Source organism: Roseburia porci, assembly GCF_009695765.1.
GTDB lineage: Bacteria > Bacillota > Clostridia > Lachnospirales > Lachnospiraceae > Roseburia > Roseburia porci.
In genome coordinates this window covers 1-57,671 of the sequence record NZ_VUNI01000015.1, presented here as the reverse complement: position 1 = coordinate 57,671, position 57,671 = coordinate 1, and the positions used below count along the sequence as shown (strand labels likewise).

The window sequence follows — 57,671 nt, the reverse complement described above, 5'->3', positions numbered from 1 at the left end:
CCAGCACACAGAGGAGAGCCCAGGAGATCGAGCCTCCCATGCGGCCTTTGGCATAATTGACATCCACCCCATGATTGCAATACAGCATGGACAGCGAATCGATAAGCGGCTGCAAAGTTGTAAAAGTAATTCCAAACCCCATGGACAGAACAAGCATCAGAATGAAATTATGTCCTGCCATATAAAGCGCTACGGTCAGGATTCCTGCTCCCGCAGACAGCACTGCGATCAGATACTTCAGTGGAATCGTATATCTGGTGCGGTCTGCAAATGCGCCGATCCAGACCTGAAACACCACCCCAACCAGAAGTTTTACACTGTTTAGCACCCCGATCTCAACTTCCGTAAATCCTTTTGACTGCAGGATCTGTGTCATATAGGCATAATGAACGACCGCAGCTCCCCAGAACAGTACCTGAAGCCAAAAATACCGGACATTCAATTCCTTTGCGCTGTGTTTCATAGGCACTCCTTACGCCATAAATGGTGTATCCCAGAGTTTCAGTTTTGTTCCAATGCCCTTTTCCAGAGCCTTTTTATAGCATTCATATCCCCAGCCGACATCAAGGATCGGCATGCCGCCGAGACTGATCATAATGATTTCATCTTCTGAGCTTCTTCCAGGTTCTACCCCTCGCACAATTGCTCCGAGATGCTGTACTTCTTCTTTTTTGATTGCTCCCTCAGAGATCATATTGACGTATGCCATGCCTGGAACTCCCATGGATACCGGCTTTCCAGCCTCATCGTATTCCTGGTAGACATTGATGTATTCCTCGTACATCCCGATGTTATCTACGACTTTTGTGATATGCTTCTTCGTAAACTCATAATCGACATCCACTGTGCCCGATGAGATAATCAGACAGCCTTTTTTGATCCATTCCGGCTTGATCTCCGGCCATTTATGCGGTGCAACCGAAACAGCTTCACTGATGATATCCGCGCCTGTAACCGTCTCTTCGACGCTTCCGCAGATCTTAATCTCTTTTAACTGCGGATAATTGTCTTTTGCAAATTCCATCAGTTCCTGTGCTGTCTTGGATGTCGGTGAACTTCCCTTGATCCGAACTTCTTCGATTCCCGGCATTTTTGCCATGATCGCCATTAAAGAAGTACGGTTTACAACGCCTGCACCAAGAAGTGCGAGCACTTTTGAATCCTTTCTTGCAAGATATACAGCACTCAGTCCCGGCATTGCTCCGGTTCTCATGGCACTTAACAGATTTGCGGACATATAGGCAAGCGGCTGTCCAGTCTCCACATCGTTTAGTGTCACCATAAGAATGGATCTCGGAAGCCCTTTTTTCGCATTTCTTCCGTTGGAACCGTACCATTTTTCTCCTGCCAGATGGAATCTTCCACCCAGATAGGCCGGCATTGCCATGAATCTGCGGTCTCTTGAATCTTCAAGTGGAAATCCCGGAATATCCGATTTCTTTGGAAAAATCAGCTGCATACCATGATCATTATGTTCTTTTCCACCCATCAGATAATCTCCGGAACTTAATAAACTCATGACTTCTCCGACTGTATCCACACAGTGGCCTGCATCCAGCACCCCTGCTTTTATCATGTCTTCTTCATTTAAAAATAAAAACTCAATCTTTGTATCCATACTGCTTTTCCTCCTGTCTGTTATACTTATCCAGGCAATTGCGAAATTCACAGGAATATGCTGTAATATTCTCCGTAAAGGAAAATCTTTTTTCTTTTACGCCCAATTTCATGGCTATGATATGTCGGATAGTTATCCTTTTCTCCGTAAATCGTCATTTCTTTGTGATTACACCGTCAGTTTTTCAGTATTTGACGGTGTAATCAATAATTTTCTTTTCTGTACGGAGACTCTGCTGTTTATTACATTGAAATCTACATATTTTTCGGTGTAATAAACCATTTTCCGTTATTAACGGAGAATTCAAGCTTTAATTCCAGAATTTCCAGCCTAAAATTTCATCCATGATATGCTTAGTGCCAAAATATATGTATTCCACAATTGCCTGTCACATTTATCTCACTGGTTTGAACCGGTCATAACTGAGTGCGGAAATGTCCACAACGGTTTCTTCTCCAAGTGCCATCTGTGCAAGCATTAATCCGACTGCCGGCGCTGTTCCAAATCCGTGTCCGGTAAATCCACATGCAAGGATCATTCCAGGAACCTCATCCACTCTGCTGATGACAGGCACACCATCGTGGCACATATCGATCCATCCACCCCAGGTGCGGACGATCTTCGCATCTGCAAGCAGCGGAATATAGCTCATAATTGCGCGGCAGCCTGCTGAAACGGTAAGCGATGACGTTTTCAGTTCTGTAAGCGGCATGTCGATTTCTTCCTCCAGACCGCTGTCCGAACCAAATACAAAAGAACCATGTTTGCTCTGATGTCCGTAAAAATCACCATCTGCGCAGCCAAGCATGATATCAAACATATGTGGCTGCATCTCTGTTACAAGCGCTTCTTCAAAATAGGTAGACAATGGAACATCGATTCCAACCGTTCTTGCAAGATAGCGGCTCTCATAGCCGGCTGCAATGATCACCGTCTCCGCTTCAAATACCTCACCGGATTCCAAAATTACCCTGCGGAGTTTTCCCTTGTATAATCCAAGCGATGCTACTTTTGCTTCCGTAAAGAAACGCACGCCCATTTCAACGGCTCTCTTATAATAAGCAAGTGTTGTGACCATCGGATTTGCGTGTCCATCTGTCGGACACCAGCTCGCACCAATGACTTCATCAGACAGATACGGGCAGATCTCCTTCACAGTCTTTGCATCCACAACGTTCATATCCAGTCCGAGTTCCCGTGATCTTGCCGCAAGATTTTCAAGTTTCTTTAAATGTGCCTCGGTTTTTCCCATACGAAGGTTCCCTTTCTGGTAATATTCGACGTCGACACCAAGCTCCTCTGACAGAGTCGGCCACATATGATTGACTGCATACATCGCATACGGAAGTTCTCTCATGTCTCTTCCAGACTGCCTTACTCCTCCACCATTTCTGGAAGAGCCGCCATGTCCGATGCTTTTGTCTGCCTCAAGGACAACCACGTCCTTTACTCCTTTTTTTGCGAGGTAATATGCTGTTGCACAGCCATTTACACCGCCTCCGATAATAATTACATCTGCTGTCATCTTACTCACGGTCGTCACCTCCATCCTTTGCCATGATCCTCATTTCCGTCGGCCGCATCGGTGCTCTCGATGTTGCCGGTTCGATTTCTGCCGGAGATACCTGAAGTTCTCTCGCCACAATTCCTTTTACAAGCTTTCCACAGGTCTGCCCCTGGCAAAGTCCCATTCCGCAACGTAAAAATCTCCGGATTTCTTCGATTGTAAACATTCCCGCATGAACCGCCTGGCGGATCTCGCCTTTTGTGACCTCCTCGCAGCGGCAGATCAAAAGATCATCATCCGGTCCCGGGATAAATGGTCCGATTTCTTTTCGTTTTTCCTGTATATCCTTCATCCGTATCTCCTCCTAAGCTCTTTTATAGAATCTTGCCTTCATCGTCATGTCCGATGGAACTCTGATTGTCAGCAGGTTCGTGTGGTCAAACGCCTTTGCACTCCGTACACTTACAACCTCTGCTTCACAAACCTTTTTCCCGTCTCTTCCGAGTGCAATGCCCTTCTCTCCGGTTTCCGGAAGCGGAAGGAACTCATATGGAAGTGTTACAGTTCCATAACCATCACCTGTATCCTCATCCACAAGAAAAATTGCCTGTCCCGAGCAGGAAGCAACACACATTCCGCAACCGATGCATTTTACATCGTTTTTTACGACCGGAAGTGATGTAATATTGGCTCCAATACTGATACATCCCTTTGCACAGGCATCCTGACACGGGTTACACGGAATATTCTGTGTGCATTCCATGACCGGATGGATTCCAACGGTATGCGTCACTCCCGGATAACGCTCAATCTCATCATCTGCCACAAAGCCTTTTTCAAGCAGATTCATGGAAGTATCGATGCCCTCTTCCGTCTTGGTCACAAGCTTGCCACGGTTTTTCGGTGCAAACATGCCCTGCCGCAGGCTTCCAAGTGCATCCTCAAGCGAATTTTCTTTCTCCTTCAGTCCATCGGCATCCAGATAACCAAGGTAATTTGCGATTGCAGCTCCTGCAATTCTTCCTTCGATCATTGCCGAGCTTGCTTCCTCGATTCCAGCCACATCTCCTGCTGCAAAAATTCCCGGTACTGAGGTTGCTCCATATTCATCACATTCCGGGATAAATCCGCCCGGCGTATCCTTCATCTTACAACCTGCCTGTTTTAACAGCTGTGCCATCGGAGAAAGTCCGACTGCCACGCACACCGTATCAACCTCGAAATGTTTCTCAGTTCCCGGAATAAACTGAAAATTCCTGTCTACCTCTGCAATCGTTACACCATCCACCGCCTCATCTCCGGTGACTTCAACGATGGTATTGGACAGATAAAACGGGACCCCGCATCTTGCGATTTTTGCTGCATGCACACCATAACCTCCAATTCTCGGTGCTGCATCGACGACTGCAACAACCTCACAACCGGCCTGCAAAAGCTGATAGCTTACAACAAGCCCGACGTTTCCGGAGCCAAGCATCAAAACCTTATTGCCCGGCTTAATGTGATGCAGGTTCATCATCGTCTGTGCTGCTCCCGCTCCGATCACTCCCGGTGTCGTCCATCCGCGGAATGGAACCATGTTTTCGCTTGCTCCGGTTGCAGTCAGAATGCTGTCTCCCTTATAATGATGGATTTCCTCTCCGATTTTGACAGTGACTTCCTTTTCCGGATAAAGACCCATGACAGTTGCGTTTAATACCACCTGTACTCCATTTTCCGATGCCTCTGCCAGAAGATCGTCTCCGATCTTAAAACCTCTGATTTTTGCCTTATGCTCCTTTGATCCAAAAAACTTGTGGATCTGTTTGAATAACTGTCCTCCCGGTCTTGCATTCTCATCAAATACAATTGGTTTTAATCCATTTTTTGCTGCCTCGATCGCTGCGGAAAGTCCGGCCGGACCAGCACCGATCACGATAAGATCATATCTTTCCATTATGACTCCTCCTTTTCTGCCGATGCTCCATACTGCGTGTTTACAACCATGCCCTCTTTCAGCGGTGTAATGCAGGTCCTGATATTCGGCTTTCCATCAACCACCATGACACAGTCCGTGCATCTTCCGATCGCACAGAACACGCCTCTCGGTTCATGCTTTTTCGCTGTGTAACGATGCGTCATCACACCAGCCACCCGAAGCGCCGCCGCAATCGGCTCTCCTTCGATTCCCTGTAATGTCTGTCCATCATATGTAAAATTCACGATTTTTCCTTCCTCGGTATCACCGAGAATCGGATGCGTTTTGATTCTGTCCATTGTTTTCCTCCTTATCTGTGCAAATCATACAGTTCCATGTCCCATTGTTTTGGGGCATTTTGTTTTGTAGGGTTGGGGTGTCAAAAGGTGGCTTTCAGCTTATAGCTGGCAAATTGCACAAAACAGCGACTGATTTTGTGACCTGGAAGAAAATTAGAAAATCTTAGTTTGCCTGCTTGTACATAGTGTTTTGCTGCCATGGATGGCGGCAAAAGGCTTAACGCCCCATGGACGGGGCGTTTAAGACGTACACGTCACTCTGAGAAAAAACAAATTAGGTAAACTTAGATTTTCTTATTTTCGGACAATGGAACATAATCGGCACTGCTTTGTGCAATTTGCCAATTAGAACATTAAAAGCCGCCTTTTGACACCCTAACCCTATAAAGCAAAAGGCAAGGGCACCTGAAAAGCGCCCTTGCCTTGCTGTTATACCTATGCTAAACTCTAGTGTAATACCAGAGTCAATATGTTTTTTAAATTTTATGGAGGGATACGTATGGGAACTGAAAAGACCTTTAAAATCGGCGAATTATCCAGAGCTTTTCATATTGGAGTCGATTCCATCCGCTATTACGAAAAGGTTGGAATCCTGAATCCGATCCGGAATCCGGAAAATAACTACCGTTTCTATACCATGGAAGATTTCCGCAGGCTTGCACTGATCCGCGAACTCTTGGGACTCGGCTTCTCCACAGAGCAGATCCGCTCTCTCATTACTGACAGAACGGTCCAGAAGACCCAGCAGATGTTAAGCTCTGAGCTTTCTGCGATTGATGAGGAGATCAACCGTCTCCGCTATGTCCGCAAAAATCTGGAAAGCCGCCTGGAAACCATCACAGACATGGAAGCCAGATACCATGATGAACGCATTGAAGAATTACAGCTTCCTGCAAGGAACTGCATTATGATCCACGATGCCCATCTGACCGATGACATGGTCGATTATTATCTGATCGACTATATGAACCAATATAAAAACTATGTCGGTACCATCGGTGTCTGCGACTGCTACACGTTAGATCTTCCCGGAAGCAACCCGGATTCTTCATATTACCGCACAAAAAACGTATTTTTCTATTCCGATTCGCTCAATAAAAAAGAGTGCAATTATACTCTTCCAGAAGGGCTTTATCTCTCCATTCTTTACCGCGGCCCTCTTACAAAGACGAAAAAACTGCTGCCTTCCCTGTACGACTATGCCAAAAAGAATGGCTACACCGTCACAAGGGAACCCATTGAATTCTGCTATATCGATGAGTACGAAACCAGCGATGAAGCGGAATATCTGATTGAGATCCAGCTTCCTGTCGAACCATCCTAATACGGAAGTCCGCCTTTCACCGGACTTCCTTCAAATACCACGGTAACTGTCTCTGTTGTCCCTAACTTATCCACAGGAACTTCAAATACATTCCTGTTTAATACACAAAAGTTCGCCTTTTTCCCCTTTGCAAGAGAACCAATCTCCTTTTCCATGTGCATACATTTTGCTCCTTCGATCGTAAAACCAAGCATCATATCCCTCACCGGAAGCTTCTCTGATGCCGGCTGACGTTCTTCAAAGCATGACTGCGGATCTCTTCTTGTTGCTGCGATCTGCATTGCTGCAAACGGATTTGCCCGGTCTAACTCCTCAATACTTACGATATCCGAACTACAGCTTAATACGGCTCCATATCTGATAAAATCGCGGAAAGAATAGAATGTATCAAACCGCTCTTTTCCAACGATTTTAAGTGCAGCATCTCCAAAAATCCCGCCATTCCAGTGTGGTGTAATATTAATGTAGATACCGAGTTCTGCTGCCCGCCTGCGATCCTCTGGTTTCGTCAGTTCGCAGTGCAGAAGCGTTACTCTGCTCGTAAATTTCTTTCCTTCCTGCTCCAGTTTCTTCTTCGCATTTTCCACCGCATTCACTGCCGTATGGAATGCCCTGTCCCCTACCATATGAATCTGCAGATCAAGCTTTGCTTCGTTGATCTGAAGCATAGCCTCTGTCAGTTCTTTTTCTTCCATATTGATCACACCGTAATTATCCGGATCTTCCACAAACGGCTCCATGAGAGCTGCTGTACCAAGCTCATTCGTGCCATCCAGAAACAGCTTGATACACTCCGTCTGCATCTTCGAATCCTGATATTTCTCATTCCAGCGTCTCGCCTGTTCGATCGCGTCCGGAAGATCCGACAGTTTTTTAAACAGGGAATTCCCACGGTAATACATGTGAAGTTCCCCCTTCTCCTCAATGCGTTTTAACCCCTCAAAAGTTTCATCTCCTTCTGTGAAACCATCCAGTACTGCTGTGATTCCATAATCGTTAAACTGTTTTAAAATCGGACCGATTACAGCCGGATCACTCTGATCCGGCGGACACCAGTGGATCTTCTCATACATTTTCGGAAGATCTGCTTCATACCGGTGTTCGTACACAATTCCAGTCGGCACATTATGCGCATCTCTGGCATAATTCATGCTTGTGGTCGGATCATAGGGTGTATGTTCGTCAACCTCCAGAAGTTCCAGCATCCGGCTGTTAATCAGACAGCTGTGAAAACCTTCATCGCACAACAACACCGGCCGGTCTGATACATACCGGTCGAGCATTGTTTTGTCTGCGTGTTCCATCCACTCCTGCAGACATGGTGTCGCATAAATGTATGGCACCTCTTCCACCGGATGCTGCTTTGCATATTTTCCGATATCCGCAAGCATTGCATCCAGATCTGCATAACTGTCTTTGTCGAGTACCAGAAGCCAGCTGCTCCTTGCTACCGTTGTAATGTGCACATGACAGTCCACAAAAGACGGAATAATCATCTGCCCGTTCATGTCAATTCTCCTGACATGTGCCGAAGCAACATCTTCCATATCCTGATATGCACCTACTGCAAGGATCTTATCCCCACTTACCCACATAGCATCTGCCCATTCTGCATCATTCTCTGCAGTCCAGATTTTTGCATGATATAAAATATATTCTCCCATAAGCGGTCTCCTATTCGCTTCCCATCAGCATCGTATAGTATTTATCCATAATTGCGATCTGGTCATCATCAATTGCAATATGCCATGAATTTTCCTCGATACCTGGGTCCATATTAAAGTACGGATTATCATAATATCCATCCGGCATAACAGACGTCATCAGATCTCTCTTCAAAAGCGATGCCTGTCCGGCTTCCTGTGCAAATTCTGCCTGAATCTCCGGCTGAAGGATAAAATTCATAAATTCCTCTGCCTCATCCTTCTTCTCACTGGAAGCAGGAATTCCGACAAAGCCGTTTGAACGCTCATATCCACTGTCAATTGCAGCAACTCCATATTTATCCCAGTTATTTTTATCCATCATAAGATATGGATAGTCGTAACAGAATGCAACGGAACAATCGCCGGTCTCAAGCTGCGACATTGCAGATGTTCCGATAAACGCTTTTACATTCTTTTTAATTTTGCCAAGCAGTTCATTTGCCTCAGCGATCTCATCCTCACTGGTCGAATCAGCAGAATAACCGAGGCTCTCGAGTGCTGTTCCATAAAGCGAAATGGTGGAATTGATCATACATACCTGTCCTTCGAGTGCCGGATCTGCCAAATCAGCAAAGGATTTGATCTCAATCGGACAGGTTTCTTTGTTATACACGATAAGGCTGTAAATATTGTCTGATACCGGCATTGTATATTCATTTTTCTCATCGCCGACCGCACCCCAGAATTTATCATCGATATTTTTAGAATTTGGAATCTTATCATAATCAATTTTGGCTAAAAGACCGTTTTCCACAAATGTCTTAACATATGCAGATTCCACATCCACATAATCAAACTCATTTTCTCCGGATACCATCTTGGTGATCAGTTCGTCCGTATTTGTGATATAGGAAACGTTGACATGGATTCCGGTTTCCTCCTCAAACTGGTCAAAAACCTCATCTGGATAAGTGGAATCCCAGATCATCACATTTATCTCTTTTGATTGTCCTGTCTGTGTGCCTCCTGTACTTTCCTGTTTACTGCCGCATCCGCACAGGCTCAATACTGCAAGTGTCAGAATACAAATAACAGATACTAATTTTTTTCTCATAAGCTAAAAACTCCTTTCTATTCTCTACTCCTCAAACATGTAACAGCATTCTCCTCCGATCCATGTTTCAAGCACCTTTGTCTTATAAATCTCTTCCTTCGGAATTGTTGTAACATCCCTGCTTAAAACAACAAAATCCGCGTCTTTTCCGGCTTTGATCGAGCCCTTTTTCTCCTCCAGGAAATTCTCATAAGCGCCACCGATCGTCAGTACTTTTAATGCATCCTCAACGCCGATACATTCCTCCGGAAAATATGGTTTTTTCGAAGTTTTCGGGTCAAAACGGTTCACCATCATATGTAAGCTGAACATCGTATCCGGCGGGACAGTAACCGGAAAATCACTTGCCTGGCTCATCACGATGCCCTCATTGAGATAACTCTTCACATAATACATATGCTCTGCACGCTCTTTTCCGAGGAATGGAAATTCTAACGGCTCATACAGCGGTGTCTCATAATGCCAGTATGGATTTACGACCGCCACCACATTAAGTGCTTTCATCCGCTTTGGCTGATCCGGCTGACACACCTGAAGGTGTGTGATCGCGTTGCGGTACTTTCCCGGGACTTTTTTCTGCGCATACTCAAATGCATTCAGTGCCTCATCGATCGCAGCATCTCCGATCGCATGTACATGGATACTGAATCCTTCCTGCAAAGCCCGTTCCATGCGTTTGTTCAGATCTTCCTGTTCAAACATAAGCGGACCGCAGTCAAGCGGCTCTAATTGATATGGTTCCCGCAGAAGTGCTGTATGTCCGTCAACAACGCCATCCATAAAAAACTTGATCGTATTGACCTGGATTTTTTCCCTTGATGCAAAATGCTTGTGATATGCAACCGCCTGTTTATAAAACTCATCGGTGTTGTCCGACGGATTTAATGTCGGCGCTACACGGTATGTGATCTTTAACTGGTCTTCCTGATCCAGTTCATCATAAGCAGCCATGCGCACAGGTTCGTCCTTTGTATGGCTGAGCATCGGCTCAAAAGCCGACACGATTCCGTGGGACAGTCCGATCTGCTGATAGTAAAGGATCGCTTTCTTATAATCTGAAACTTCTGGAACAGCAAGCGCCGGAGTGATCAGATCGATTGCCATCTCCTGTAAAAATCCGCTCGGCTCACCATTCGGATAATGATTGATCTTACCATTCTCCGGATCCGGTGTATCTTTTGTGATTCCTGCGAGCTCAAGTGCCTTTGTATTCACCCACACGGAATGATGACCTTCATCCGAAATGATAACCGGACGGTCACTGACTACCGCATCGATGATGTCCGCGGTCGGTCCGTCCGGACCAAACAATCCCGGATCAAAGCCTCCGCCTTCGATCGTCGGGTTCTCAGGATGCGAATCTGCAAAATCCTTGATGATCTTCTGGCATTTTTCAATGGAATCCGCTTCCACAAACGGTCCTGTCATAAACTCTATGGTAGAGCTGATATGTGCATGTCCCTCTGTAAAACCCGGAACAATGATTCCGGTGTCATAGGTATGCACCTCTGTTTGTTTTCCAATATATTGCTGGATTTCTTCTTTTGTCCCAACAGCAAGGATTTTTCCATCCTTTACCGCAAATCCCTCTGCATAAAAAGCCTCATCTTCTGAGGTGAATACTTTTCCAAATACTGCCAAATCTGCTGTCATGTCAATTCCTCCTGTTACTGCTTTTTTCACAGAAAAATCCCCCAACTGCACAACCTTGTACAATCAGGGGAGCTGCTATTTTCTTTTGTTTACTGTCCACTCATAAGCTCGTTATACAACGTATCCATAGCTGCGGTCTGCTCATCACTTGCCGCAAGATCTTCGTGATCCGGCCACATATCCGCAAACTGCTGCATAATTGGATTATCAAAGTAATCGCTGTCAACGTCGTCCTTGATCAGATCCTGTTTGACAGCTGGAACACCGCCCCACTCATTTGCAATTGCTGCAGCGGCATCCTCTGTATAAGCATAATTGATAAATTCATTTGCAAGCTTCTGTTTCTTGGATGATGCTGCGATCGTCCAGTACTGGGTATAACCAAGTGTCGTATCCGGAATGATCTCGAATTTATCCCAGTTTTCTTTGTCGTCACACATTAACATGTTGTAATCATAAGTATACGCTACGGAGCAATCTCCGGTTTCAAGAGAGGAAATCGAGCTTGCACCAAACGCCTTGACATTCGGTTTAATCTTCTGCAAAAGCTCCTGTGCCTCATTTAATTCATTCTCATCCGAGCTGTTTGGAGAATATCCAAGTGCCTTTAACGCACCTGCATAAAGGGAAATGGTTGCATTCGTGCACCAGAGCTGTCCCTCTAACGCAGGATCTGCAAGATCCTTAAACGAAGTAATCTCAATCGGACAGGTCTCTTTATTTACGACAACACCGGTATACAGTGGTCCGCTGATCGGAAGACTGTATTTTAAGTCTTCATCGCCGATCGGGCCTTTTTCCACATAGGAAGGTTCAATATTGTCATAATTGGTGATCGCATCATAATCCAAAGGTGCTAAAAGGTCGGCATCCACAAAGGATTTGACGTATGCACTCTCCACATCGATGACATCATATTCATTGCTTCCCTGAAGCATTTTGGCAAGGATCGTATTGGTGTCCTCCACATAGGTTACATTGACCTTCACACCATATTCCTTCTCAAATCCGGAAATCTGATCATCCGCGACATCGCCCTCCCATGTCAGTACATTTAAAGTATCTCCGGCAGAAGCACTTTCTGTACCATCTCCGGAACTGCTCCCACATCCTGTGATACAGCCTGCTGCGAGCACTGCAACCATAAAACCGGCAATTATTTTTCTTTTCATATCCTTTTCCTCCTGATTCTGTATCATCCATCTGCAGAAATTTCTGTAATCCTACAGATCTACAAGTTTATGTTTTGCTTTTGCATCCTGATGTGTTTTTACCGCGTCAAAAATCAGATATGCTGCAACTCCGAGAATGCTTACCGCAAAGATAATTGTTGTCAGCGCATTGATCTCCGGGGAAACACCCTTTTTCATCATGGAATAAACCTTCATCGGAAGTGTTGTCGTTCCTGCATCGGCAAGGAATGAAGTTACGATCAGTTCATCCAGTGAGAGGGAAAATGCCATAAATGCTCCGGAAATAATACCTGGCATAATCTGTGGAATTGTCACATGAAACAACGTATATACCCTGTCCGCCCCAAGATCTAAGGATGCCTCTTCGATGGATGGGTCCATGCCGACCAGTCGTGATTTTACGGTTATGTATACATATGGCAGGCAGATCGTTGTATTTCCGATCACGATGATTGGTACGCCAAGTGAAATACCTGCGGTATTGAAGATCATAAACATTGCGACCGCAAGCACGATCTCCGGAATAACAATTGGAAAATATACGGAATTTGTAATCAGCTTTGCAAATCTGCTTTTGGATTTTTTATAGCCGATTGCACCCATTGTTCCAATCAGCGTTGCAAAAACCGTTGTGAGCACGGCGATCAGGATTGTTGTTCCAAAGATCTTCCAGAGTTCGCTGTCTCCCATTAATTTGCTGTACCATTTTGTGGTAAATCCCTGCCATACCACGTTCGCCTTGCTTGTATTGAATGAAAATACAACCATGACTGCAACCGGTGCATAGAAGAACAAAAATAACAATATGACATATATTTTGTGAATTTTATTCACCAATGTTTTCTTTTTCATAGGCTTATGCTCCTAAATCATCCAAATCTCCACCAAGCTTGGTGTAAATAAATACCATAAGGAAAATGATCAGTGCCAGCACCATAGAAAGGGCTGCACCAAACGGCCAGTCTCTTGATACCGTAAACTGACGGTAGATCAGGTTACCGATCATCAGGCTTGTTCCGCCTCCCAGCATATCAGTTACCATGTAATATCCGATACATGGAATAAAAGTCAGGATCACTGCTGCAAAAATACCTGGCGATGTAAGCGGAAGTGTTACCTTAAAAAATGTCTTTACCGGTCCGGCTCCAAGATCCTTTGAGGCTTCGATCAGACCCGGATCAAGCTTCTCGATCGAGGAATACATTGGAAGCACGGCAAACGGAAGAAACATGTAGATCATACCTACAATGATTGCAAAGTTATTATATAAAAGTTCCAGCGGTTCTTTGATCAGATGAATCGACATCAGAAAACTGTTGATGACGCCGCTGCTGTTCAAGAGGATAACAAAGCTGTAAAGTACGACCAGACCACTTACCCAGAGCGGAAGCATCAGAAGCACGGTAAGCAGTGAGGAAGTCTTTGCTTTTACCTTTGCAATAAAGCTTGCAAGTGGATATCCCATCAGTACGGTAAGAATCGTCGTCCATACGGCTACAACCAGCGACTGCTTGATAACCGTTGCATAAACCGGATTAAACATTTCCTTATAGTTTGCGATCGTCGGCTTATACTGTATGATGCCAAGCGGTCCCTTTGTCATGAAACTCATAAATGCAAGCAGTGCAAACGGCGCAAGCACAAATGCGATCATCCACACGGCAAGCGGTGCCTGCATGATCAGATTGGCCAGTTTTGCTCTTTTTGATTTTTCACTCTTCTTCATCCGGATCACCTCCCTCGATGTCCTTAACTGAATCCGTATGGATCAGTTCTTTTTCCTTGATGACAACGCCCTTTGGCAGATCCCAGTACAGATAAACCAGTTCTCCGGGTTCTGACAGATCCGATGCATCAAAACGGTTCACACGGATCTCCGTTCCATCATTTAAATTGATCATCATTTTAATCAGATTACCTACAAAAATGTTTTCTTTTACAATACCTTTGATCGTAAATCCATCCACCGGAGTTTTCGAAAACTTCATATGCTCTGGTCTTACGGATACGGCAAGTCCATCGTTTACCGCAATTTTATCCTTTGGATCAAGCTGTACCATGGCTTTTCCGACCTCAGTACCGATGACTGCGGTATCTCCATTGACCTCTAAGACAACCGCGTCCAGAAGATTGGTCTCTCCGATGAAGTTCGCAACAAATTTTGTCTTTGGATGTTTATATATCTCGACCGGCGTGTCGATCTGTTCAATCCGCCCTTCATTGATGATCGCAATGCGGTCCGACATTGTAAGCGCTTCTTCCTGGTCATGAGTAACATAGATAAATGTAATTCCAAGCTTCTTCTGAAGTCTTTTTAATTCGATCTGCATCTGTTTCCGGAGCTTCAGGTCAAGTGCGCCGAGTGGTTCATCCAGAAGGAGAACTTTCGGACGGTTGATAATGGCTCTGGCGATCGCAACCCTCTGTTTCTGTCCTCCGGACATCTGTGTGATCCTTCTTTTTTCAAAGCCTTCCAGTTGAACCATCCGAAGTGCCTCCATAACTCTTTCATGGATCTCTTTTTTCGGCACTTTTTTCACTTTCAAACCATAGGCAACGTTATCATAGACGTTCATGTTCGGAAATAACGCATAATTCTGGAACACGGTGTTTACATCTCTCTGATACGGTTCTTTTTTCTCAACACTTTCACCCTGAACCTTGATGGCACCAGCTGTCGGCATCTCAAATCCGGAAATCATGCGGAGCGTGGTCGTCTTTCCACAGCCGGATGGACCGAGCAGTGTCAGGAATTCTCCCTCCGCTATATTCATGTTCATGTTTTTTACAACATGATTTTCTCCATACATTTTTTCAACATTCATTATCGAAACAATTGTTTTACTCATAACCATGTGCCTCCAATCTTCTATCCTATTGCGTCAGAATTACGCTCATTCGTGCGGACACGTACCGCCTCAAGCACATCTGTTACAAAAATCTTTCCGTCACCATTCTTACCGGTTCCGATCGTTGCTGTGATATCTGCCAGAATATCCTCAACAACCTCATCCTCAACAACAACAAAAGCCATAATCTTCGGGAGAAGGTTAATGTCATCTCCGGTAAAATTCATCTCAGGCAGATAGCCTTTCTGACGTCCGCAGCCCATAACACTGTAAACCGTCATTCCCATGCAGTTATGGGACGCTAACACCTCTTTTAACCCAACTAATTTCTCCGGTCTTGTTACTACCTCTATCTTTTTCATAATGGTTACCTCCTTGTGTTGTGTATAAAAAAACAGTCAAAGGGATTTTTTGTCGCCTTTGACTGTTTCGGATCAATGTTATTTTTTAATAGCAGCTTTCGTATATCTGCGCTGCATCGGAAATGGTAAGTGACATCTCACCTGCGTCATCCAGACCAAACTCAGTGACCGCTTTCTCTGCCATTTTTGGAATGTCGCCTGGATCACTGGCTCCGATCGACCTGAGTGTCAGTGTCAGTCCCATCTCTTCATACACGGCTTTTGTCTTCTCAATTGCTGTCCTTGCGGTCTCATACGGATCTTTGCCTGTGATACCAAATACCGCATCTGCGTACCTTGTAAAATCTGCAAGCGTCCGCTCACTTAATATATGCTCCATCCACGCGGCATCAATGATTGCCATTCCATGTCCATGTGTTACATGATACTGGTTTGTCAGCTGATATTCCATTGCGTGACACGGCCAGCTGCTGAAATTTCCACATGCGATAAATCCATTGATTGCCCAGCTCGCCGCCCACATCAGATTGGCTCTTGCCTTCTCGTTGTCCGGTTCTTTTACCGCGATCGGTCCGTAGTGGACGCACACCTTTAAAACCGCATCCATCATGTCTTTTTGTATGTCAGGTATATCCATTCCGCTGAAATAGTATTCAAAAATATGTGACATAATATCTGCAACTCCTGCTGCTGTCTGATACGCCGGAACCGTAAATGTATAGGAAGGATCTAAGATCGAGCATTTCGGATAGAGAATGTCTGCGTTGATCTCTGCCTTATCACATTCTGCCGCATTACTGATCACGGAACTGCTGTCCATCTCAGAACCGGTGGCTGCTACAGTAAGAACACTTACGATCGGAAGTGCATCCGTGATCAGCTCATTGTTCTTTACGATATCCCATGCATCGCCATCATAGAATACTCCGACTGCGATCGCCTTGGCACAGTCGATCGTGCTTCCGCCTCCGATTGGCACCAGGACCTCAATCTGCTCTTTTTTGCAGATCTCAATTCCCTTCCTTACTGTCGCGATCTGTGGATTCGGCTCCACGCCTGACAACTCGGTATAAAAAATTCCGTTTTCGCTCAGAAGCTTTACCGCCTCCCCATAGATTCCGGTCCGTTTAATGCTTCCTCCACCGTAGACCAGCAATACCTTTTTCCCGTATTCCTTTACAAATTCCGGGAGCATTCTGATCTGTCCTTTTCCGAAGGCAATTTTCGTTGGTACATTGTAAATAAAATTCTCCATACTTGCCTGCCCTTTCTTCTGATCTGTTTCCAATACATTACGGCTCAACCCGTATGTAAACAATATCCCGATGTATTTAATTTCCGCCCATCAAAAAGGTATAATATTTATCCATAATGTTGATCTGCTCATCATCAACCGCTACAAGCCAGCTGTTCTTTTCCAGTTCCTCATATTTTGTGATTGCAGGATTATCATAAAAACCTTCCGGAAGATATTCCTCAATGTACTGTCTCTGTACCATTGGAATCTGACCCCACTCATCAATATGCATTGCAACTGCTTCCGGGCTGATCATATAGTTGATAAACTTCTGTGCAAGTTCCGTCTTTTTGCAGCCTGAGGTAATGCCCCAATACTGGATGAATTCCTCATACGGAGAATCAATCTCGGCGATATCGAATTTATCCCAGTTTGCTTCATCATCAAAACAAAGCACCGCATAATCCCAGGAAAGAGCGACCGAACACTCACCATTTACAAGCGCCGACACACAACTCTCACCGACAAATGCTTTTACATTTTTCTTAATATCTGTCAGCAGATCATTGGCTTCTGAGATCTGCTGCTCATCTGTGGAGGAGGCACTGTATCCTAATGCTTCAAGTGCTGCTCCATACAATGAAATCGTTGAATTTACCATTGCGATCTGACCTTTCAGTGCCGGATCTGCAAGATCTTTAAAGGACTTGATCTCGATTGGACATGTCTCCTTGTTATAGATGATTCCGGTAAATCCCGCATTCGAATCCGGGGTTACATAATCCAGATTCTCATCTCCGATCGGTCCTTTTTCAAGAAGAGAAGGTTCTTCATATTGTTCATTAGTGATCGCTGAATGATCCATTTTCTGGATTAATCCGTTGTCTACAAAGGATTTTACATATGCGGCTTCGATATCACATACATCATAATCAGAACCACCTTCAACTAGCTTGCTGATCAGTGTATCGGTATTGTCAATATATGTTACATTGACTTTGCAGCCTTCTTCTTCCTCAAACTTGTTTATCGCATCTTCGGAAAACATGCCATCCCAGAGACAGACATTTAATTCCGTGTCACCTGAGCTGCTGGATTCTGTCGTTCCAGATGAACCAGAGCCACATCCGGCAAGTAAAGCAACGGTCATGCATCCAGTAAGTAATAAACCAGCAATCCTTTTCAAACTCTTTTTCATATGAACTACCTCCTTTTCTTTCTAAACATTTTCAGCTATCCTATCAAAAATCCTTTTCATCTTCCAGGTAAAAAAAGCAGTCAGAGGCTTTCCCACATCGCCTTTGACTGCTTTCTAACCAGAAAAAGGTACCTAAGGGAAAACCCCTTAAGTACCTCTTTGCACTTTTGATATTTTGCATCATATACTATGGTATTATACCAGAGTCAATACCTTTTTTATTTTCTTTGATTTTTTTGATGTAAAATAAACTTGACATTTTTTGCAAAACATACTTGACATTTAATGCAAAGTAAACTATTCTATATTTGCAAAGCAAGCTATGCAAAACATTTTAAAGTTACAACACATTTGGAGGACGAAACATCAATGAAGAACCGGATCAGAGAACTCCGCAAAGCTCAGAAGCTTTCGCAGAGTGAGCTCGCCGACATCGTCGGAACCACACGCCAGACGATCACCTCGATCGAGGTTGGCAAATATACAGCGTCCCTCGGACTTGCATATAAGATCGCACATTACTTTAACCTGTCAATTGAAGAAGTATTTGACTTTAGTGAAATCGAAAATGAGGAGTAAAACAATGGAAAAGAAACTTATGAAAATGAAAAAAGAAATTCAGGAACAGAACAGATTTTATTCAATGCTGGCGCTTCTCGGACTGTTTGCCATCATTCTGACAAACTCCGGTCATCTGGCTCCACAGTACAGCGACCCACATGCCGCTGAATTTGCTCATGGAGTGCTCATCGGACTTGTGATCGTAATCGAAGTGTTCTCGCTTCTTAACATCGCTAAGAATCTGACAGCCTTAAAAGATGAGACGAAACTTCGCAGATTATACAATGAAAATCATGACGAAAGAACCGAACAGATTGCTGCAATCGCCGGACAAAAGGGCCTGAAATTCGCTATTGTCATCGTACTGATCGCCGCTTTCATTGTAAGCTATTTCAGCCTGGAAGCCTTTATCGCTATGCTGGCATGCATCATTATTTTCTCAGCTACCGTCAAAATCTGCAGACTGTATTATACCAGAACCTACACTGGGGAAGAGGAATAAACTTAATGTTTATAATTAAGGTGCCAAAATGTGGCTTTCCATTTTTGAATAACAAATTGCACAAAGCAGTACCAATTATGTTCCATTGTACGAAAATAAGAAAATCTAAGTTTACCTGAATTATTTTTTGCAAAGTGACGTGTACGTCTTAAACGCCCCGTCCATGGGGCGTTAAGACTTTTGCAGCCGTCCATGGCAGCAAAACACTGTATACAGGCAGGTAAACTAAGATTTTCTAATTTTCTCCCAAGTCACAAAATCGGTCGCTGCTTTGTGCAATTTGCCAACCACTAATCTGAAAACCATCTTTCGCCACCCAATCGGTTTATACAGAATACATCAATTTCCCCTTCTCCTGAGCATATTCTTTTAAGTTCAGGCACGCCTCGTTCTGCGGTCCGAATTCATCTACCGCGCAGATGCAGGAATGGCAGCTGTCGATCAGCTGTTTGGCCTTTTCGACCTTATCCATGCCAATAGATGAAAATGCCTTCTCACTTACGACCTCAGAGCCAAGCGCTCTGGCAGCTGCAAATTCCACATCATTTTCCTGAAGTATACCTGCTGCAAACGGAATCTGTTTCCGTTGCAGCTTCTGATATACCGCAATTCCGCTTCCACCACCGCCGATCACAAAAACCTCCGGTGCTTTCTTCTCTACATGCAAAAAGACCTGCCCTGTGACCGGGTCAAAACTCATCTCATCTACACCATACAATTTCTGAATATAATCCCCTGTAAAAATCTCCTCTGGAGTTCCGATTCTGTCAATCTTGTCACCTTTGACGCAGGCAACCGTATCCGAAATCTTTGATACGAGATCCAGTTCATGAAGTGACATAATGATTGCTATGTTTTTCTCTCTTGCAAGCCTTCGGATATTTGCAAGAATGTCAAGCTTGAATCCCATGTCAAGATAGGAGGTCGGTTCATCCAGTACGAGGATCTGCGTATCCTGGCAGATTGCTCTGGCAAGCATCAGCCGCTGTCTTTGTCCGTCACTGATTCGCCGGAAATCCTGCTCTGCCACTTCTTTGGCATTCACAAGTTCGATCGCTTCGTCCACCTTTTTCCAATCCTCTTCGGATAAAATTCCAAGTTTTCCGGTATAAGGATAACGCCCGGATGCCACAACTTCCCGGCCTGTCATAAGCTCCGTCCGAAGCCGTTCTGTCATAACCATGGAAAGCTGTTTTGATATCTCACTGTCTTTTAATTTATCTGCCGGAGTTCCTTCCACGTATATCGTTCCGGCAATTTTTGACAACTGCTTTGTGATCGTTTTTAAAATCGTGGATTTCCCGGATCCATTCGGTCCGATCAGCGTTAGGATTTCGCCCGGATGCACATGCAACTCTACATCCCGGATTAAGGGAATGCGGTCATAACCAACCGTCAGATTTTGCGTCCAGAGACCGGAATTCTTATTTTCAAAACCGTCATTTTCGGAAGTCTCTTGCCTGATTTGCTTCTCACTCATCATTTCATTCTCCTTGCCTGATGTATTTTCTCCGTATATGTCCAAAAGCACTTCATTACACCGTACATTTCTGCAAATTTTGCAATTAGCTATTGCATAATCTATTTTTTCACAGTTTCTGCTTGCGCAGCATCGCCGCAATGACGACCGGAACAAGAAATACTGCCGTCACAGAACTGATGCTGAGCTCGGTCGGTGCAAATACGGTGCGTGCGATACCGTCACAGAATAAGGTCACAACTGCACCACACAGAAAACACCCCGGTATTAAAACGATTGGTTTTGCTGTGCCTGTCGCAAGTTTGACCAGATGCGGAACCGCAATTCCTACAAAGGAAATGGGTCCGGCAAAAGCCGTCACGCATGCCGACAGAAGACTCGAAAGCAGAATAAGCCCGATCCGGAGCGCCTTAACATTCACGCCAAGGTTTCTCGCATAAGATTCCCCCATCTGATACGCGCCGATCGGTTTTGCAAGGAAAAACGTAACCACAACGGTAACTCCCACCAGCACGGTCATAATGCGGATGTTATCCCATGTCATTCCGGAAAAACTTCCCATCGACCAGTTGTGCAGGTTCACGATATTGGAATCGCTTGCAAACGTCACGCAAAAATCTGTGATTGCCGAGCAGATATAACCGATCATGATTCCACAGACAACAAGCAGCGACATACGTGACACACGAAAAGAAATCAGAAGTACAAACCCCATAGCAAGCAGCGATCCTACAAAAGCGGCTGCAACCATGCCAAAAGAGCTGATCATAATGCCCTTTTCCAGAAGAAAAATCATGGTAAGTGCAACCACAAGTTTTGCTCCGGATGAGATTCCAAGCACATAAGGTCCCGCGATCGGGTTCTGGAAAAAGCTCTGAAGCAGGAAACCGGATACCGAAAGTGCTCCTCCAAGCAGGATTGCGGCAACAATTCTCGGAAGACGGATCTTCCAGACAATCTGATACAGAGTCGGATTATCGGTGTTTTTCGCAAACAGTCCCAGGAAATCTGAAAATGACATTTCCACACTTCCTACACCTACGTTCCATAGAAAAAGCCCTGCTAAAAGCACAATAAATAACCCAAACGAAATAATATAACGCTTCTTCATAATTTCCTCGTCATTCTACCTTTCCCAAATTCAAGCAACTGACATCTGTGAAATCCGTTTCCAATAATCTGAAATCTGGCAAATACCATCCATCATTTTTACTGCATCCATCGCATGTTAATCCAGTTTCTTCAGAAAATGATATTCTGTGTCTGTATCCTGCGTCAGGATCTTGTTCAGATCTTCAATAAAATCACAGGTTTCGCTGGTCTGCTGATAAAAATTGCTTCCCGTTGTATAGACCTGTCCTGATTTTACCGCTTTAAAATCCGCAAATAAACTGTTTTTTTTCAAAAGTTCATCAATCGAAGTAAGTTCTCCTTCAATTGTTCCATTGTAGATCAGCACATCCGCATCCTTTTCCGCTGCGTAAAAGTCTTCCATCTGCATTTTCATTGTGGAAAGTGCATTCTCCTCTCCGTCAACATATCCGTTCAGGGAATAATTGCCACCCGCAAGCTCGATCATTGATGCAACATAATCATTTGGCTTTCTTACTGTGATTGTTCCATCGGATGCAACCGAGAAAAACGCAACAGAACGTCCGGTATTTTCCTTTTCCAGGATTGGTGTGACACGGGCTTCCTGTTCCTCAAAAAACGCTTTGGCCTGCTGTTCCCTTCCAAACAGAACGCCAAAAAGTTTTATCCATTCCAGTCTTCCAAGCGGATGCTTTTCATAGCTGGAACGCTCAACCATAACCTGGATTCCAAGCTCCTCCAACTTCTCTTTCACTTCCGGATTGTGCGTGATCATGGTATTTTCAACAGCAAAATTGCAGCCACCGGCAAGAAGCATTTCATAGTCCGGCGCACTGTATTTTCCAGCGTAGATCAGACTTCCATCCTCCATCGCATCTGCTGCTTTCTGCACATACCAGTCTGACTGCTTAGTTCCTGTGTATGTTACATGAGACAGTGCATCCACCTGGCACACCAGATCCATAACCGCGCTGGATACCATGTATACATGATTCAGGGGCTGCTGTAAAACAACAACATCCGATGGCACATCCGATGGTTCACTTACCCCTTTCGGAATAAGCAAAAAACGACCGTTGTTCACGATCGTAATCATTTTATATGCTCCATATTGCTCCACGCTGAACTGATCCGCATAAGATAATTTCATGCTTCCATTACACTCCAGATCATTGAAACTGACATCTTCCGGAAAAGAAAATGTCAGTGTGTAATCAATCTCGTGCGGTGTACTCATCGCTGTCGTATCACCCACTACATCCATCTGACACGGAACTCCGCTGATCGGGAATGTAAATGTGGAATTGCCGCCTTCATTCTCATTCGTGTATTTCTGATCGTCCACAAGCATGTAGTCGTAATGTGTGCTGCTCCATACAATGGTTGCATACGCCTGCCCGTCTTTCACGGTAACCTTTGCCTGCTGGTCCACTGTAGCTTTGCCGCTTCCACCTTCCAGCGTAACATTTACGGTGTATTCGCCATCCTCCAGAACCGCCACTTCATCCGTTTCACTTTCCGTCACGTTTCCAGCCTGCTCTGTGCCACTCTGGTCTGCTGTTTCCGTTGCATTCTGATTACTTCCGGTTCCGCATCCGGCAAATATCTGCATACACATAAACACAGATAACATAACTGCTGCAATTTTTTTCTTATTCATACAGATTCCTCTCCGGTCTCCTTTTATTTCCTCTGGAAAAAACATCTGCTTCTTTAGTTGGCATCTGTCAATGCTGGCTGAGGATCAGAAACACTTACCTTGTGATCGTACCACTCACCCTTTGTTCCAAGGATTGCAAGGTCAAATTCTTTATCTAAAGCTTCTACAGGAACATCGAATCCATAAACTTCTTCTGTTGTTCCATCATCATATGTAACCGTGTCTGTTGTTGGCTGTAACAGTTCAGCTCCGTCTTTTGCTGCATCTGCTGCTGTTCCAACATAAAGATTAACGATTTTCTGGGATACAAGGCTGATATGAATGGACATTTTACCATCTTTTACCGTAAGCTCTCCACATCCGTTCTTTGCCTCGTTTACATGAAACATGCTGCTGTCTGTATTAAATTTTGCGGTATAAATGCCATCTTCGAGAGCACCTGTTGTGCTCTCTGAAGATGTTACAATGTTTCCAAGTGACTCAATTGCGTTTTTGGTATGATCAACATAGATCTGCTGGATTGCATCGATCTCGCCAAGACCTGAGATCTGTGTATCAATTTTGTCGAAGTATCCGCTTGCTTCGAACTGGCTCTTCCATGAATCGTCATCATCACCGGCCATATCGTTGTTTGCATGATCACCGGCAACTACCATAAGTGGTCTTAATACAACATGTTTGTAGCCTGCTTCTTTCACTGCTTCAATGACATTCTCACATGCAGTTTCTTCCGGCTCACCTTCTACAGTTCCGATGAATACATTGTCATATCCAAGATCTTTCATCTGTGTTGCCATCTGGCTGTAGCTTACTTTTGCTGTATGGGAAGTACCATGTCCCATAAATACAAATGCTGTGTTGTCGTCTTTTGCAGCGTCTAAAGAATCAAATCCTGCTGTCTTAACAGCTTCTGCTGTGATTGCTTCTGCAACCTTTGCTTTGTCCTCGTTTACAACTGTTGCATCAGACCCAACTTCACCGAGTAATGGCTCTGCAACGGTAACTGTTTCAAATTTATCTTTATAATTATCAAGTGTTTCTACAAGTTCATCATACTCTGCACCATGCATCAGATGTGTAGGCTGAACAACAAGGTTTTTTACACCGTTTGCTACAGCTCTTTCCAAAGCCTGGTCAACGTTGTCGATCTTCTCATCATCTCTTGCCTGAACATGGTTGATAATGATCTGTGCTGTGAAAGCACGTCTTACAGACCAGTCTGGGTAAGCTTTTGCAAGTGCTTTTTCGATTCCTCCGATATCAGCAACACGGCTGTCGTTAAAGGAAGTTCCGAAACTTACAACAAGAAGTTCATTTTCTCCGATATTGTCCTCATTTAAAGGATCATCTTTGGATGCATCTCCTGTATCTCTTCCAAAATAATCAGGATCTGCGTTCTCTCCGGAAACCAGCTCTTTCTGTGCATCTGTAAGTTTATCCCATGCTGCCTTTGCTTCTGCACACTGCTCATCTGTTTTGTCATTTCTTGTCTGTACATAAATTGCATCGATCAGATCTGCGACTTTATCTGCAGCTGCCTGATCGTCATCCTGTGTGCTCTGTGTGTTCTGTACAGATTCTGTTGTGTCTTTTGTTTTGTCACTTCCGCATCCGCCAAGCATACCAATGGTAAGGGTGCACGCTGCAAGTAACGCCAGTGTTCTCTTTTTCATATTTTTCTCCTTTTCTCAACTGTGTTTCGTTAGGCATTTACATATGAGAGTTTCGCAACTGCCTAGTCAGTTCATAGGTTCACGAAAATGGATTCCTGCATAAAATGCATAAAAATAGAAACTCCGCTTAAACTATTTAAGTGGAGTAATAAAGTCCATGCAAAGGAAACCTGCCTACTGACAGAGATGCATATAACAGTACGACCAATTACTCGTGATCTGGGAATTACGGAGCTGCCGTTTTCCCTGTACCAGACAACTGGCAGGTTTCCTGGCTGATAGATCCTCATATGAATTCTGCCTTCCCAATGCCATGCATCAGTGACGTAATCGAATCCACACTCCCTAATCACAGTGACGAGATCGTACAGGACTTGCACCTGTTTCCCTTTTAACCGGTCCAAAGCAGCATAATGAAGCATTTTGCCTGTATCTATGCAAACAATGACCGGCACCAATTATCTTTCTTATGAAACTTTAACCATACTAGCATATTCATCTTTGATTTACAATAACAACTTTTATTCTACATTTTTCAGTGCCTGATCCATTGGTATCTTCCGGATTCTTATGAAATCCAGTACCATAACGATCAGGTATCCGATCAGAACAAAACCAAACATTTTCACATACCCAAGTGGTTTGATGAAAAACGAAAACCAGCCGCTGTATTCATACATGATCTGTTTCCATGCAATATTCATAACAGTCGCACCAAGTATCACGCTGAGCGCATCTACGATCACCAGTACAATGGTTGTGGAAAGCAGATACAGGCTTGCAATCTCCCTGTTTTCATAACCAAGTATTTTCGTCATGGAAATCGCATTTTCATTTTTCTCTATGATCAGCTTGGTCAGCAGATAGATCAGCACAACCGACAAAAGGATGCACAGAACCTGGAAATAAGTCATGTACGATCCCATGGAATGATTCAGCTGATCACACATTTTGGTAATATCTTCCTTCGTGATCACAGTTGCGATGCAGTCATGATCAATATCTGTAATCCTGCTGTCTGACAGATAACCGCTGAAAACTTCCTTCTTCAGATCGAATGTATCCCGGTAATTGTCAATCGGCATAAATATGGCAATGCTCTGACACTTATCGTAAATTCCTTTTACCCGGAAATCATACTGTTTATCCTCGTATTTTTCATCCAGAATGATCGTATCGCCCTTATGAAGTTCATATTTTTCTGCATAAGATTCTGAGATATAGACCTCCGTGTCTTCGAGCGCATCCAGATCTGCAATCTTCACATAATTACTATCATCTTCAATTCCATATGCAGAAATCTCTTCATCAAGTGCTTCTCCTTTGCGCACCAGCGATTTCATCGCGAATTTTTCCGCGTCCGGATTATCGGTTGTGATCGCATTACCAGACATATCCTGATAAGATTTCAGTACATACTGGTATTTTGCAAACATCAGATCATCCGCATGATCCTGATAGTATTTTAAGGTATCTGGCATTCCAACTGCCATTGCCAGCATGATCATAATAAAGAGCACTCCTACAAAAAGGATCAGATAATTCGGTATATTCTGAAGCATGACACGCAGACGGAATCTGCTGAAAAACTTCCATTTTGGCAGGCGCATTGCCTTTTTACGCTTTGTCTTTTTCAGATCATGTCGTAAAAACTGAAGCGGTGTGTGCTGCATCATGCGGATGATTACGACCAGGTTCACGACGAACATCAGAACGACCGGGATCAGTGTCGTTTTCACAAATGCGTCCGGATTCCAGATTGTTTCATAGGTTGGCAGACTGTAACTGTTATAATACATTGATACCACTACATTTTTAAATACGGAATACCCGAGGATATTTCCAACGCATGCTGCAAACAGTGTAACGATCACCGGCATGGAAAGATAATGACGGATCAGCTCGCCCTTTGTATATCCTGAGGCTCTGAGTGTTCCGATTGTAGAAGCTTCTTTTACAATCGTATTGCTGATCGTAACGGCAAAAATAAATGCTATGATTACAATCAGAATGTCCAGAAGCACTCCGCCCATTGCCACATCGGAACCCATATCGTCTGTTGCAAAATTAATCGCCGGATTTGCATATCGTGGCACGTAATCCTTTAACTCATTCTGGCGCATCAGAGTCTGTGCCGTCAGACATTTCCGGAAATCATCCGACAGCTCCTTCGGAATTCGTTTTATGAGTGGATTTTTTATTTTTTTCTTCATTTTTCACACCCCTTACCACTCTAAATCTGCTGCGGAAACCTTATCGGTATTCACATCGTTATGCCGTACTGCCCCGTCACGCAGCTTGATCACGTGGTCTGCCATATGACGGATTGCTTCATTATGTGTAACCATAATAACCGTATTGCCATATTTTTGGTTGACATCCTCGATCAACTTTAGGATCTCCTTGGAAGTATTGTAATCCAAAGCTCCGGTCGGTTCGTCACAGAGCAGAATATCCGGATTCTTTACGATTGCACGTCCGATGGATACTCTCTGCTGCTGTCCACCGGAAAGCTGGTTCGGAAGTTTATATCTGTGCTCAAAAAGCCCCAGTGTGTGGAGAAGATCATCAATATCAAGCGGTGAATCGGACAGATATGCGCCAACCTCGATATTTTCCTTCACATTCAGGTTCCCGATCAGATTGTACATCTGGAACACATAACCAAGGTGTTTCCTGCGGTACTGCGTAAGCTTCTTTTCTCCCATATCTTCCAGTTTATCGCCGCCGATCGAAATATAGCCGGAATCTGCCTGATCGATTCCTCCGATGATATTAAGCAGCGTGGATTTTCCTGAGCCGGAAGGTCCAAGAAGTACGCAGAATTCTCCCTTTGCAACCGAAAAATTCATTCCTCGCAGCACTTCCTGCCTGGTCTCTCCGCTCCCAAATCCCTTTTTCAGATCTACGATCTCTAAAAATTTTCTTTCTTCTTCTGACATAAAAGTTTCCTTTCTATCCTGATTTTCATAACTTTTCTTCGGGTTAGTTGCAACTAATTTAAGTTCATTATATCAAATATATTTTTTATTACAAGAAAACTTTCAAAAAGTGGTAACACTTATATGCATGGCAATATCATTTTTTCATTTGTTCTACTCATATTTACTTTCATGCTAATATGCATTATCATATTAGCATGAAAGGAGATACTATATGACTCAATTTGAAAAATTAGATTTGTTGTTGCATAAATGTGGGGGAACGATCCAGACTTTTCAAGTTATAAATAATGGAATTAGTAAATCTATGTTTTATGCATATGTGAAGGAACGTGAATTAGAACAAGCTGCTCATGGCGTGTATGTATCACCGGATACGTGGACAGATGCTATGTACATTTTACATTTGCGTTGTAGCCAGGCTGTATTTTCTCACGAAACCGCATTGTTTTTTCACGATTTAACGGACAGAGAGCCTTTGAAATACACTATAACAGTAAGAACTGGATATAATCCAAGTCGTTTGCAGGAAGATGGTTTTCAAGTGTATACCGTGAAAAAAGAATTACATGAAACAGGAATTACAACTATGCAGACATCATTTGGGCATTCTGTTCCGGTTTATAATATGGAGCGGACAATTTGTGATCTGCTTCGCAGTCGAAAAAATATAGAAATACAGGTCTTTCAGGATGCATTAAAGCAATATGCCAGACATCAGGATAAAAACTTGCGGATGCTTATGAAATATGCATCCATGTTTCACGTTGAAAAGATATTAAGACCATACCTGGAGGTGTTGCTTTAAATGATAACAACAGCAAGGCAGTTAAAAGATTTGATTCGGAATATGTCAAAGAAAAAATCCGCAGATGCACAAATTTTGATGCGGAATTATATCGATTCCACTAGACGATGGTGTCTCGTTTCGTATCAAACGGATATCGGAAATCATGGAAGAAGCAGATTATCCTGGTGTTCGTGTAAGCATGGAAACCAAATTTGATGGTGTAATCACGCCCATTAAAGATTGATATTTCTACAGGGGATGTAATTACACCAAAAGAAATCAAGTACAACTTTAATTTTATGCTTGAAGATCGCACAATTCAGTTATGGGCATATAATCTGGAAACGGTATTGGCTGAAAAATTGGAAACGGTTGTTCGCCGAAATGTTACGAATACACGAATGAGAGATTTTTATGATATTTATATCTTACAAAAGCTACATGGCGACCAACTCAAAAAGGAAGTATTATGGAATGCACTTGTAGCTACAGCTAGAAAACGTGGAACATTGAAGCAAATAGAATCTGAAGATATAAGAGAAATATTTGATGAAGTTGAATCAAGTCCGGTTATGGAGAAACTATGGAAAACATATCAAAAAAATTATTCTTACGCTGCTGACATTCCATGGCATATCGTCATGGATTCTGTTCGATATTTATATCAAATTGGATATTCGAATAAATTTTAAAATAAGTATACTATTCATCAAAATTCAAGATATAACCTTGCATATTCAAGTGGTTCATCGGTTGCAAGTGCGCTCAAGGCGCAGAGCAGAGGTCCTCCGGACCTCTTGTGCTCATTACTCAAGCAGCCATGCGATTTCTTCTTTATAAGGAGGGATTGTCTTTTTGGTTGATCCTTCCTCGCAAAGCCATGGCGTTTCCAATATTTTCGGCACAGATAAAAATCGCTCATCATGCACCACTTTATGTAATGTATCGTATCCGATGGTCCCTTTTCCGATATTTGCATGCCGGTCTTTGTGTGCGCCAAGCAGATTCATACTGTCGTTGACATGAAATACTGCGATCTGATCCAGTCCGATCACACGGTCAAATTCCGCAAATACCTCATCATAATGACCGACCAGATCATAGCCGGCGTCATTGACATGACAGGTATCAAAGCATACCCGCAGCCGGTCTTTTTTGTCCACGCCCTCATAGATAGCCTTAATCTCCTCAAAAGATCTTCCAATCTCACTTCCCTTGCCAGCCATGGTCTCAAGTGCAATATATACTTCATCCTCATTCTGGTTCAATACGGTATTCAACCCTTTGATGATCTGCTCTGTTCCCGCTTCCACACCTGCGTTCACATGACTTCCCGGGTGAAGAACAAGTATCCTGCTGCGCATTGCCGCAGTACGGATGATCTCCTTTTCAAGAAATTCCACCGCAAGCTCGAATGTTTCCGGTTTTACCGTATTTGCAAGGTTGATGATATACGGTGCATGCACCACGATCTCATCGATTCCATGTGCATGAGCGTATTCCCAGCCTGCGTCAATATTCAGTTCTTCGATTTCTTTTCTTCTGGTGTTCTGAGGTGCTCCTGTATATAACATAAACACATTGGCTCCATAAGACGCCGCCTCTTTCGCTGAGGCAAGAAACATTTCTTTTCCTGCCATTCCAACATGGCTTCCAAGCTTAATCTGACTCATTTTATTCTCCAAACTATTGAAATTGCAATTACATCGAAATCCATCCAAATGCGTTTGCGATGGAACTAATTAAAATAATTGTCGCAAAAATCGGACACATAAAGCGGATCATAAATACAAAGATTCGCTTTCTCTTAAATGTACCATTCTCTTTTGTCATTTCCTCATTGATTTTATCAATCCCGATTACTTTTGTAACCAGAAAACATGTCGCAATTGCCGCGATCGGCATCATCACGGAATTTGTAAGAAAATCAAAGAAATCAAGACAGGCCATTCCAAGAATTTTCATGCCTTGCAGTGGACCATAACCAAGCGATGATAAACTGCCTAAAACAAACATGATTCCTGCAAGAATCACAACAGATTTCTTTCTTCCCCATCCAAGTTCATCTTCAAAAGTCGATACCGCACTCTCTGTCAATGCAATAGAGCTTGTGAGCGCTGCACACAATACAAGGAAAAAGAACAGCACTCCAACGATTGATCCAAATCCCATACTTGCAAATACTTTCGGAATCGTAATAAACATAAGAGAAGGACCGGCCTGTAATGTTTCCGCATCGCCGCCAGAAAAAGAAAATACCGCCGGAATAATCATAAGTCCAGCCATAACAGCAATTGCCGTATCAAAAATCTCGACATTTACGGTCGATTTTTCAATCGAAACATCATCTTTCATGTAAGAGCCAAATGTAACAAGGATACCCATTGCAATAGACAATGAATAAAACATCTGTCCCATAGCTGTTACAACTGTCATCCAGGAAAAATTCTCAGGCTGTGGAATCAAAAAATACTTCACGCCGGCAAGCGCCCCCGGTCTTGTGACGGAATACACCATGATTACCACTGCCAGCACTACAAGGATCGGCATCATAAATTTTGAAACACGTTCCACACCATTGCGCACACCACTGTAAATAATTGCAACGGTAATCAGCATAAATATGATAAAACAAATCTCCGCTGATACTCCACCTGAAATAAATTCTCCAAAATATCCGTCCTCTGCAAGACTTTCCGCATGCCCCATCAGATACTCGATCAGATATTTGATTACCCATCCACCGATTACCGAATAATATGGAACAATAAGAAGCGGGATAATCGCATTGATCCATCCACCAAATGACAGCCATCTGGATTTACCAAACGACTGATATGCCCCTACAGGACTTTTTCTTGTCATACGCCCAAGCGAGGTCTCCGCAATGATCATCGTGTAACCAAACGTCAATGTCAGTGCAATATATATAATAAAGAAAATTCCACCACCATATTTTGCCGCCAAATATGGAAAACGCCAAATATTTCCAAGTCCTACCGATGCTCCTGCCGCGGATAAGACAAAACCTAACTTTCCGGAGAATGTACTCCGCTTTTTGCCATGTTGATTCATGTTTTCTGCTCCTCTGACTTCTCTGATTGACTGCAAAACGTTTATATCACAACTCCATTACAGTGGTCAATCTCATGCTGGATGATCTGCGCTGTCCACCCTGAATATTTCCCATGCTGCGGCTTAAAATTCTGATCCAGATAATCAACCTCGATCTCTTCATATCTTGTGCACGGTCTGACTCCAATAAGCGACAGACAACTTTCCTCGGTCTCATATACGCCTGATTTCTTCGTGATCACCGGGTTTACCATCGCAAACTGAAACGGACCTGCCGACACGACAATAATGGATTTGTTGACTCCGATCATATTTGCAGCCATGCCGACACACGCATCACGATTTGCTTTGAGCGTATCCAGCAGATCTGTTATCACCTGCTTGTCTGCCTCCGTGGCCGGCTGCGCCTTTTTTGCAAAAATTTGTTTGCCCTTTACAATTTTCTTAATCATACTTATATTTCCAACCTATTAAATCCAGTTATAATCTCCGCCTGTGATCGCAAGCGACAGTAATGTATCCATTTTTTCCACTTCATCCCTGCCTTTAATCACCTGGATCAGCTTTGCAGATTCAGCAGCCTTTGGCATCTCTTCATCCGGTCCGATCTCCATGTCAACATCCTCTCCACAGTCCGGGCACACCATCTGTGGTCCGATCTTCAGTGACAGAAAACGGCTGCCACATTCCTTACATTCATAATATCCGCACATTTCTGTGCCATCTGGTACATAATACATCAATCATTTCTCCATTCTTAACACCTGATTAGGTAAGTGCGAAACTATGTAATTCTAAATTAAGCATGTACTGTGAGTACAAATCAGCGCAGGCACGCTCTCGCTGCTCATCGCTGGCAACGGTACATAAGCGACCACAATACGGTCGCTAAATACCGGTCGCTCTGAAGCACCTGCGAGTTATCTGTACTCACAGTACATGTCAGAGTAAGTTTAAATAGTTTCGCACTTACCTAATAACACTTGATAATTATGAAGCATGTTTGGGTTTTTATCAAGTTCTGGTTTTTCCAATGGCTTTGTTATAGGAAAAATCTATGGCAAACAGTCACAAAAATATATTATACAATTGTCCGATACAATGCTACGATTCTTTATATTTACATTACGGGAGGCAATTCATGAGTACATTAAAGACACCATTTCGATATGATTTTGTGGGAAGCTTTTTAAGACCACAGAAACTCAAAGACGCAAAAAAACAGTTCGAGGACGGCAAGATCACAAAGGCAGAACTCGATACCATCACCGATGACTGCATCCGCGACATTGTTGCAAAACAAAAAGCAGCCGGCTATCATGCGATCACCGACGGAGAATTCCGCAGAACATACTGGCATCTGGATTTCATGTGGGGATTCGAAGGCGTTGGACATGCCAAAAACGGTGGCGGCGTACAGTTTGACGCAGAGATGGCTGACCTGGAAGACACCTATCTTACCGGAAAAGTCAAAGCGAAAAAGCATCCGTTTGTTGAATATTTCAAATTTTTAAAACAATTTGAGGATGAAAATACGGTTGCCAAATACACGATTCCTGCTCCAGCCCAGATGTATCAGCAGATGATCGTTCCACAGAACATCGAACAGACCAGAAAATTCTACGCAACCGATGAAGAACTGATCCAGGATATCGGAACTGCTTATCAGGATGTGATCCGCCAGTTCTACGATGCAGGATGCCGCAATCTCCAGCTTGATGACTGTACCTGGGGAGCGATTGTCGGTAATGCTGCAAAACAGAGATATAAATCTCTTGGTCTGGATCTGGAAGAAGTAAAGGCACGTCTTTTAAAAGTAAACAATCTGGCTCTTTTAAACAAACCAGCAGACATGGTCATTACTTCCCATATCTGCCGTGGAAACTATCATTCCACCTTCTTTACAAGCGGACCTTATGATTCTGTTGCCGATTACGTATTTGCCCAGGAAAATGTCGATGCACTTCTTCTGGAATACGATGATGAAAGATCCGGCGGATTTGCTCCACTTGCAAAAGTATCCAGCGATAAAAAAATCGTTCTCGGACTGATTACAACCAAAAAACCGGAACTGGAAAACAAAGATACCGTAATCGCAAGAATCCACGAAGCAGCAAAATATATTCCGCTCGACCGCCTCTGCCTCAGTCCTCAGTGTGGTTTTGCTTCCTGTGAAATCGGAAACAAAATTACAGAAGAAGAACAGTGGGCAAAGCTTGCTCTTGTCAAAGACATCGCAGAAGAAGTATGGAAAGCTTATAAATAAAATTTTTCCTTTTCTCCTCCCTGATTGCATGGTACAATAAGACTATAAACGACCAAGGAGGGTGAATTATGAACGAAAAGAAACGGAAGTCAACCGTGCTGGTCAAATTGCTTGGACCAGTACTCGCACTTGGAATCATTGCAGTTGTTACCGGCGTTGTCGGTCTTTCATCCATGATATCTATACAAAGTGCAAGCAAACAGGTATCTGGCAAAGGTATCAGAGCAATCATCTGCTTAGATGAACTTGAAAAAGACTTTATCCAGACACAGAAACTCTGTCTCGCAATCTGCTCTGATCCGGGCAATAAAGATCTCTACCAGTATGTTGCCGGTCAGCTTACCACATATCAGGATGATACCGCAGAATACGAGAAAGAACTCCTGGCAATGGATGATTATTTCTCAGCAGAGGATATGCAGACCATGCAGGATGTCTTTGATTCCATGAGTAAAGCACAGGAACAAACCATCGCATTAATCCAAAGTGCAATGTCACCTGATCCGGATGATGGCCTGGGAGCCAAAGCAAACGATACTTTTACACAATGGAATACAGACATTGGTGATAAACTTGATCAGCTGATCCAGAGCAATGACCAGCTCATCAAAGATAACACAGCATCACAGGAAAAAACATATAAAAAGAACCGTATTGTAGCTTTTTCCATGATGATGTTATCTTTTGCGATGTTATGTGTTACTGTAGTTGTTGCTTATACTTCTATTGTAAAGCCATTAAAGAAACAGTCCAAACAGTTAGCTGAAATTATCGATAAGATCAACAATGGGCAGGGTGATCTGACTCTGCGTGTCGATGTGAAATCAAACGATGAAATTGGGCAGTCTTCCATGGGTATCAACCACTTTATTGAAACCTTACAGAATATCATGTCCAAAATTATTTCCACCTCCCATGTGCTTGATGGCGTAGTCGGAAATGTAGCAGGAAGCGTGTCCGCTTCCAGTGACAGTGCCAATGACATTTCTGCGATCATGGAAGAACTTTCGGCTACAATGGAAGAAGTTTCGGCAACTACAAACAGTGTGACCACCAATACATCCAATGCGGAATCCAAAGTAAAAGATATCGCAGACCAGACCAAAGTCATTTCCCAGTATGCGCAGGAGATGAAAGGCCGCGCTGTTTCACTCGAACAGACAGCAACCGCTAACATGAACAATACCACGGAAGTCATTGACGATATCACCAATGAGATGAACGTTGCTCTCGAAAACAGCAAGAGTGTTGAAAAAGTCGCACAGCTTACCGAAGATATCCTGAGCATTTCAAGCCAGACCAACCTTCTTGCTCTGAATGCATCCATTGAAGCTGCGCGCGCCGGTGAAGCAGGTAAGGGATTCGCAGTTGTTGCTGACGAGATCCGCCAGCTGGCAGACTCAAGCCGCGAGACTGCTAACAATATCCAGACCATCAATGAGCAGGTAATCGAAGCCGTCAACGGACTGGTAAAATCTTCTGAACGGATTATTAACTACATCAACGAGAATATCCTTCCTGATTATAAATCTTTCGTTCAGGGCGGACATCAGTACAGTGAAGATGCCGTTCATATCGACGATGCAATGATACAGTATGAACAGAATGCCCAGGAGATTCTTGCAACAATGACCGAGATCACCGATGCAATCGAAGGCATCAACAAAGCTGTTGAAGAAAGTGCAAACGGTGTTACCGATGCAGCAACCGATGTCGATTCTCTTGTTCAGTCTATTTCCGAAGTAAACGGAAAAATGGAAGAAAACACCCAGGTTGCCAATAACCTGAAAGAAGAATCTGCAAGTTTTGTGAATGTTTAATTTCGTTATATTATCAAAAAAGGAGCTGCCAGGCTCCTTTTTTGTATTGTAAAATTTTAAAAGACGGTGTGAATTTTTTTCTGTAAATTCAGATCTTCTATGATAATTGATGCGGCTTAACAGCAGGTTTCTGTGGTTAAGCCGTTGTTTATTTAATAGCAAAAATAAGCTGGTATGTCAAGAGCACCCAGAAAATCTGGGTGTGTATTTACTCTTGACTATCCAGCTTTCATTGCTATATCGACATTCGCTCAGGATACATAATTTCGAGCTCACCGCGGATTTTGCCCCAGTTGCGGATTGGCATTGTCCACTTTTTTGCTATCTCAAAGGTTCCTAGGTATAATGCCTTCATTAACGCCTGAGAGCTCGGAAATACGCTTCTTTGCTTATTTAGTCTACGATAGCATGAATTCAACGATTCAATGGCATTTGTGGTATAAAACGCAGTTCGAACCTCTTTGGAAAATTTAAAAATAGGGGAGATTGCATCCCAGTTATCATGCCAGCGATTCATAGCGCTCGGATATTGTCCCGACCATTTTTCAGTAACGGTCTTTAATTGCTTTCTGGCGGCTTCTTCATCGGCAGCTGTATAGATTGTTTTTAAGTCTTTAGCAAAAGCTTTCATATCCTTGTTTGCAACGTATTTAAGAGTATTTCTCACCATATGTACTATGCAGCGCTGTTGTTCTGTTTTAGGAAATGCAGCAGAGATTGCATCCTTTATTCCTGTCAGTCCATCAGAGCAGAGAATGAGAATGTCTTGAACACCCCGGTTTTTCAGACTATTTAGCACTGACAGCCAATATTTGCTGCTTTCATTTTCACCTACGACAATGCTTAATACTTCTTTCATTCCATCTTCATTAATTCCAAGGACGACATATGCAGCAAGTTTTCTGATCACACCATCGTCACGCACAGAAAAATGTACAGCATCAATAAAAACGATTGGATATACTGCAGATAAAGGACGATTCTGCCATTCCTCGATTCTTGGAAGAAGCTTGTCCGTGATATCGGATACCATTCCTTCGCTTACTTCAAAACCATAAATATCCTCTATTGTCTCTGAAATCTGCCGTGTGGTCATTCCCTTTGCATACATGGAAATGATTTTGTCATCAATCGATGAGATGTCTTTTTGGCGTTTTGGAAGTACCTGAGGCTCAAAGGAACTTTGTCGATCCTGAGGAACATCGACCTCAAATTCACCATATTTACTACGTACAGTCTTTGGCTTTGTCCCATTACGATAGTTAGGTTCACTGGATCTTTCATAACGATCATAGCCAAGATGATTATCCATTTCTGTTTCGAGCATATCTTGAATTGTTCCGGACAGAAGATCCTTTAATGCCTCCTGGATATCGTCAGCGGACTGAATATCATACTCTTGAAGCAATCCTTGAATCAGATTTCTCTTTCCTTCAGTCATTGGTTTTGGTTTGTAAACTTCTCTTTTTCTGTTTGCCATAATAAAAGGCCTCCTATGATTTTAATATTTTATCATAGAAGACCATTATATTGTCTAATTTACAGAAATTTTTTCACAGGCTCTTGCTCAAAAATGGAGATATAAAAACGCCTCTAACAGAAAAAACGCCCAGACTATATCAATCGTAAAGTCTGGGTGTTTTTTCTGTTATGAGAGTTTTATGCTTCCATTTCCATATATGCATTTGCAATCTTCTGATATTCCACAGAATTCGTGATTTTCTCAACCGTAAAATCCTCTTCTTTTACTTTCACGCGGTAAATATATACACCGTCCTGACTGATCGTATCACCTTCGATCTTTGCTCCTGCCACATAATTCTTATGTTCAAATTCAAACTCATCCACGACAGCCAGTTCTACTTCCTGACCATCCTTGTCTGTCACTGTAAATGTCGCATATTCTTTAAATTCCTCTGCCATAGAAACCTCCTGTTTTAAAAATCATAGCGCACAACTTCACAATTCTGGATTCCAAACGCCGCATATTCTTCATTGGTCATCTCATAGAAATAAGACTGAACGACCCTTGCAATTCCATTGTGCGCAACCAGTATATATGTTTTGTCCGAATTTCGGACTTCATCCAACAGATTATAGACACGCTGTGCAAGATGAAGCATGGACTCACCGCCTTCATATCGCATCACAAACTGACTTTTCGCCTTTTTGAACTCTGCTCCATTCCTTGCAGTCGATTCGTACTTGCCAAAATTCTACTCTTTTAACCTCGGCTCTTCACGAGCTGGAATTCCAGTGATCTCTGAGATATGCCTTGCCGTCTCCTTCGCACGGATAAGTGGCGAATACAAAATCTCGTCTGCATGAATATTTTCACTCAGAATTTTCTTACCTGTCTCAATCGCCTGTGTGTGCCCAAGCTCTGTCAGTTCAATATCGGTTGCACCACAGATCTTATTCTCTACATTCCAGACTGTCTGTCCATGACGGACAAAATATAAACATCCCATTTCTTTTATCCTTTTTACAATATTACTTAAAACCTTCTCCCACATTTCGGACAATATTCAAAATCCTCTGTGGTCGTATAGCCGCAGTATCCACATCTTTTTGCAGCGTGCTGGTATCCAGGCTGCTGGATCCGTCTCAGATGCTGTGGAAGTATCTCCACGTCTTCGCCCCGTGCAATCCTTTTCCCGATCTCCGGGTCAAGTTCATATAATGTATTGCAGCAGCTTGTCTGCACATAATAATGACGGTTCCATTTCAGACACGGAATAAAAAACAGGGATAACGCCATATATGTCATGAACACATGAAATCTTCCATATGAACCACATACGTCACAGGTGATCACCTGATTAAAATCAAAATCTTTCCTTCCGTCATTTATTCCCATTATGAAAAACATACTGCCTCCTGATCTGCACCATTTAAATGCCGCGCATGCTCTTTACCAGCTCCATGAAGTCCTTTTCCATAAGAATGGCAAGTCCCTGTCCTTCATCCCCAAGCACAATGAGGTTGTCGCCGGGTTCAATACCGAATATTTTTCTGGCTTTTGCCGGAATCACGATCTGTCCTTTATCTCCGACTTTGACCATTCCAAATATATGCTTTCCTCTGGGTGGAACTCCCAGACCGTTCGCCTCTTTCTCATAATTTACCATATCATCCATGGAAACGTCAAAAAGATCTGCGAGTGCCTTGCATTTTTCAATGTCAGGAAGCGCCTCTCCCGTCTCATATTTGGAGATTGTCTGTCTGCTGACCCCGATTTTTTCTGCAAGTTCTTCCTGTGACATGTGATTTATCCTGCGAAGTGAAACCAGATTTTCATGAAACATGTGAATCCTCCTTTTTTATGCCAAGTACACACCAGCGTATCACCGGTATCCGCGATACGACCGCATTCAGTAAGAATGCACCTCCAAACGCAGCAATTGCAGTAAGCAGATAAAGTGCCACACCCGGAAGATCCGTATATGTGGTCAGAAAATAAGCGCATGCAGACAGTGTCAGATAATGAAAAACATACAGTCCAAAGCTCCTTTTTGCCAGAAAACGTCCGGCTGCACTGCTCTTATTGCCCCAGCGTTTCATGCTTCCGATCAGTGCCAGACACATCATCCAGCAATATGCGATCGCCAGCGGACTGTTGACATTCGGAGCCACAGCATAATTTTTCCCATAATCCATACAGACATAAGCAATTCCAAGTACTGCTGCTGCGATCAGAAGCGGAATGCTGTATTTTTTCAAGGTATCCGTTACCTTTTCCCATGAAAAAACATAATATCCGAGTAAAAATGTAAATCCATATATTCCAAAGCGATATACTGCGATCATGGGCATATTGAGAATCTGCGCCGATATCCATACAGGGATTCCAAGTAAAACAAGAACAGCAATACCTGCATGCTCTCCTGCCTTTAAAAGGCGTCCTTTTTCGATCCTGCGTACAATCAGAAGCACAACCGAGCATACCCACATCACCTGGATCGTCCAAAGTACGCCGGTTCCGGAAAGGCACAGAATCAGATAAAAAATCACACCCGGAATCTTTCCTGTCATGCCATCAAACACGTGCGATATGGACATGTTCAGATACCCCTGCATCCATCCGATCACAAAAAGTCCGATCGTGGACGGCACAAGTAGCTTTCTTGTTCGTGCCCTGAAATACTCCCTTTCAGTATGCGTTTCAAGATAATATCTTGAACACATTCCACTGATCAGAAATAAGATCACCATAAACCATGGATACAGCACATACTGTATGGCATCAAGTCCATGGAATTGTGTAACCGGTCCGATCACGCCATCTTTGATCACAGAGTTGTAGATATAGATTACATGATAGACCACAACCAGTATAATTGTCATGACACGAATACGGTCGATATAATATTTTCTCATATTTTTCCCACCTTTGCTATCTTTTTTTACAAATTATAACAAGGCGGACATACAACATCCACCAACCTTTTTTAACACGAAAAGCCGGTGGATGTTAAAATTACGGGCATTTTTCTCCTGCAAACAAATACACAGCCCGGATTTGGGGCTGTGTATTGTCAAAATTGTATGTATATGGTGAATCTACATCTCATCCATCGTTGGATAAGATGCGATTGCTCCTGCTTTTAATACGCTTTTTGCACAGTAGCGGTTGGAAAATTCCAGATATGTCTCCATTTTTTCTGCGGAAACATCTGCAAGGGAGCAGGCATCGATTCCATCTGCGGAAAGCTGATAGAGGAAAGAGCCGATAAATGCATCCCCTGCGCCGGTTGTGTCAAAAGCATCTACTTTATGTCCTTTGGCAGATGCTTTTGCGTTTCTTGTGTAGCATTCCGCACCATCTGCCCCCTTTGTATAAACGACCATCTGGACATCTCCGGTAAACAGCTGATCTTTTGCCTCTTCGACTGTTTTTTTGCCGGTGATAAATTCGATCTCCTCGTCAGATACTTTGAGAATATGCGCTTTTGGAATGAATTCCAGAATAGCAGCCTTCAGATCCTCTGCATTTTTCCAGAGTGGAAGCCTGATATTCGGATCAAAACTAATGATTGCACCTGCTTCTTTTGCATATTTGATTGCTTTTTTATGTGCATCCTTCATTGGGAAATCGCCAAGTGATACCGAGCAGAAATGAAGCACTGCGCTATCCGTAAACCATTCTTTCCTGATAACGTCCGCAGACATCAGCATATCTGCCCCCGGCTTCCGGTAAAACGAAAATTCACGGTTGCCGTCATCCTTCAATGCAACAAATGCAAGGGATGTGTTTGCCTCATCTGTACGCAGCACATGCGCGGTTCCAATGTCATAATGTAAAAATTCCTGAATGATCTTATCACCAAACGGATCATCGCCAAGCTGGGTGATCATCTCTGCCGGTCCGCCTAACTTACGATAGGCACCACAGACATTGGCAGGCGCTCCGCCAACTGCGGGCTGAAAGCCGCAGACGTCCTTCATTGCTTTTCCACTTTCTTCCGGGATAAAATCGATCAGTGCTTCTCCGATTGCCATTATTTTTTTCATCTATTTTACAATCTCCAATCCTTTTAAATACCACATTTTTGTCTCTCTCGCGCCTTTTACTTTGATTTTCCGCTGATCATCCGGGAAATAAAAACGTGAAGTCATCACATATTCTCCGTCATTGATATAGATCTCCACCATAGAATTGTCAACGATCAGACGTATCCTGCGAAGGTCTCTGATCCGGATCTTTCGCGATCTTCTGCCACGTCCCGCGCCATCCGTAAGGGAAAAATCAAAAATTCCAGCTTCATATCTCGCACAAAACGCTTCCTCTCCCGTGCTGATCTGTACCAGACAATCTGCATCGATCTCATCTGCCACAATTTCAAACACGGTATCTGCCGCATAACATTCTTCCCCGATCGCAAGCTCGGTTCCTCGCAGTTCCTTTAATTCCGGCAGCGGATTCTGTAAAAGTCTTCCATCTGACCATGTAATCTCTCTCGGAAGCGTGAGGGCATGCTGCCAGCCGACCGCTACTGTCGGTGCATTGTCATAATCGGCATCTCCGATGCCCGCCCAGCCAATCAGAATACGCCGGCCTTTTTCATCACAGAATGTCTGCGGTGCATAAAAATCAAATCCATAATCCCATTCATGAAATTTTTCCGGATCTGGCACGATCCTGTTATGTTTATCATCCGCGCCAATGATCTCATCGTCAAGCAAAAAATATCCGGACTGATATACGTTCTGATAACAATATTCTTCATGTGTCAGTCCCTGCGGAGAAGTGGAAAGCACCGGATGCCCGCTCACTTCAAAATAATCCGGACATTCCCACATATAACCGAACCGTTTTTCCGTCGTGATGTCTTTTAAAAAGTTCCAGTGTACGAGGTCATCCGATTCGAAAATAAGCACAGTTCCATAGTCTGTCTGCTGGGAGTTTTCCTTTGCGCCACCGCCCGGATACTGCATTTTTCTTCCGCCCTGAATCATATAATAGCGGCCTTCTTTCTTCCAGACCTTTGGATCTCGGATATGGCAGGTATATTCCTGTGGATAATCTGCATTTGTCATAACGACCTGTTTTTCCGAAAAATGAATTCCATCCTTACTTGTCACAAGTACAGTATTTGCTTCACGACCGGAATAAGCCAGCTCGTCATCGTGCGCTCCCGGCTGTTTGACATTTCCGGTGTAAAACATATACATCGTATCATTCTCAATAAATGTACTTCCCGAGTACACACCGTCCTGATCAAACTTCTGATCCGGATACAATGCCGCAGGAAGCTGTGTCCATTGAATCTGATCCCTGGATGCATAATGCCCCCACGCCTTCATGGAACCGTTCGGATCTAATGGAGAGTACTGGTAAAACACATGGTACACTCCATGAAACTGACATAATCCATTGGGATCATTGATCCATCCAACCGGCGGCATCAGATGAAGTGCAAGCCGGTTTGGGTCCTGTTCGATCATATACTGTTTTTTTTCTGCTTCCTGTGTCTGTTTCCTTAAACTCTCGCTTAAATTCATATTATTTCACCACAATTGCTTTCTCTGCTGCCTTGATTCTTCCTGTTTTTAATACAGCAGTCTCATTATAATTATCTGCATTTGACATTTTGGCAGTTTTTCACAAACTGGACGCATCCATGCAGGACATTTTTTATTTTAAAGATTCGGGGATTCGAAAGTGTCGTCTTGCAAATAGAGACTTGCAAATTGCACAAAACAGTGCCTATTATGTTCCATTGTCCGAAAATAAGAAAATCTATGTTTGCCTGATTTATATTTCTTAAAGTGACGTGTACGTCTTAAACGCCCCGTCCGTGGGGCGTTAAGACTTTTGCTGCTCGAATTTTAAAATATGCGATAAATTCTCCGTAAATAACGGATAATGATTCATTACGCCCAAAAATTTGCAAATTTCAATACAAAAAATGGCAATTTCTCCGTAATGAAAAGAAAATCATTGATTACACCGTCAAATACCGAAAAATTGTCGGTGTAATCACAAAAAAATAACGATTTACAGAAAAAGGGTAACCTTTTCACAACCCCTGTTTAAGATCTTGTAGAAGCTTTCTCCACAAGCTGGTATCCCATTTTGATCTGTTTTTTCAGGTCCGTGCCGGACTGCAGTATCTCAAGCAGCAGTTTCGCGGCTTCCATTCCTGTTGTCTTATAATGAAAATGAACGCTGGTAATTGCCGGTGTCACAACGTTTCCAAGCTCCGTATCACCAAAACCAACAATCTGCACCTGCCCTGGAACCTCGATTCCCTGCTCATGCAGATAGCGCAGTGCACCTGCGGCAAGGCTGTCTGTTGCACAGAATATGGAATCCGTCTGAGGATTCTGTTCCATAAGTTCCCTTGCCTTTTCATAGCCGCCTTCCACTTTAAATTCTGTTTCGTACATGCATTTTCTTGCCGCTTTGACACCCGAATCTTTGAGTGCATCAAGGAAACCGGCTTTACGTGCCTCACCGACCGCTTTATCCTTCTGCGTAACACCAATATAACCGAAATGTGTTCCCTTCTTTAAGAGCAATTTTGCCGCCTCATAAGCAGCATGGTAATCATCCTGATACACACAGGAATAGTTGTCCAGTTCCTGCGCGGCTATGACGATCGGTACCTCAAGCTCCTTCATCAGCTTCAAATGTTCTTTGGAGAATATCGTTCCCATAAAAATAATGCCATCCACCTGATTTTTCCGGAAAATACGAAGATACTTCAGTTCTTCCTTCGCATAATTCTGCGTGTTTGCAAGAAGCAGCTGATAGCCTTCTGCCGAAAGGATCTCACTGATCCCGGCTACCATACGGCTGACTGCTTCGGACTGGATTCTTGGAATGATGACTCCGATCAGCTTTGTAACACTGCTTCTTAAATTCCTTGCCTGCCTTGACGGTTCATATCCGGTCTGCTCAATGACACGGCAGATTGCTTCCTTCTTCTCTTCGCTCACATATCCATTATTCAGATAGCGGGACACGGTTGCCCGTGATACACCCGCCATCTTTGCAATTTCATTAATATTCATGGTGCAGCTCCTGTGCTTTATACTTCGACATCCATACCTGATGTGGAATCGATTTCTTATGCATATTTTACACCCATTCCCTCCGTCCGGCAAGGCTCGCCTCTGGACTTCATCTCCCGGTTCACCATATTATGGATAAAATCCTCATATTTTCCGCTGTCGCCGCATTTCAATAACAGTCTGAAATTATTATAATGATCGTAAACATAATCCACGATCTGTTCCATCCCATCCATGGATGCTCCCGTCATATTCTGCGTCTGTTCCGTGACCGGAAGTTCCAGAAATCCGCTCAGTATTCCATCATATATTTCATAAACCGCTTCCACATAAGGATCGATAAATGCATCAAACAGCTTCTCCTTTGTCGGATATTACTTGTAAAATGCCCCGGTTGTAAGACCGGCATCCTTTACATATTTCTGAGTAACACGCCCAAAAAGGCCCCGGCATTTCTGCCGGGACCTTTTTGCACAAATTCTGTATGTATTAAATTCAGATTTGATTTACATCTTTCCGCCATATACAGGGAAAGCACTGCTTGCGCCGTAGTTTTCAATCTTCTTGAAGTTCTTCAATGTCTCCATATCCTCTGCTCTGATTTCAAAATCCACTTCTGCATTTGTCTTCATATGGTCTGGGTTTGCAGTCTTTGGAAGAGAAACGGTTCCAAGCTGTAATGTATAACGGATGCAAAGCTGTGGAACAGATACTCCATACCGGTCTGCCATTGCCTTGATCTCCGGCTGATGTAAGACCTCACCGTGTGCGATTGGAGAATATGCTTCCACTGTAATTCCATTTTTCTGACAGTATTCTACCAGCTCTGAAGGAGTGTTGCTGATATGACAGAGAACCTGGTTTACCATTGGTTTTACCTCAGCCACCTCAAGAAGATTCTCAATGTCCTCCTGCAGGAAGTTGGAAACACCGATCACTCTTACCTTTTTGGCTTTATAAGCATCTTCAAGGGCTTTCCATACCGCTCTGTTTTCTTCCTTGTATCTGTTCTCAGACTGGTTTACTTCAACCCAAGGCTGTGGACTGTGGATGATGATCTGATCCAGATAATCCAGACCCATTTTCTCGAGTGTCTCATCGATGGATTTTGCAGCACTCTCATAACTCTTGTTCTCTGCCGCAACTTTACTTGCTACAAATAACTCACTTCTTGATACGCCACAATTGCGGACACCTTCACCAACTCCGCGCTCGTAAGCATATTGTCAAGTGTAGATGTCAGATTTTATATTCAAAATAGAAAAAAGCTGCTACTCCCAAAAGAATAACAGCCATTCTTACTATATCAGCCTTTTGGAATTTGACCATCGACATACAGAATGTGATTAACTAACCACTCTGTGAGATATTTTAAAATTCCCATAATCTGTTCATCCTGATCTTCTATCTCATCATTATGATGCTCCATAAATTCATCAAGTTTGTGTATAAATTCCTGATGTTGAACTTTCTGTGTAAATAACTTCTTATAATTAATAGATTCCATATACTGCTCTTCATCAGTAAAGTGTTTTACTGTATAATTTCGAAGATTTTCTAATATTATATCAATCCTATCATATTTATCCGGTGTATACTCATCATGGAGCAGTTCATATGCCTCATCTGCATATTTAAACAACTGCTTGTGTTCTTCGTCTATCATATCTATGCCGATATAATATTCTGGTTTCATTTCATACATCCATTAGTCCTGCTTTCATTTTTATTCAGCCTTTGAAAACTGGTCTTTGCCTACAGAGCATAACGGACATTCAAAATCTTCCGGAATATCCTCCCACTTTGTACCAGGTGCAATACCACCTTCTGGATAGCCCTTCTCCTCATCGTATTCCCATCCGCAAACATCACATACGTATTTCATTTGTTGTTCCTCCTTGTAAATATATTAATACACAGCCTTTATTACTGTTATATTTGTGTTGTTCTGTAATCTTAATATGTATAAATGCTTTTAGCATTTCCATAATCCATGCAGGTTACAATATGCATATACTTCTTCTACCTGTTCACCATCGCAAATACAAAAATCTGCTACCGGCTCCTGCCCTGGATTTAACTGTTTTCTGTATATTCCCTGGTTTGTATTTAATGTAATCCACTCAATGAAATGCTCTTCAAGCATTGGATGTTTTGTCTCTCCAACCACAACATGAACATGACTGCCTTCCACTGTATATACAGGTATATGCTTCTCAACAGCAGCATCTGTCACTCCGGCTTTTAATTCCTGCATAGGTTCTCCGCAACAAATTACAGGCACACCCTTATCCTTTACCTTTTCAACAATGTTTCCACAATGCTTACATATATAATACTTTACTTCCATGCTTTTATCTCCTTCCATGTGTAAAATTTATAATTCAATTGTCTCTATAATCTTTTTCAAAGAATCTGCGGATTCTTTAAGCTTTAACGCTTCCTCACCACTTAAATTAATAGGTATATCAGACTCAATACCATCTGCACCTACAATAGCCGGCATACTTAACGATACTCCGTCAATATCATATACTCCATGAATCATGTGTGATACAGGAAGTATTGATTTTTCATCTCTCATAATCACTTCGCAGATTCTTTTTACAGACATTGCAATTCCATAATATGTAGCGTGCTTTTTATTTATTTTTCATAAGCACTGTTCTTGACTGCTGTAGCTATCTCTGCCGTGTTTTCCTTGTGCTTGTAATGTCCACGCATTTCACACATTTCACTCAATGGAACACCGGATACATTGGCTGATGACCATGCTACAACTTCGCTGTCTCCATGCTCACCTACTATAAATGCATGAACACTCCTGCTGTCAACAGATAAATGCTCACCAAGCTTGTATCTTAATCGTGCACTGTCTAACACTGTACCCGATCCAATAACCCTGTTTTCCGGAAGTCCTGATAACTTTATGGCTACCTGTGTCAAAATATCTACCGGATTCGCTACTACAAGCATGATACCTGCAAAATTTCTCTTTGCTATTTCAGGAATGATTGACTTAAATATTGCTACATTTTTATTTACAAGATCAAGCCTAGTCTCTCCCGGTTTTTGCCCCGCTCCTGCAGATATTATAACTATTGCAGCATCAGCCACGTCATCATAATCTCCGGCATATATCTTCATCGGACTGGCAAACGGAATACCATGACTGATATCCATCGCTTCTCCCTCTGCCTTGTTCTTGTCTGCATCAATAAGGACAATCTCTGTAAACAAGCCACTCTGCATAAGAGCAAATACAGATGCAGAACCAACAAAGCCACAGCCTATCATTACTGCTTTTTAGAATTAATCATTTGCTTCTTCGTAATAATCTCATCTCCTTAATAATTCTCTTCATGTACTTCAAAATAGCTCTGTGGATGATTACATACCGGACATACCTCAGGAGCCTTTGTTCCTACTACGATATGTCCACAGTTACGACATTCCCACACCTTAACTTCGCTCTTTTCAAATACCTGTGCAGTTTCAATGTTCTTGAGAAGTGCACGATATCTTTCTTCATGATGCTTCTCAATCTCTCCTACTGCCCTGAATTTTGCTGCAAGCTCTGGGAAGCCTTCTTCCTCAGCTGTTTTTGCAAAGCCTTCATACATATCTGTCCACTCGTAATTTTCGCCTTCTGCCGCTGCCGCAAGATTTTCCTTTGTATCACCAATTCCTGCTAATTCCTTGAACCACATCTTTGCATGTTCTTTCTCGTTATCTGCGGTCTTTAAAAATAATGCAGCCATCTGCTCATAGCCTTCCTTTTTTGCTACAGATGCAAAATAAGTATACTTATTTCTTGCCTGTGATTCCCCTGCAAATGCCTCCTGTAAATTTTTCTCTGTCTGTGTTCCTGCGTATTTGTTTGCTGCCATCTCTTTTACCTCCGTTTTCTTTACTACTTTTTCAAAATCTGATGCCGGGTGCTTACATAAAGGACATATAAAATCGTCCGGTAATTCTTCTCCTACATATTCATATCCGCAGATTCTGCAACGCCATATTGTCTGTCCATCCTCGGTTTTTCCAACTGCCTGTGGCTTTGGCTTAATATTATTCTGGTAATAATCATATGTGACTGAAGGAACATTACTTAAAATCTCCATATCTGTTATCTCACCGATAAACATCGTATGTGAGCCTAAATCCTCTGTTTTATTAACTGTTACAGAAATGTATGCATTTGTACCTTCTGTAATATAATAAATACCATTTGTGCCTCTGGCACACTTTTCAAATGCTTCAAATTTATTGGTATCCCTTCCTGATTGGAAGCCAAAATGTTTGAACAATTCAAACTGTGCCTTCTGACTTAAGACTGATACTGTGAATTTTCCAGTTCTCTGAATCATGTCATGTGTGTAATTTGCTTTGTTGACGCAGATACTTAACTGGTTCGGTTCTGAAGCTGCCTGAATGGCTGTATTAATAATACATCCATTGTCTTTTCCGTCTTCTCTGGCAGTCAGTACGAACAATCCATAACTCAGCTTATACATTGCTTTCCTATCCATTCTTTTCCTCCTTTACCTTCTCCCCGCATTTCGGGCAAATGCCTTTAAATGAAATATCATAATCCAAAAATTCAATTCCATGAGTGTTATGAATTCTTTCCAGCAAATCCGGTATTTCATCCATATCCACATCAAAAATCTCACTGCACTTTATACATCTTACATGGTAATGATTTTTCAATGTAAAATCAAGTCGGTTCGGTCCATCCGGAACTTCAACCTTCCTTAACGCACCCTCCTCTACCAATATATCAAGATTTCTATATACAGTTCCTTTTCCGATTGTAGGATATGCTTCTTTTATAAAATTATACACTTCATTCGCTGTAACATGTCTTCTCATTTCGTATACGGCATTTCTTACAAGATCTTTTTGAATGGTATTTCTTCTGCTTGTCATTCGTCCTCCTTATTAGGATTAATTCTTAATAAGAATTATATACCAGTATTGTTATCTTGTCAATAAAATTAGTAACAATTCTCATTATTATAAAAAGATGCCCACACTGAGCATCTTTAACCTAAATCAATATTCTATTTTTCGTTCAAAAACATATTCAGTATCTGATGATAAATCAGACCGCAATGAATATCCAAGTCTGTCAAATTTCTGAATCTCCACCGGATTCTCAATATTATTTTCTGCCATGAATCTTACCATTTCACCACGAGCCATCTTGGCATATGTACCTTTTGTTACCATTTTATCTCCAGAAGCTTCACAAAATGTAATCGTAATATACCTGTCCTGTGGTGTCAGATACTTTTCTATACATTTTGAGTATTCTTTTGATGCAAGATTAATGATAATCCTGCTGTCATCGATTACTGAGCGGTATAAGAAGTCACCCCAGTACTCATACAGATTTTTGGCATCTCCAATCCTGACCTTTGCCTGCATTTCTAAACGATAAGGTGTCACACCATCCATTGGTTTCAGAACACCATAAAATGCAGACAATATCCTCAAATGATTTTGAACATACTCAAACTGCATATCTTCAAACACAGATGGTGCCATATATTGAAAAGCAATTCCTTCGTATGATAAGACAGCCGGAGTGAGCATCTGATAAAGGTTCATATTTCCCAATCTGTTGAAATTTTGTTCTGCAATCTTGTCATTACATTTCCAGATAGCTTTCAGTTCTTCTTTTGATTTGCTTTTCATCCAGTTTAATACTTCTGCTGTCTTATCAATATAGACAGGCAGTTCAACCGGTGCTAAGTTATCGGTATCTACAATCATCTTTTTTGCAGGTGATAAAATAATCTTCATTATGCCAATTCCTTAAGCATATTTTCAGGATCATCTGCCGCCTTGACTTTATCATTTGCCTTTATAATGATTCCTTGCTCGTCAATAAGATATGTGGTTCTTACCACGCCCATAGAGACTTTTCCATAGTTTTTCTTTTCTTTCCATACATCATACGCTTCGATCACCTTGCGATCCGGATCTGCCAAAAGTGTAAATGCCAATCCATATTTTTCCTCAAATCTCTTGTGAGAGGCTACAGAATCCTTACTCACCCCAAGAACAACTGCTCCTTTCTCGGTGAATTGAGGATAACGCTCTGAAAAACCACATGCCTGCTTTGTACAGCCTGCCGTGTTATCCTTTGGATAAAAATATAAAATCACTTTTTTACCTGCGTAATCGCTTAATTTATGTATTTCTCCATTCTGATCCGGCAATTCAAAGTCCGGTGCTTTTGTTCCTACTTCTAACATCCGTTATTCCTCCACTTCTTTCACTTCCGTCTGTTTTCTTGCTTTCTTATTCCCTGAAATCATTTTATGACCGGAATAAACTGCCATAATCATGCATATCAATGAACCAAACGCAAAGTATTTGTGTGCCGCCTTTAACCCCTTATATCCGGTATAAAAGGTTCCAGCCATTGTAACCACTGCTCCGATTGACCAATATTTATGTGCTTTCATGCTTCATTCACCTCCTGTATATGAAGATATTATATCAAATTTTCTATAACATGGTCTATATCATCCTGAATGACTATACTTCTGTGTTCCAATATTTCCGGGTAACAAGGTAACGTAAGATTTACGCTTGCAAATACTGCATCCGGGTTTTCTGCCGCCATATTCCAAAATGGAATTTTTATGACACCGGGAGAATTAAATCCGACTCCTAATTCCAAATATAATACCTTTCCATTTTTATGCTGTTCTATATAATCTGTATACCGCTTATGTGCGATATGCCATCCCTTATCTCTGATAAATGTGTCATCCCAGAATAAATTGAAGTCCATTTCCCGTCCACATCTTGGACAATGTGGAATGAGCTCTGTTGGAACAGACATATTTTTTTCTTCCCGAACCATTTTTTGAAGAGTTGCATAATTATCATAGGTATCTGTATGACATGGTTTTGAGCATTGGAACAGACCAAAATCCCCCTGTGTATAGCACAGATGTTCTTTTGAAAAACCTGCCCTCTGGAATGCATGGTCAATGTTGGTAGTCAGGACAAAATAATCCTTTCCTTCCAAGAGTTTTAGCAATTTTTTATGTGTATCCTTTGGTATCGGTTCATAACGATTAATCCACGCCCATCTTGACCAGTATGCCCATCGCTCCTCGTTTGTTTCAAAATCTGCAAAACATCCGGTATACATATCCTTCATTCCATATTTTTCTACAAAATCGCCAAAATATTTTTGCAGGCGTTCTCCACCAAAATCATAACCTGCTGACGAAGATAAGCCTGCCCCTGCACCTACAATAATCGCATCTGCATTTTGAAACACTTCTTTTAATTTATTTACTAAAACTTCCCATATCCCAAATGGGTCTTGTTCCTTGAAAATTCAACAATACAGGCAATCAGATAACAAATTAAGCCCATGCAGCGGATCTGGCTAGCGACTTTTGCAGGAAATCAGGCAGTTGGTCTACAAAGATATTAATAAAAGTATCTATCTGTTCCTCTGTCACCTGAAATACAGCATAGATTCCCTCAAACATCGCTCTCAGGATGATCTGAAACGATTCTCCGAAAATGATATCAGTCAGTTCGTCTGTCAGGTAGAAAAAGATCTCACCAAGTGTGCGGTTGTCTTCGTCCTTTCGTTGCTCCAGCGCAAGCAGCATATATCTGGCAAAGACGATTGCCACATGTGCTGTCAGCGCATCATAAGACAGACTATGGCACTCACCGATCAGGTTCAGATACGACTTGCAGGTCTTGAAAAACACCTCGATCTGCCAACGTTTTCCATAAATCCGAATGATCTCTTCTTCGGAAAGATCCGGATTAGTGCAGATAAATGCGATCCAGTCCTTCTTGTTCCGATTATTACGAACGCAGACGATCTTAGCCGGTATTTTCTGATCCTTACCGACCATAACATTTACGGAAAGCAGATATTTGCTGCGACCTCTGCGCTTTTTGCAGATACCGAAGATCTTGTTGATTGACAGCTGTTCACCGTCATATTCATACCGGATCCGGGAACTCTTTTTGATCATTGCAATGGAATTCAGTCCAAGGTTTTTGATAGCAACAAGCTGTGCCGGATTGGAAAACCAGCTGTCCATCAGCACATAATCGGCTGTGTGTCGGGCGTTCAATGCTGTTTTCAGGAGTTCCAGCATGGCAGAAGTGCCTTTCATCTGGGCAAGATTTCTTCTCTTGGCAGCCAGTGACCTTCCATCAAAATGCTGTTGAGGGCCAATGATGTTACTGGCTTTTGATGATGCCAAAAGGCAACTGTTGACCGGAAGGAAGGTGTTTCCATCCGTCCATCCCAGTGTCAGCAGACGATATCCTTTTGTATAACGCATGGATGCATGATCAAATACTTTTGATCCAAGTTCCGTCTTTTTGCAACTTGTCCGTTCAAACAGGCTGTCATCAATCACGAATGCATTTACCCGGTCGGAACCGGTCAGCGGTTCAATCGTATCTGCAACAGTTTTAGAAAGCAGTGTGGTAAAACGCAGCCAGTTGGTCTTGACACCATTCAGGAACCGATAAAATGTATTCTTCGAAAATGGTTCACGGAACGAGCCGGTTTTTTGCTGCATATACATGCTTCGGTCAGTGAATACGTTGCAGAGCTTATATTTGAAAATCCGGATGACAGGAATACCCTTCTCCTTCTGGGCATTACATGCCCGAAGCAGATCTCCAATCTTAAATCTGCAAAAAAATGAAGAAATCGCATTAAAAAGTTCCTTTTCATCCTGATTTTGTGGTAGAATTGAAGTTGGCATAGATGACCTCCTGGGTGTTTTTGTTTTTCGTCAACTCAATTATACCACGGACATAGCATCTATGCCCATTTTATTGCCTACATTGTTGAATTTTCAAGGTTCTACACACCTTTTCGGTGTGGGAAGTTTTAGTAATTTAAAATATATGAAATATTTTTACGATTTATACAGCAATTCAAATCGTCAACAACTTGTTGACGATTCAGACACACGAATATGTCAACAAGCTGTTGACGATTGTATTTTTATGATTCCGTGGGGACATCATATTCAGATAATCAATAAATGTAAGGGTAATTTGGATAAGGCTTTGTTTTTTGTTAAAAAGACATATGAAAACAACTGGTCAAGAGCCGTCCTTTTAAATTTTCTCGATACAAACTTGTATGAAAGAGAAGGTAAAGCCATTACAAATTTTGAAAAGCTGCTTCCTGATATTGGCAGCGATCTTGCCCGAGAAATCACAAAAGACCCATATAATTTTGATTTTCTTACTCTCAGAGAAGGGTATGATGAAAAAGAATTGAAAGATGCACTCATGGATAATATTCAGAAATTCCTTCTTGAACTAGGTCGTGGATTTGCTTTTGTCGGTAGAGAATACCGGCTTGTTGTCGGAGATACTGAACAATTTATTGATATGCTGTTCTACAACATACAAAAACACTGTTATGTTGTAATTGAAATCAAAACAAGGGCATTTGATCCCGGAGATATGGGGCAATTAGGAACTTACATTGCAGCTACAGACGGAATACTGCGAACAGATAACGATAATCCTACAATTGGCTTACTTATATGCAAAACAAAAGATAATGTTCTGGCTCAATATGCTACCAGTGCAGTGAATGTTCCTGTTGGAATTTCCGAATATGAACTTAATAATCTGATTCCTGATGACTATAAAAGTTCAATGCCTACTATTGAAGAGATAGAACGAGAGTTGAAAGACTAATATGTTGCTTTTTTAAGTAATATCCAAACACCCATATAATACAACAGCAGGAAATCTGTATATATAGACCTCCTGCTGTATTTTTAATTTGTATATATCAACTCATGAATCACAATTTCTTCTGCCCGGCTCTGAATGCTATTCATTTTCCGTATCCATCCAAGCTGGTCTGTAGATTTCATATGCTCAGTTAATCCTTCCCTCTTCGCCATCTGTTCCATAAGCCGGTCCAACATTTCATGACATTCTTCCTCAAGATCTTCGAGCTGTTTCCATAATTTTTCAGTAATAACCAGATGGAGATATTCTGATGGGTAATTTTCACATAAATATTTCTGACGCATTCTGCCATATTTACCAATATTATAACTACTGCCATCATCTAATGAAACATCTGGTATCAGATAGTCACCTTTCCAATGATATGTTAATTCCATACGCGACTGCCTCCTTTGTGTTATGATATACAGGTAAGAAAAAATATTACCTTCTTTTCTACAACATCTGCGCTTCAATTCACCACAAATGAGCCAGCCGCCTATGTTGTGCATTAGCAGATGTAGAAATCCGCTAAATTACAACATTTATGGGGATATCTGACATCTACAGTTCACAGCATATCACTTCATTTCCATATGCCTGGGCAGTATCGATCAGACGATAACCATTCGCTACAGCGGCTTTAACTGCATCTGCAGCCTTATCGTCGTCAATGAACCATGTACCAAGTCCTAATTTTGGGATTTTTACTCCGTTTTGTAATTCATATGTTTCTTTTAAAATCATGATATGCATCCTCCATTTTCTAATCATAATTGTCAAATGTCTGTTTTTCATATATACTGTATCTCAAGTACATATCAATCATACAAGTTGAAGTCAACTTTAAGTCAAGACTTTTTTGAAATTTATAAAAAGGAGGGGCATCATTATGCTCTACACGGTCGGTGAAATCTCAAAGCTGCTTGGAATTCCAAGCTCAACACTGCGCTATTACGATAAAGAAGGATTACTACCTTTCGTGGAACGTTCTTCCGGAGGAATCCGCATGTTCCAGGAAAAAGATTTCGAATGGCTCAAAATAATCGAGTGCATGAAGAAAACAGGAATGCCAATTAAAGATATCAAAAACTACATCGAACTGACCTTACAGGGCGATGATACGATCCCGGAGCGTCTCGCGCTTTTCCAGAAGCAGCGCAGACAGCTCCAGATTCAGCTGGAATCTCTTCAACAGGCTATGGAAGTTCTGGATTATAAATGCTGGTATTACGAAACTGCCCAGAAAGCAGGAACCGTTGAAGCGCTTAAAAATATATCCATTTCTGATATACCGGAAAAATATCATGCAGTTCGAAACCGGCTGTCCAATATTCCTCAGATTCCAAATGAGTCGGATGCAGAATAATGTCTGATTTATTTCACATACGCAAAAAACGCAGATCAAAAACTCAAAAAAGAGTTTTCGGTCTGCGTTTTCGATTTGTTGTCCTGATCCCCTTCGGCTGATACCAGTCCTGTATTAAACACAGGATGATGCAGTACATACCAGGCTGTCGGTAAATGATGCTTCCGTTGCTTTAACCGTTACCTGCGCATATGCCTTATAACCACTGCTACCTTCAATTCCACTGTTTGATGTAACCGTCAGTGTTGTTCCACTGCAGGAGCAGCTGAATCCCGGCTGATCCACAATTGCAGATACAATCGGATGATTAAAATCCATAACAATTGTCATCCCAGGAGCAGAAAAATCCTGTGTGGATGTACATTCCGCCTTGAAAATATGTCCGTTTTCATTTGTGCCCATATCGCTCACACTGATGTTCCAGCCAGCTCCAGCACGTGCACCACTTGCCAGATAAACCCCTTCCTGTGCTTCGGTTACTTTAACAACCTCTGGTTTCTCATATCTTTGACCCATAATTTTCCTCCCATAAAGCCAAATACCTTTCCTTCCTGTTATCCTCATTATATATTTTTACTACAATCTACGTCAAGATAATATTTCGTAAATTTTCGGTTATTTTTCGAGAAGTTTAGTATTTGAGAACTATGAGATTCCTTATACCATCTGTACGAGCCACACATTGCTCCGCACCATGAAATACCCAATCACTACCTTGATCATTTCAGTTGCCTGAACAAAGAAATAGATGCTGACGATGCCAAGGCCGGTGTAGTGCGCTAACAGAAATGCTGTCGGTACAACAACGACCCATGTGAAAACGGAATCGAATAAAAATGTAACCAGCGTTTTTCCTCCGGAACGAAGTGTAAAATACGATGCATGGCTGAAGGAACAAAACGGCATAATCAACGCAGAAACCGCGATGAAACTGGTCGCAAGTTCCTTGATCTGCGCACTCGTGTTATAGATTCCCGGGAAAAATCCACCGATCAGAAACATCCCGGCTGCTACCACTGCACAGCAGAAAACGCTGAATGCGATCATCTTGTTATCGGCATCCTTTGCCTTTTCCAGTTTTCCGGCTCCAAGGTACTGCCCAACAACGATACTGATACATGCTCCAAGCTGGATATATACAATATTAAACAGGTTTGTGATCGTCGTAGCAATATTTAATCCAGCCACGACCTCAAGTCCCCGGACCGAATAGCACTGTGTTACCGCAGTCATTCCTGCTGCCCACAACACCTCATTCAGCATGAGCGGGAATCCTTTGATCAGAATACCCTTTAATTCTGCCTTTGGCACACCAAATCCTGTATACGCACCATGCAGGTACCGGTTTTTGGATTTGTGTGCATGTGCCCAGATTATGACGATCAAAGCCTCAATATAACGTGCCATCACAGTAGCCAGTGCCGCTCCCATGACTCCCAGTTTTGGGATCGGTCCGACTCCGAAAATCAGCAGATAATCCAGCACAGCATTCGTACCAACAGCTACAAAACTTGCGATCATCGGCACAAACGTCTGTCCGGTTTCCTTAATGTTGGTTGCATAAGACTGATTAATAGCAAACGGTATCAGCCCTGCCATCATAACAGCCAGATACTCCAGACCATACTGCAAAGCAGCTTCGGTTGCCCCATTCCCTGTGGTATCCGTCAGATACAAGGAGATCAGATCTGCCCCTTTTGCTTTGAATAAAATCATGGCTGCCACAGTCACAAGAAGCGTCGCATATAATTTAAAGCGAAACGAATACATATGCCCCTTATGATCGCCTTTTCCATAATATTGTGCGCCAAAAATACTTGCCGCAGATGCAGCCCCGAAAATTGCCAGGTTATAAACAAAAATCAGCTGGTTCACAATTGCCACTCCTGACATTTGCTCCGTTCCCAGCTGACCAACCATGATATTATCCAGAAAACTTACAAGATTCGTGATCGCATTCTGAAGGATCATTGGCAGTGCCAGCAATAAATAATTTTTATAAAAGGCTTTATCCCCGATATATTTCTTTTTTAATGCAGCAATCATATATATGCTCCCCTTTATTACTTGGTAGTGTCAAGTTAACTACCTTTTTTATTTTTATAAACATTATATTTTCAAGGATTTCTCACATTTTTTTACAAAAAAAGTGATTACCCCCTAAAAAAGCAGTATAATTGAATCTGCGAAAACACA

Annotated in this window: 57 protein-coding genes, 5 pseudogenes and 1 riboswitch (1 of these 63 running past the window's edge); of the genes and pseudogenes, 9 read left to right on the top strand and 53 right to left on the bottom strand. The window is 42.5% G+C overall.

Translation table 11 applies throughout. From position 1 onward, the window contains the following. The 6 genes from FYJ75_RS09450 to FYJ75_RS09425 all read right to left on the bottom strand — a co-directional run. On the bottom strand, positions 1 to 463 hold the beginning of the coding sequence (locus FYJ75_RS09450) for an MFS transporter (protein WP_154430209.1). 803 nt of this gene lie to the left of the window's left edge; 463 of the gene's 1,266 nt are visible here — the first part of the coding sequence; the start codon lies at positions 461 to 463; the stop codon falls past the left edge of the window. A gap of 9 nt (positions 464 to 472) precedes the next feature. Continuing rightward, positions 473 to 1,618: a tyramine oxidase subunit B gene (locus tag FYJ75_RS09445; RefSeq protein ID WP_154430208.1), complete on the bottom strand. Its 1,146-nt coding sequence runs from the start codon at positions 1,616 to 1,618 to the stop codon at positions 473 to 475. Positions 1,619 to 2,012: 394 nt separating this feature from the next. Further along, a complete protein-coding gene (locus FYJ75_RS09440; RefSeq protein WP_235907065.1) occupies positions 2,013 to 3,143 on the bottom strand; it encodes an NAD(P)/FAD-dependent oxidoreductase in 1,131 nt (376 codons plus the stop codon). A 1-nt stretch (position 3,144) separates the two neighbouring features. Then, positions 3,145 to 3,477, bottom strand: a complete 333-nt coding sequence (locus tag FYJ75_RS09435; protein ID WP_154430206.1) for a (2Fe-2S)-binding protein — start codon at positions 3,475 to 3,477, stop codon at positions 3,145 to 3,147. 12 nt (positions 3,478 to 3,489) lie between these two features. Beyond that, complete coding sequence (locus FYJ75_RS09430) at positions 3,490 to 5,061, bottom strand: FAD-dependent oxidoreductase (protein WP_154430205.1); 1,572 nt, start codon at positions 5,059 to 5,061, stop codon at positions 3,490 to 3,492. After that, complete coding sequence (locus tag FYJ75_RS09425; protein WP_154430204.1) at positions 5,061 to 5,381, bottom strand: (2Fe-2S)-binding protein; 321 nt, start codon at positions 5,379 to 5,381, stop codon at positions 5,061 to 5,063. Before FYJ75_RS09425 ends, FYJ75_RS09430 begins: the two co-directional genes overlap by 1 nt. A 499-nt stretch (positions 5,382 to 5,880) precedes the next feature. Here FYJ75_RS09425 and FYJ75_RS09420 point away from each other — a divergent pair, with 499 nt between their 5' ends. Then, positions 5,881 to 6,705, top strand: a complete 825-nt coding sequence (locus FYJ75_RS09420; RefSeq protein WP_154430203.1) for a MerR family transcriptional regulator — start codon at positions 5,881 to 5,883, stop codon at positions 6,703 to 6,705. Here FYJ75_RS09420 and FYJ75_RS09415 read toward each other — a convergent pair. The 10 genes from FYJ75_RS09415 to FYJ75_RS09370 all read right to left on the bottom strand — a co-directional run bounded on the left by FYJ75_RS09415 (position 6,702) and on the right by FYJ75_RS09370 (position 17,957). Continuing rightward, the gene (locus FYJ75_RS09415) at positions 6,702 to 8,369 is read right to left on the bottom strand and encodes an amidohydrolase (protein ID WP_154430202.1); all 1,668 of its coding nucleotides are present in this window, start codon (positions 8,367 to 8,369) and stop codon (positions 6,702 to 6,704) included. The two genes, FYJ75_RS09420 and FYJ75_RS09415, sit on opposite strands and share 4 nt — an antisense overlap. Positions 8,370 to 8,379: 10 nt before the next feature. Then, positions 8,380 to 9,465 (bottom strand): ABC transporter substrate-binding protein, encoded by a 1,086-nt coding sequence (locus FYJ75_RS09410; RefSeq protein ID WP_154430201.1) that lies wholly within the window; start codon positions 9,463 to 9,465, stop codon positions 8,380 to 8,382. 24 nt (positions 9,466 to 9,489) lie between these two features. Then, complete coding sequence (locus FYJ75_RS09405) at positions 9,490 to 11,118, bottom strand: amidohydrolase (protein ID WP_154430200.1); 1,629 nt, start codon at positions 11,116 to 11,118, stop codon at positions 9,490 to 9,492. Positions 11,119 to 11,207: 89 nt separating this feature from the next. Continuing rightward, positions 11,208 to 12,290, bottom strand: a complete 1,083-nt coding sequence (locus FYJ75_RS09400) for an ABC transporter substrate-binding protein (protein ID WP_195838985.1) — start codon at positions 12,288 to 12,290, stop codon at positions 11,208 to 11,210. Between the two features lie 51 nt (positions 12,291 to 12,341). After that, the gene (locus FYJ75_RS09395; protein WP_154430198.1) at positions 12,342 to 13,163 is read right to left on the bottom strand and encodes an ABC transporter permease; all 822 of its coding nucleotides are present in this window, start codon (positions 13,161 to 13,163) and stop codon (positions 12,342 to 12,344) included. 4 nt (positions 13,164 to 13,167) lie between these two features. Next, positions 13,168 to 14,037 carry an ABC transporter permease gene (locus FYJ75_RS09390; RefSeq protein ID WP_154430197.1) on the bottom strand — a complete coding sequence of 290 codons (870 nt, stop codon included), beginning with the start codon at positions 14,035 to 14,037 and terminating at the stop codon, positions 13,168 to 13,170. After that, positions 14,024 to 15,160: an ABC transporter ATP-binding protein gene (locus FYJ75_RS09385; protein WP_154430196.1), complete on the bottom strand. Its 1,137-nt coding sequence runs from the start codon at positions 15,158 to 15,160 to the stop codon at positions 14,024 to 14,026. The genes FYJ75_RS09390 and FYJ75_RS09385 overlap by 14 nt, the downstream gene beginning before the upstream one ends. Before the next feature lie 20 nt (positions 15,161 to 15,180). Next, positions 15,181 to 15,522, bottom strand: a complete 342-nt coding sequence (locus tag FYJ75_RS09380; protein WP_154430195.1) for a P-II family nitrogen regulator — start codon at positions 15,520 to 15,522, stop codon at positions 15,181 to 15,183. An 85-nt stretch (positions 15,523 to 15,607) separates the two neighbouring features. Then, positions 15,608 to 16,777 (bottom strand): iron-containing alcohol dehydrogenase, encoded by a 1,170-nt coding sequence (locus FYJ75_RS09375; RefSeq protein ID WP_154430194.1) that lies wholly within the window; start codon positions 16,775 to 16,777, stop codon positions 15,608 to 15,610. Positions 16,778 to 16,853: 76 nt separating this feature from the next. Continuing rightward, positions 16,854 to 17,957 (bottom strand): ABC transporter substrate-binding protein, encoded by a 1,104-nt coding sequence (locus tag FYJ75_RS09370; protein ID WP_154430193.1) that lies wholly within the window; start codon positions 17,955 to 17,957, stop codon positions 16,854 to 16,856. Positions 17,958 to 18,326: 369 nt separating this feature from the next. On the opposite strand from FYJ75_RS09370, the gene FYJ75_RS09365 reads away from it, so the two are divergent. Beyond that, positions 18,327 to 18,536 (top strand): helix-turn-helix transcriptional regulator, encoded by a 210-nt coding sequence (locus FYJ75_RS09365; protein ID WP_154430192.1) that lies wholly within the window; start codon positions 18,327 to 18,329, stop codon positions 18,534 to 18,536. 4 nt (positions 18,537 to 18,540) lie between these two features. Then, positions 18,541 to 19,020, top strand: coding sequence for a hypothetical protein (locus FYJ75_RS09360; protein ID WP_154430191.1), 480 nt, complete (start codon positions 18,541 to 18,543; stop codon positions 19,018 to 19,020). A 325-nt stretch (positions 19,021 to 19,345) separates the two neighbouring features. On the opposite strand, the gene FYJ75_RS09355 is transcribed toward FYJ75_RS09360, so the two are convergent. The 6 genes from FYJ75_RS09355 to FYJ75_RS09330 all read right to left on the bottom strand — a co-directional run bounded on the left by FYJ75_RS09355 (position 19,346) and on the right by FYJ75_RS09330 (position 27,867). Continuing rightward, positions 19,346 to 20,500: an ABC transporter ATP-binding protein gene (locus tag FYJ75_RS09355; RefSeq protein WP_154430190.1), complete on the bottom strand. Its 1,155-nt coding sequence runs from the start codon at positions 20,498 to 20,500 to the stop codon at positions 19,346 to 19,348. A gap of 109 nt (positions 20,501 to 20,609) precedes the next feature. Beyond that, a complete protein-coding gene (locus tag FYJ75_RS09350; RefSeq protein ID WP_154430189.1) occupies positions 20,610 to 21,611 on the bottom strand; it encodes a FecCD family ABC transporter permease in 1,002 nt (333 codons plus the stop codon). A 117-nt stretch (positions 21,612 to 21,728) separates the two neighbouring features. Continuing rightward, positions 21,729 to 23,252, bottom strand: a complete 1,524-nt coding sequence (locus FYJ75_RS09345; protein ID WP_235907059.1) for an ABC transporter substrate-binding protein — start codon at positions 23,250 to 23,252, stop codon at positions 21,729 to 21,731. A gap of 53 nt (positions 23,253 to 23,305) precedes the next feature. Further along, positions 23,306 to 24,925, bottom strand: a complete 1,620-nt coding sequence (locus tag FYJ75_RS09340; protein ID WP_154430187.1) for a sirohydrochlorin cobaltochelatase — start codon at positions 24,923 to 24,925, stop codon at positions 23,306 to 23,308. A gap of 257 nt (positions 24,926 to 25,182) precedes the next feature. After that, positions 25,183 to 25,385, bottom strand: a riboswitch (cobalamin riboswitch). Between the two features lie 61 nt (positions 25,386 to 25,446). After that, positions 25,447 to 27,138 carry an ABC transporter permease gene (locus tag FYJ75_RS09335; RefSeq protein ID WP_154430186.1) on the bottom strand — a complete coding sequence of 564 codons (1,692 nt, stop codon included), beginning with the start codon at positions 27,136 to 27,138 and terminating at the stop codon, positions 25,447 to 25,449. Between the two features lie 12 nt (positions 27,139 to 27,150). Further along, the gene (locus FYJ75_RS09330; protein ID WP_154430185.1) at positions 27,151 to 27,867 is read right to left on the bottom strand and encodes an ABC transporter ATP-binding protein; all 717 of its coding nucleotides are present in this window, start codon (positions 27,865 to 27,867) and stop codon (positions 27,151 to 27,153) included. A gap of 214 nt (positions 27,868 to 28,081) precedes the next feature. On the opposite strand from FYJ75_RS09330, the gene FYJ75_RS09325 reads away from it, so the two are divergent. Then, positions 28,082 to 28,675, top strand: coding sequence for a type IV toxin-antitoxin system AbiEi family antitoxin domain-containing protein (locus FYJ75_RS09325; RefSeq protein ID WP_154430184.1), 594 nt, complete (start codon positions 28,082 to 28,084; stop codon positions 28,673 to 28,675). Next, positions 28,676 to 29,349 (top strand): annotated as a pseudogene (locus tag FYJ75_RS09320) (nucleotidyl transferase AbiEii/AbiGii toxin family protein). Between the two features lie 114 nt (positions 29,350 to 29,463). On the opposite strand, the gene FYJ75_RS09315 reads toward FYJ75_RS09320, so the two are convergent. The 4 genes from FYJ75_RS09315 to FYJ75_RS09300 are packed head-to-tail and all read right to left on the bottom strand — an operon-like array spanning position 29,464 to position 32,472. Then, a complete protein-coding gene (locus FYJ75_RS09315; protein ID WP_154430183.1) occupies positions 29,464 to 30,330 on the bottom strand; it encodes a deoxyribonuclease IV in 867 nt (288 codons plus the stop codon). 28 nt (positions 30,331 to 30,358) lie between these two features. Then, on the bottom strand, positions 30,359 to 31,732 hold the full coding sequence (locus FYJ75_RS09310) for a sodium-dependent transporter (RefSeq protein ID WP_154430182.1): 1,374 nt from the start codon (positions 31,730 to 31,732) through the stop codon (positions 30,359 to 30,361). A gap of 41 nt (positions 31,733 to 31,773) precedes the next feature. After that, positions 31,774 to 32,184, bottom strand: a complete 411-nt coding sequence (locus FYJ75_RS09305) for a peptide deformylase (protein ID WP_154430181.1) — start codon at positions 32,182 to 32,184, stop codon at positions 31,774 to 31,776. An 18-nt stretch (positions 32,185 to 32,202) separates the two neighbouring features. After that, the gene (locus FYJ75_RS09300; protein ID WP_154430180.1) at positions 32,203 to 32,472 is read right to left on the bottom strand and encodes an FmdB family zinc ribbon protein; all 270 of its coding nucleotides are present in this window, start codon (positions 32,470 to 32,472) and stop codon (positions 32,203 to 32,205) included. 401 nt (positions 32,473 to 32,873) lie between these two features. Here FYJ75_RS09300 and FYJ75_RS09295 point away from each other — a divergent pair, with 401 nt between their 5' ends. Next, the gene (locus FYJ75_RS09295) at positions 32,874 to 33,998 is read left to right on the top strand and encodes a 5-methyltetrahydropteroyltriglutamate--homocysteine S-methyltransferase (RefSeq protein ID WP_154430179.1); all 1,125 of its coding nucleotides are present in this window, start codon (positions 32,874 to 32,876) and stop codon (positions 33,996 to 33,998) included. 68 nt (positions 33,999 to 34,066) lie between these two features. After that, positions 34,067 to 35,818, top strand: coding sequence for a methyl-accepting chemotaxis protein (locus FYJ75_RS09290; RefSeq protein WP_154430178.1), 1,752 nt, complete (start codon positions 34,067 to 34,069; stop codon positions 35,816 to 35,818). Between the two features lie 235 nt (positions 35,819 to 36,053). On the opposite strand, the gene FYJ75_RS09285 is transcribed toward FYJ75_RS09290, so the two are convergent. The 23 genes and pseudogenes from FYJ75_RS09285 to FYJ75_RS09180 all read right to left on the bottom strand — a co-directional run bounded on the left by FYJ75_RS09285 (position 36,054) and on the right by FYJ75_RS09180 (position 53,112). After that, positions 36,054 to 37,298 (bottom strand): IS256 family transposase, encoded by a 1,245-nt coding sequence (locus tag FYJ75_RS09285; protein ID WP_154430177.1) that lies wholly within the window; start codon positions 37,296 to 37,298, stop codon positions 36,054 to 36,056. Positions 37,299 to 37,477: 179 nt separating this feature from the next. After that, on the bottom strand, positions 37,478 to 37,741 hold the full coding sequence (locus tag FYJ75_RS09280) for a DUF1292 domain-containing protein (protein ID WP_154430176.1): 264 nt from the start codon (positions 37,739 to 37,741) through the stop codon (positions 37,478 to 37,480). Between the two features lie 14 nt (positions 37,742 to 37,755). Beyond that, a pseudogene (locus FYJ75_RS09275) lies at positions 37,756 to 38,289 on the bottom strand (histidine phosphatase family protein). Positions 38,290 to 38,315: 26 nt separating this feature from the next. Further along, the gene (locus tag FYJ75_RS09270) at positions 38,316 to 38,690 is read right to left on the bottom strand and encodes a zinc ribbon domain-containing protein (RefSeq protein ID WP_154430175.1); all 375 of its coding nucleotides are present in this window, start codon (positions 38,688 to 38,690) and stop codon (positions 38,316 to 38,318) included. A 22-nt stretch (positions 38,691 to 38,712) separates the two neighbouring features. After that, a complete protein-coding gene (locus FYJ75_RS09265; RefSeq protein ID WP_154430174.1) occupies positions 38,713 to 39,126 on the bottom strand; it encodes a helix-turn-helix transcriptional regulator in 414 nt (137 codons plus the stop codon). Then, the gene (locus tag FYJ75_RS09260) at positions 39,116 to 40,198 is read right to left on the bottom strand and encodes an acyltransferase family protein (protein WP_154430173.1); all 1,083 of its coding nucleotides are present in this window, start codon (positions 40,196 to 40,198) and stop codon (positions 39,116 to 39,118) included. The genes FYJ75_RS09265 and FYJ75_RS09260 overlap by 11 nt, the downstream gene beginning before the upstream one ends. Before the next feature lie 183 nt (positions 40,199 to 40,381). After that, entirely contained in the window at positions 40,382 to 41,332 is a 951-nt protein-coding gene (locus FYJ75_RS09255) for a carbohydrate kinase family protein (RefSeq protein WP_154430172.1), read from the bottom strand. After that, the gene (locus FYJ75_RS09250; RefSeq protein ID WP_154430171.1) at positions 41,333 to 42,823 is read right to left on the bottom strand and encodes a glycoside hydrolase family 32 protein; all 1,491 of its coding nucleotides are present in this window, start codon (positions 42,821 to 42,823) and stop codon (positions 41,333 to 41,335) included. It lies immediately after the preceding gene. Positions 42,824 to 43,354: 531 nt separating this feature from the next. Continuing rightward, on the bottom strand, positions 43,355 to 44,338 hold the full coding sequence (locus FYJ75_RS09245) for a LacI family DNA-binding transcriptional regulator (RefSeq protein WP_154430170.1): 984 nt from the start codon (positions 44,336 to 44,338) through the stop codon (positions 43,355 to 43,357). Positions 44,339 to 44,394: 56 nt separating this feature from the next. After that, positions 44,395 to 44,667, bottom strand: a complete 273-nt coding sequence (locus tag FYJ75_RS09240) for a hypothetical protein (RefSeq protein ID WP_235907058.1) — start codon at positions 44,665 to 44,667, stop codon at positions 44,395 to 44,397. A gap of 177 nt (positions 44,668 to 44,844) precedes the next feature. Beyond that, a pseudogene (locus FYJ75_RS09235) lies at positions 44,845 to 45,540 on the bottom strand (aldo/keto reductase); the annotation flags it as partial. A gap of 104 nt (positions 45,541 to 45,644) precedes the next feature. Continuing rightward, positions 45,645 to 46,043, bottom strand: coding sequence for a bacteriohemerythrin (locus FYJ75_RS09230; RefSeq protein ID WP_154430169.1), 399 nt, complete (start codon positions 46,041 to 46,043; stop codon positions 45,645 to 45,647). Between the two features lie 21 nt (positions 46,044 to 46,064). After that, entirely contained in the window at positions 46,065 to 46,223 is a 159-nt protein-coding gene (locus FYJ75_RS09225; protein WP_117472024.1) for a rubredoxin, read from the bottom strand. Between the two features lie 90 nt (positions 46,224 to 46,313). Further along, positions 46,314 to 46,688, bottom strand: coding sequence for a desulfoferrodoxin family protein (locus tag FYJ75_RS09220; protein ID WP_154430168.1), 375 nt, complete (start codon positions 46,686 to 46,688; stop codon positions 46,314 to 46,316). 27 nt (positions 46,689 to 46,715) lie between these two features. Further along, positions 46,716 to 47,635 (bottom strand): annotated as a pseudogene (locus FYJ75_RS09215) (L-lactate dehydrogenase). 50 nt (positions 47,636 to 47,685) lie between these two features. After that, positions 47,686 to 48,228: a rubrerythrin gene (rbr, locus tag FYJ75_RS14875; RefSeq protein WP_235907064.1), complete on the bottom strand. Its 543-nt coding sequence runs from the start codon at positions 48,226 to 48,228 to the stop codon at positions 47,686 to 47,688. 18 nt (positions 48,229 to 48,246) lie between these two features. After that, positions 48,247 to 48,867: pseudogene (locus FYJ75_RS14870) on the bottom strand (flavin reductase); the annotation flags it as partial. Continuing rightward, on the bottom strand, positions 48,860 to 49,267 hold the full coding sequence (locus tag FYJ75_RS09205; RefSeq protein ID WP_154430166.1) for a Fur family transcriptional regulator: 408 nt from the start codon (positions 49,265 to 49,267) through the stop codon (positions 48,860 to 48,862). The pseudogene FYJ75_RS14870 and the gene FYJ75_RS09205, both read right to left, overlap by 8 nt. Positions 49,268 to 49,393: 126 nt before the next feature. Beyond that, positions 49,394 to 50,146 carry a peroxide stress protein YaaA gene (gene yaaA, locus FYJ75_RS09200; RefSeq protein ID WP_154430165.1) on the bottom strand — a complete coding sequence of 251 codons (753 nt, stop codon included), beginning with the start codon at positions 50,144 to 50,146 and terminating at the stop codon, positions 49,394 to 49,396. Then, positions 50,146 to 50,601 carry a thioredoxin-dependent thiol peroxidase gene (gene bcp / locus FYJ75_RS09195; protein ID WP_154430164.1) on the bottom strand — a complete coding sequence of 152 codons (456 nt, stop codon included), beginning with the start codon at positions 50,599 to 50,601 and terminating at the stop codon, positions 50,146 to 50,148. Before bcp ends, yaaA begins: the two co-directional genes overlap by 1 nt. Before the next feature lie 3 nt (positions 50,602 to 50,604). Further along, a complete protein-coding gene (locus tag FYJ75_RS09190; protein ID WP_154430163.1) occupies positions 50,605 to 50,814 on the bottom strand; it encodes a DUF6219 family protein in 210 nt (69 codons plus the stop codon). A 29-nt stretch (positions 50,815 to 50,843) separates the two neighbouring features. Continuing rightward, complete coding sequence (locus FYJ75_RS09185; protein ID WP_328596905.1) at positions 50,844 to 51,644, bottom strand: Sir2 family NAD-dependent protein deacetylase; 801 nt, start codon at positions 51,642 to 51,644, stop codon at positions 50,844 to 50,846. 88 nt (positions 51,645 to 51,732) lie between these two features. Continuing rightward, positions 51,733 to 53,112: an IS4 family transposase gene (locus tag FYJ75_RS09180; RefSeq protein WP_154430162.1), complete on the bottom strand. Its 1,380-nt coding sequence runs from the start codon at positions 53,110 to 53,112 to the stop codon at positions 51,733 to 51,735. 61 nt (positions 53,113 to 53,173) lie between these two features. Between FYJ75_RS09180 and FYJ75_RS09175 the strand changes: the two genes are divergently transcribed. After that, entirely contained in the window at positions 53,174 to 54,067 is an 894-nt protein-coding gene (locus FYJ75_RS09175) for a PDDEXK nuclease domain-containing protein (protein ID WP_235907057.1), read from the top strand. A gap of 83 nt (positions 54,068 to 54,150) precedes the next feature. On the opposite strand, the gene FYJ75_RS09170 is transcribed toward FYJ75_RS09175, so the two are convergent. Further along, positions 54,151 to 54,504: a TnpV protein gene (locus FYJ75_RS09170; protein ID WP_154430161.1), complete on the bottom strand. Its 354-nt coding sequence runs from the start codon at positions 54,502 to 54,504 to the stop codon at positions 54,151 to 54,153. Positions 54,505 to 54,670: 166 nt separating this feature from the next. Further along, positions 54,671 to 54,853: an aldo/keto reductase gene (locus tag FYJ75_RS09165; RefSeq protein ID WP_207708229.1), complete on the bottom strand. Its 183-nt coding sequence runs from the start codon at positions 54,851 to 54,853 to the stop codon at positions 54,671 to 54,673. Between the two features lie 145 nt (positions 54,854 to 54,998). Here FYJ75_RS09165 and FYJ75_RS09160 point away from each other — a divergent pair, with 145 nt between their 5' ends. Continuing rightward, on the top strand, positions 54,999 to 55,475 hold the full coding sequence (locus tag FYJ75_RS09160) for a MerR family transcriptional regulator (protein WP_154430160.1): 477 nt from the start codon (positions 54,999 to 55,001) through the stop codon (positions 55,473 to 55,475). Positions 55,476 to 55,589: 114 nt separating this feature from the next. On the opposite strand, the gene FYJ75_RS09155 is transcribed toward FYJ75_RS09160, so the two are convergent. After that, a complete protein-coding gene (locus tag FYJ75_RS09155; protein ID WP_154430159.1) occupies positions 55,590 to 55,991 on the bottom strand; it encodes a hypothetical protein in 402 nt (133 codons plus the stop codon). Positions 55,992 to 56,132: 141 nt separating this feature from the next. Continuing rightward, a complete protein-coding gene (locus FYJ75_RS09150) occupies positions 56,133 to 57,521 on the bottom strand; it encodes an MATE family efflux transporter (protein ID WP_154430158.1) in 1,389 nt (462 codons plus the stop codon). Positions 57,522 to 57,671: the final 150 nt, after the last annotated feature.

Bases quoted from the DNA above. Each gene is read 5' to 3' on its own strand.
- FYJ75_RS09370 (WP_154430193.1), bottom strand. From the start codon at position 17,957: ATGAAAAAGAGTTTGAAAAGGATTGCTGGTTTATTACTTACTGGATGC.
- FYJ75_RS09260 (WP_154430173.1), bottom strand. From the start codon at position 40,198: ATGAGAAAATATTATATCGACCGTATTCGTGTCATGACAATTATACTG.
- FYJ75_RS09380 (WP_154430195.1), bottom strand. From the start codon at position 15,522: ATGAAAAAGATAGAGGTAGTAACAAGACCGGAGAAATTAGTTGGGTTA.
- FYJ75_RS09175 (WP_235907057.1), top strand. From the start codon at position 53,174: ATGCCCATTTTATTGCCTACATTGTTGAATTTTCAAGGTTCTACACAC.
- FYJ75_RS09280 (WP_154430176.1), bottom strand. From the start codon at position 37,741: ATGGCAGAGGAATTTAAAGAATATGCGACATTTACAGTGACAGACAAG.
- FYJ75_RS09395 (WP_154430198.1), bottom strand. From the start codon at position 13,163: ATGAAAAAGAAAACATTGGTGAATAAAATTCACAAAATATATGTCATA.
- FYJ75_RS09295 (WP_154430179.1), top strand. From the start codon at position 32,874: ATGAGTACATTAAAGACACCATTTCGATATGATTTTGTGGGAAGCTTT.
- FYJ75_RS09405 (WP_154430200.1), bottom strand. From the start codon at position 11,118: ATGACAGCAGATTTGGCAGTATTTGGAAAAGTATTCACCTCAGAAGAT.
- FYJ75_RS09165 (WP_207708229.1), bottom strand. From the start codon at position 54,853: ATGATTTTAAAAGAAACATATGAATTACAAAACGGAGTAAAAATCCCA.
- rbr (WP_235907064.1), bottom strand. From the start codon at position 48,228: ATGGCAGCAAACAAATACGCAGGAACACAGACAGAGAAAAATTTACAG.
- FYJ75_RS09385 (WP_154430196.1), bottom strand. From the start codon at position 15,160: ATGAGTAAAACAATTGTTTCGATAATGAATGTTGAAAAAATGTATGGA.
- FYJ75_RS09335 (WP_154430186.1), bottom strand. From the start codon at position 27,138: ATGAAGAAAAAAATAAAAAATCCACTCATAAAACGAATTCCGAAGGAG.
- FYJ75_RS09225 (WP_117472024.1), bottom strand. From the start codon at position 46,223: ATGAAATACGTATGTGATGTTTGCGGATGGGAATACGATGAGGAGAAG.
- FYJ75_RS09415 (WP_154430202.1), bottom strand. From the start codon at position 8,369: ATGGGAGAATATATTTTATATCATGCAAAAATCTGGACTGCAGAGAAT.
- FYJ75_RS09205 (WP_154430166.1), bottom strand. From the start codon at position 49,267: ATGACAAGCAGAAGAAATACCATTCAAAAAGATCTTGTAAGAAATGCC.
- FYJ75_RS09290 (WP_154430178.1), top strand. From the start codon at position 34,067: ATGAACGAAAAGAAACGGAAGTCAACCGTGCTGGTCAAATTGCTTGGA.
- FYJ75_RS09355 (WP_154430190.1), bottom strand. From the start codon at position 20,500: ATGAGTGAGAAGCAAATCAGGCAAGAGACTTCCGAAAATGACGGTTTT.
- FYJ75_RS09230 (WP_154430169.1), bottom strand. From the start codon at position 46,043: ATGTATGAAATGAAACCAGAATATTATATCGGCATAGATATGATAGAC.
- FYJ75_RS09420 (WP_154430203.1), top strand. From the start codon at position 5,881: ATGGGAACTGAAAAGACCTTTAAAATCGGCGAATTATCCAGAGCTTTT.
- FYJ75_RS09350 (WP_154430189.1), bottom strand. From the start codon at position 21,611: ATGAAGAAGCGTTATATTATTTCGTTTGGGTTATTTATTGTGCTTTTA.
- FYJ75_RS09285 (WP_154430177.1), bottom strand. From the start codon at position 37,298: ATGGCAAACAGAAAAAGAGAAGTTTACAAACCAAAACCAATGACTGAA.
- FYJ75_RS09220 (WP_154430168.1), bottom strand. From the start codon at position 46,688: ATGGAAGTAAAGTATTATATATGTAAGCATTGTGGAAACATTGTTGAA.
- FYJ75_RS09305 (WP_154430181.1), bottom strand. From the start codon at position 32,184: ATGATTAAGAAAATTGTAAAGGGCAAACAAATTTTTGCAAAAAAGGCG.
- FYJ75_RS09365 (WP_154430192.1), top strand. From the start codon at position 18,327: ATGAAGAACCGGATCAGAGAACTCCGCAAAGCTCAGAAGCTTTCGCAG.
- FYJ75_RS09410 (WP_154430201.1), bottom strand. From the start codon at position 9,465: ATGAGAAAAAAATTAGTATCTGTTATTTGTATTCTGACACTTGCAGTA.
- FYJ75_RS09300 (WP_154430180.1), bottom strand. From the start codon at position 32,472: ATGTATTATGTACCAGATGGCACAGAAATGTGCGGATATTATGAATGT.
- FYJ75_RS09400 (WP_195838985.1), bottom strand. From the start codon at position 12,290: ATGAAAAGAAAAATAATTGCCGGTTTTATGGTTGCAGTGCTCGCAGCA.
- FYJ75_RS09430 (WP_154430205.1), bottom strand. From the start codon at position 5,061: ATGGAAAGATATGATCTTATCGTGATCGGTGCTGGTCCGGCCGGACTT.
- FYJ75_RS09375 (WP_154430194.1), bottom strand. From the start codon at position 16,777: ATGGAGAATTTTATTTACAATGTACCAACGAAAATTGCCTTCGGAAAA.
- FYJ75_RS09345 (WP_235907059.1), bottom strand. From the start codon at position 23,252: ATGAATAAGAAAAAAATTGCAGCAGTTATGTTATCTGTGTTTATGTGT.
- FYJ75_RS09435 (WP_154430206.1), bottom strand. From the start codon at position 3,477: ATGAAGGATATACAGGAAAAACGAAAAGAAATCGGACCATTTATCCCG.
- FYJ75_RS09315 (WP_154430183.1), bottom strand. From the start codon at position 30,330: ATGAGTCAGATTAAGCTTGGAAGCCATGTTGGAATGGCAGGAAAAGAA.
- FYJ75_RS09310 (WP_154430182.1), bottom strand. From the start codon at position 31,732: ATGAATCAACATGGCAAAAAGCGGAGTACATTCTCCGGAAAGTTAGGT.
- bcp (WP_154430164.1), bottom strand. From the start codon at position 50,601: ATGTTAGAAGTAGGAACAAAAGCACCGGACTTTGAATTGCCGGATCAG.
- FYJ75_RS09150 (WP_154430158.1), bottom strand. From the start codon at position 57,521: ATGATTGCTGCATTAAAAAAGAAATATATCGGGGATAAAGCCTTTTAT.
- FYJ75_RS09190 (WP_154430163.1), bottom strand. From the start codon at position 50,814: ATGAAAGCACATAAATATTGGTCAATCGGAGCAGTGGTTACAATGGCT.
- FYJ75_RS09160 (WP_154430160.1), top strand. From the start codon at position 54,999: ATGCTCTACACGGTCGGTGAAATCTCAAAGCTGCTTGGAATTCCAAGC.
- FYJ75_RS09325 (WP_154430184.1), top strand. From the start codon at position 28,082: ATGACTCAATTTGAAAAATTAGATTTGTTGTTGCATAAATGTGGGGGA.
- FYJ75_RS09440 (WP_235907065.1), bottom strand. From the start codon at position 3,143: ATGACAGCAGATGTAATTATTATCGGAGGCGGTGTAAATGGCTGTGCA.
- FYJ75_RS09265 (WP_154430174.1), bottom strand. From the start codon at position 39,126: ATGTTTCATGAAAATCTGGTTTCACTTCGCAGGATAAATCACATGTCA.
- FYJ75_RS09250 (WP_154430171.1), bottom strand. From the start codon at position 42,823: ATGAATTTAAGCGAGAGTTTAAGGAAACAGACACAGGAAGCAGAAAAA.
- FYJ75_RS09245 (WP_154430170.1), bottom strand. From the start codon at position 44,338: ATGAATATTAATGAAATTGCAAAGATGGCGGGTGTATCACGGGCAACC.
- FYJ75_RS09390 (WP_154430197.1), bottom strand. From the start codon at position 14,037: ATGAAGAAGAGTGAAAAATCAAAAAGAGCAAAACTGGCCAATCTGATC.
- FYJ75_RS09360 (WP_154430191.1), top strand. From the start codon at position 18,541: ATGGAAAAGAAACTTATGAAAATGAAAAAAGAAATTCAGGAACAGAAC.
- FYJ75_RS09180 (WP_154430162.1), bottom strand. From the start codon at position 53,112: ATGCCAACTTCAATTCTACCACAAAATCAGGATGAAAAGGAACTTTTT.
- FYJ75_RS09425 (WP_154430204.1), bottom strand. From the start codon at position 5,381: ATGGACAGAATCAAAACGCATCCGATTCTCGGTGATACCGAGGAAGGA.
- FYJ75_RS09170 (WP_154430161.1), bottom strand. From the start codon at position 54,504: ATGGAATTAACATATCATTGGAAAGGTGACTATCTGATACCAGATGTT.
- FYJ75_RS09445 (WP_154430208.1), bottom strand. From the start codon at position 1,618: ATGGATACAAAGATTGAGTTTTTATTTTTAAATGAAGAAGACATGATA.
- FYJ75_RS09255 (WP_154430172.1), bottom strand. From the start codon at position 41,332: ATGAAAAAAATAATGGCAATCGGAGAAGCACTGATCGATTTTATCCCG.
- FYJ75_RS09155 (WP_154430159.1), bottom strand. From the start codon at position 55,991: ATGGGTCAAAGATATGAGAAACCAGAGGTTGTTAAAGTAACCGAAGCA.
- FYJ75_RS09270 (WP_154430175.1), bottom strand. From the start codon at position 38,690: ATGTTTTTCATAATGGGAATAAATGACGGAAGGAAAGATTTTGATTTT.
- FYJ75_RS09340 (WP_154430187.1), bottom strand. From the start codon at position 24,925: ATGAAAAAGAGAACACTGGCGTTACTTGCAGCGTGCACCCTTACCATT.
- FYJ75_RS09330 (WP_154430185.1), bottom strand. From the start codon at position 27,867: ATGTCAGAAGAAGAAAGAAAATTTTTAGAGATCGTAGATCTGAAAAAG.
- yaaA (WP_154430165.1), bottom strand. From the start codon at position 50,146: ATGAAGATTATTTTATCACCTGCAAAAAAGATGATTGTAGATACCGAT.